This window comes from Snodgrassella sp. ESL0253 (assembly GCF_013344965.1).
GTDB lineage: Bacteria > Pseudomonadota > Gammaproteobacteria > Burkholderiales > Neisseriaceae > Snodgrassella > Snodgrassella alvi_B.
Genome location: NZ_JAAEDQ010000008.1, coordinates 57,672 through 115,342, shown reverse-complemented (window position 1 = coordinate 115,342; position 57,671 = coordinate 57,672). Strand labels below are relative to the sequence as shown.

At 43.2% G+C, this 57,671-nt stretch carries 49 protein-coding genes and 1 tRNA gene (1 of these 50 only partly in view); 21 read left to right on the top strand and 29 right to left on the bottom strand.

Translation table 11 applies throughout. The features are described 5' to 3' along the window. Window positions 1–224 precede the first annotated feature (224 nt). Window positions 225–1,394, top strand: coding sequence for a nitronate monooxygenase family protein (locus tag GYX26_RS08030; RefSeq protein WP_174828824.1), 1,170 nt, complete (start codon window positions 225–227; stop codon window positions 1,392–1,394). Between the two features lie 185 nt (window positions 1,395–1,579). Further along, a complete protein-coding gene (gene dapC / locus GYX26_RS08025) occupies window positions 1,580–2,767 on the top strand; it encodes a succinyldiaminopimelate transaminase (RefSeq protein ID WP_174828829.1) in 1,188 nt (395 codons plus the stop codon). Between the two features lie 101 nt (window positions 2,768–2,868). Here dapC and GYX26_RS08020 read toward each other — a convergent pair whose 3' ends face one another. Then, a complete protein-coding gene (locus GYX26_RS08020; protein WP_174828823.1) occupies window positions 2,869–3,741 on the bottom strand; it encodes a YicC/YloC family endoribonuclease in 873 nt (290 codons plus the stop codon). 170 nt (window positions 3,742–3,911) lie between these two features. Between GYX26_RS08020 and rph the strand changes: the two genes are divergently transcribed. From rph to xerD, 8 genes are all read left to right on the top strand, one after another. Next, the gene (gene rph / locus GYX26_RS08015) at window positions 3,912–4,640 is read left to right on the top strand and encodes a ribonuclease PH (protein WP_370520867.1); all 729 of its coding nucleotides are present in this window, start codon (window positions 3,912–3,914) and stop codon (window positions 4,638–4,640) included. 203 nt (window positions 4,641–4,843) lie between these two features. After that, on the top strand, window positions 4,844–6,085 hold the full coding sequence (locus tag GYX26_RS08010) for an aspartate kinase (RefSeq protein WP_174828821.1): 1,242 nt from the start codon (window positions 4,844–4,846) through the stop codon (window positions 6,083–6,085). A gap of 109 nt (window positions 6,086–6,194) precedes the next feature. Further along, window positions 6,195–7,127 (top strand): tRNA 2-thiocytidine(32) synthetase TtcA, encoded by a 933-nt coding sequence (gene ttcA, locus GYX26_RS08005; RefSeq protein WP_174828820.1) that lies wholly within the window; start codon window positions 6,195–6,197, stop codon window positions 7,125–7,127. Between the two features lie 7 nt (window positions 7,128–7,134). After that, window positions 7,135–8,373: an MFS transporter gene (locus tag GYX26_RS08000; protein WP_174828819.1), complete on the top strand. Its 1,239-nt coding sequence runs from the start codon at window positions 7,135–7,137 to the stop codon at window positions 8,371–8,373. Window positions 8,374–8,444: 71 nt separating this feature from the next. Next, entirely contained in the window at window positions 8,445–8,828 is a 384-nt protein-coding gene (locus GYX26_RS07995) for a hypothetical protein (RefSeq protein ID WP_174828818.1), read from the top strand. Between the two features lie 36 nt (window positions 8,829–8,864). Then, entirely contained in the window at window positions 8,865–9,311 is a 447-nt protein-coding gene (locus GYX26_RS07990) for a peroxiredoxin (protein ID WP_174828817.1), read from the top strand. Continuing rightward, window positions 9,304–9,762 carry a methylated-DNA--[protein]-cysteine S-methyltransferase gene (locus GYX26_RS07985; RefSeq protein ID WP_174828816.1) on the top strand — a complete coding sequence of 153 codons (459 nt, stop codon included), beginning with the start codon at window positions 9,304–9,306 and terminating at the stop codon, window positions 9,760–9,762. The genes GYX26_RS07990 and GYX26_RS07985 overlap by 8 nt, the downstream gene beginning before the upstream one ends. Continuing rightward, window positions 9,756–10,655 (top strand): site-specific tyrosine recombinase XerD, encoded by a 900-nt coding sequence (gene xerD / locus GYX26_RS07980; protein ID WP_174828815.1) that lies wholly within the window; start codon window positions 9,756–9,758, stop codon window positions 10,653–10,655. Before GYX26_RS07985 ends, xerD begins: the two co-directional genes overlap by 7 nt. A gap of 409 nt (window positions 10,656–11,064) precedes the next feature. Here the strand turns inward: xerD and GYX26_RS07975 are convergent, their stop codons facing one another. From GYX26_RS07975 to tgt, 3 genes are all read right to left on the bottom strand, one after another. Then, window positions 11,065–12,327: a hypothetical protein gene (locus GYX26_RS07975; RefSeq protein WP_174828814.1), complete on the bottom strand. Its 1,263-nt coding sequence runs from the start codon at window positions 12,325–12,327 to the stop codon at window positions 11,065–11,067. A gap of 457 nt (window positions 12,328–12,784) precedes the next feature. Continuing rightward, complete coding sequence (gene argH / locus GYX26_RS07970) at window positions 12,785–14,167, bottom strand: argininosuccinate lyase (RefSeq protein WP_174828813.1); 1,383 nt, start codon at window positions 14,165–14,167, stop codon at window positions 12,785–12,787. Between the two features lie 123 nt (window positions 14,168–14,290). Next, window positions 14,291–15,406 (bottom strand): tRNA guanosine(34) transglycosylase Tgt, encoded by a 1,116-nt coding sequence (tgt, locus tag GYX26_RS07965; RefSeq protein ID WP_100090639.1) that lies wholly within the window; start codon window positions 15,404–15,406, stop codon window positions 14,291–14,293. A 245-nt stretch (window positions 15,407–15,651) separates the two neighbouring features. Here tgt and thrS point away from each other — a divergent pair, with 245 nt between their 5' ends. The 9 genes from thrS (at window position 15,652) to GYX26_RS07920 (ending at window position 23,714) form a co-directional block, all read left to right on the top strand. Further along, on the top strand, window positions 15,652–17,559 hold the full coding sequence (thrS, locus tag GYX26_RS07960) for a threonine--tRNA ligase (protein ID WP_174828812.1): 1,908 nt from the start codon (window positions 15,652–15,654) through the stop codon (window positions 17,557–17,559). A 21-nt stretch (window positions 17,560–17,580) separates the two neighbouring features. Continuing rightward, window positions 17,581–18,099: a translation initiation factor IF-3 gene (gene infC, locus GYX26_RS07955; protein ID WP_100090637.1), complete on the top strand. Its 519-nt coding sequence runs from the start codon at window positions 17,581–17,583 to the stop codon at window positions 18,097–18,099. Window positions 18,100–18,380: 281 nt separating this feature from the next. Further along, window positions 18,381–18,578, top strand: coding sequence for a 50S ribosomal protein L35 (rpmI, locus tag GYX26_RS07950; RefSeq protein WP_100137933.1), 198 nt, complete (start codon window positions 18,381–18,383; stop codon window positions 18,576–18,578). A gap of 12 nt (window positions 18,579–18,590) precedes the next feature. Next, window positions 18,591–18,947 (top strand): 50S ribosomal protein L20, encoded by a 357-nt coding sequence (rplT, locus tag GYX26_RS07945; RefSeq protein WP_025330521.1) that lies wholly within the window; start codon window positions 18,591–18,593, stop codon window positions 18,945–18,947. Between the two features lie 278 nt (window positions 18,948–19,225). Continuing rightward, window positions 19,226–20,215 (top strand): phenylalanine--tRNA ligase subunit alpha, encoded by a 990-nt coding sequence (pheS, locus tag GYX26_RS07940; protein ID WP_174828811.1) that lies wholly within the window; start codon window positions 19,226–19,228, stop codon window positions 20,213–20,215. A gap of 316 nt (window positions 20,216–20,531) precedes the next feature. After that, window positions 20,532–22,889: a phenylalanine--tRNA ligase subunit beta gene (pheT, locus tag GYX26_RS07935; RefSeq protein WP_174828810.1), complete on the top strand. Its 2,358-nt coding sequence runs from the start codon at window positions 20,532–20,534 to the stop codon at window positions 22,887–22,889. 100 nt (window positions 22,890–22,989) lie between these two features. Further along, a complete protein-coding gene (locus GYX26_RS07930) occupies window positions 22,990–23,292 on the top strand; it encodes an integration host factor subunit alpha (protein ID WP_100090633.1) in 303 nt (100 codons plus the stop codon). Further along, entirely contained in the window at window positions 23,276–23,602 is a 327-nt protein-coding gene (locus GYX26_RS07925) for a hypothetical protein (protein WP_100090632.1), read from the top strand. Before GYX26_RS07930 ends, GYX26_RS07925 begins: the two co-directional genes overlap by 17 nt. Before the next feature lie 35 nt (window positions 23,603–23,637). Beyond that, window positions 23,638–23,714: transfer RNA gene (locus tag GYX26_RS07920), tRNA-Pro, on the top strand. Window positions 23,715–23,787: 73 nt separating this feature from the next. Here GYX26_RS07920 and tssE read toward each other — a convergent pair. The 14 genes from tssE to GYX26_RS07850 form a co-directional block, all read right to left on the bottom strand. Next, window positions 23,788–24,177 (bottom strand): type VI secretion system baseplate subunit TssE, encoded by a 390-nt coding sequence (tssE, locus tag GYX26_RS07915; RefSeq protein WP_174828809.1) that lies wholly within the window; start codon window positions 24,175–24,177, stop codon window positions 23,788–23,790. A gap of 137 nt (window positions 24,178–24,314) precedes the next feature. After that, window positions 24,315–25,013, bottom strand: a complete 699-nt coding sequence (gene tssJ, locus GYX26_RS07910) for a type VI secretion system lipoprotein TssJ (RefSeq protein WP_174828808.1) — start codon at window positions 25,011–25,013, stop codon at window positions 24,315–24,317. Between the two features lie 21 nt (window positions 25,014–25,034). Next, entirely contained in the window at window positions 25,035–25,997 is a 963-nt protein-coding gene (tssG, locus tag GYX26_RS07905; protein ID WP_174828807.1) for a type VI secretion system baseplate subunit TssG, read from the bottom strand. After that, window positions 25,997–27,754, bottom strand: coding sequence for a type VI secretion system baseplate subunit TssF (gene tssF, locus GYX26_RS07900; RefSeq protein ID WP_174828806.1), 1,758 nt, complete (start codon window positions 27,752–27,754; stop codon window positions 25,997–25,999). The genes tssG and tssF overlap by 1 nt, the downstream gene beginning before the upstream one ends. A 9-nt stretch (window positions 27,755–27,763) precedes the next feature. Further along, on the bottom strand, window positions 27,764–29,347 hold the full coding sequence (locus GYX26_RS07895) for a TssA family type VI secretion system protein (RefSeq protein ID WP_174828805.1): 1,584 nt from the start codon (window positions 29,345–29,347) through the stop codon (window positions 27,764–27,766). Next, complete coding sequence (locus GYX26_RS07890) at window positions 29,337–32,339, bottom strand: ImcF-related family protein (protein ID WP_174828804.1); 3,003 nt, start codon at window positions 32,337–32,339, stop codon at window positions 29,337–29,339. Before GYX26_RS07890 ends, GYX26_RS07895 begins: the two co-directional genes overlap by 11 nt. A 257-nt stretch (window positions 32,340–32,596) precedes the next feature. After that, a complete protein-coding gene (locus GYX26_RS07885) occupies window positions 32,597–33,430 on the bottom strand; it encodes a hypothetical protein (RefSeq protein ID WP_174828803.1) in 834 nt (277 codons plus the stop codon). Between the two features lie 274 nt (window positions 33,431–33,704). Further along, window positions 33,705–34,343, bottom strand: coding sequence for a tetratricopeptide repeat protein (locus GYX26_RS07880; RefSeq protein ID WP_174828802.1), 639 nt, complete (start codon window positions 34,341–34,343; stop codon window positions 33,705–33,707). Window positions 34,344–34,356: 13 nt separating this feature from the next. Further along, window positions 34,357–35,130, bottom strand: coding sequence for a DUF4123 domain-containing protein (locus GYX26_RS07875; RefSeq protein ID WP_174828801.1), 774 nt, complete (start codon window positions 35,128–35,130; stop codon window positions 34,357–34,359). A 3-nt stretch (window positions 35,131–35,133) separates the two neighbouring features. Beyond that, complete coding sequence (locus GYX26_RS07870) at window positions 35,134–37,563, bottom strand: type VI secretion system Vgr family protein (RefSeq protein WP_174828800.1); 2,430 nt, start codon at window positions 37,561–37,563, stop codon at window positions 35,134–35,136. A 573-nt stretch (window positions 37,564–38,136) separates the two neighbouring features. Further along, window positions 38,137–42,276 carry a DUF2235 domain-containing protein gene (locus GYX26_RS07865; protein WP_174828799.1) on the bottom strand — a complete coding sequence of 1,380 codons (4,140 nt, stop codon included), beginning with the start codon at window positions 42,274–42,276 and terminating at the stop codon, window positions 38,137–38,139. A gap of 18 nt (window positions 42,277–42,294) precedes the next feature. Continuing rightward, complete coding sequence (locus GYX26_RS07860; protein ID WP_174828798.1) at window positions 42,295–43,044, bottom strand: DUF3304 domain-containing protein; 750 nt, start codon at window positions 43,042–43,044, stop codon at window positions 42,295–42,297. A gap of 125 nt (window positions 43,045–43,169) precedes the next feature. After that, window positions 43,170–43,628 carry a hypothetical protein gene (locus GYX26_RS07855; protein ID WP_238791253.1) on the bottom strand — a complete coding sequence of 153 codons (459 nt, stop codon included), beginning with the start codon at window positions 43,626–43,628 and terminating at the stop codon, window positions 43,170–43,172. 2 nt (window positions 43,629–43,630) lie between these two features. After that, window positions 43,631–43,918 (bottom strand): hypothetical protein, encoded by a 288-nt coding sequence (locus GYX26_RS07850; RefSeq protein WP_174828797.1) that lies wholly within the window; start codon window positions 43,916–43,918, stop codon window positions 43,631–43,633. A 168-nt stretch (window positions 43,919–44,086) separates the two neighbouring features. Here GYX26_RS07850 and GYX26_RS07845 point away from each other — a divergent pair, with 168 nt between their 5' ends. After that, a complete protein-coding gene (locus tag GYX26_RS07845; protein ID WP_174828796.1) occupies window positions 44,087–44,278 on the top strand; it encodes a hypothetical protein in 192 nt (63 codons plus the stop codon). A gap of 4 nt (window positions 44,279–44,282) precedes the next feature. Here GYX26_RS07845 and GYX26_RS07840 read toward each other — a convergent pair whose 3' ends face one another. From GYX26_RS07840 to recO, 11 genes are all read right to left on the bottom strand, one after another. Next, window positions 44,283–45,032 (bottom strand): DUF3304 domain-containing protein, encoded by a 750-nt coding sequence (locus tag GYX26_RS07840; RefSeq protein WP_174828795.1) that lies wholly within the window; start codon window positions 45,030–45,032, stop codon window positions 44,283–44,285. A 125-nt stretch (window positions 45,033–45,157) separates the two neighbouring features. Continuing rightward, a complete protein-coding gene (locus tag GYX26_RS07835) occupies window positions 45,158–45,295 on the bottom strand; it encodes a hypothetical protein (RefSeq protein WP_174828794.1) in 138 nt (45 codons plus the stop codon). Window positions 45,296–46,201: 906 nt separating this feature from the next. Then, on the bottom strand, window positions 46,202–48,892 hold the full coding sequence (gene tssH / locus GYX26_RS07830; RefSeq protein ID WP_174828793.1) for a type VI secretion system ATPase TssH: 2,691 nt from the start codon (window positions 48,890–48,892) through the stop codon (window positions 46,202–46,204). Window positions 48,893–48,952: 60 nt separating this feature from the next. Next, window positions 48,953–49,438, bottom strand: a complete 486-nt coding sequence (locus GYX26_RS07825; protein WP_174828792.1) for an Hcp family type VI secretion system effector — start codon at window positions 49,436–49,438, stop codon at window positions 48,953–48,955. Between the two features lie 34 nt (window positions 49,439–49,472). Next, window positions 49,473–51,083: an OmpA family protein gene (locus GYX26_RS07820; RefSeq protein ID WP_174828791.1), complete on the bottom strand. Its 1,611-nt coding sequence runs from the start codon at window positions 51,081–51,083 to the stop codon at window positions 49,473–49,475. An 8-nt stretch (window positions 51,084–51,091) separates the two neighbouring features. Continuing rightward, on the bottom strand, window positions 51,092–51,733 hold the full coding sequence (locus tag GYX26_RS07815; RefSeq protein ID WP_174828790.1) for a DotU family type IV/VI secretion system protein: 642 nt from the start codon (window positions 51,731–51,733) through the stop codon (window positions 51,092–51,094). Beyond that, entirely contained in the window at window positions 51,723–53,066 is a 1,344-nt protein-coding gene (gene tssK / locus GYX26_RS07810; RefSeq protein WP_174828789.1) for a type VI secretion system baseplate subunit TssK, read from the bottom strand. The genes GYX26_RS07815 and tssK overlap by 11 nt, the downstream gene beginning before the upstream one ends. A gap of 26 nt (window positions 53,067–53,092) precedes the next feature. Beyond that, window positions 53,093–53,356: a PAAR domain-containing protein gene (locus tag GYX26_RS07805; RefSeq protein ID WP_174828788.1), complete on the bottom strand. Its 264-nt coding sequence runs from the start codon at window positions 53,354–53,356 to the stop codon at window positions 53,093–53,095. Between the two features lie 67 nt (window positions 53,357–53,423). Continuing rightward, window positions 53,424–54,956 (bottom strand): type VI secretion system contractile sheath large subunit, encoded by a 1,533-nt coding sequence (gene tssC / locus GYX26_RS07800; protein ID WP_174828787.1) that lies wholly within the window; start codon window positions 54,954–54,956, stop codon window positions 53,424–53,426. A gap of 21 nt (window positions 54,957–54,977) precedes the next feature. Further along, on the bottom strand, window positions 54,978–55,481 hold the full coding sequence (gene tssB, locus GYX26_RS07795) for a type VI secretion system contractile sheath small subunit (protein WP_100137657.1): 504 nt from the start codon (window positions 55,479–55,481) through the stop codon (window positions 54,978–54,980). A 652-nt stretch (window positions 55,482–56,133) separates the two neighbouring features. Next, window positions 56,134–56,865 carry a DNA repair protein RecO gene (gene recO, locus GYX26_RS07790; protein ID WP_174828786.1) on the bottom strand — a complete coding sequence of 244 codons (732 nt, stop codon included), beginning with the start codon at window positions 56,863–56,865 and terminating at the stop codon, window positions 56,134–56,136. 182 nt (window positions 56,866–57,047) lie between these two features. Between recO and yegQ the strand changes: the two genes are divergently transcribed. After that, a protein-coding gene (gene yegQ, locus GYX26_RS07785) for a tRNA 5-hydroxyuridine modification protein YegQ (protein WP_174828785.1) crosses the window boundary here: on the top strand, window positions 57,048–57,671 show its start. 744 nt of this gene lie beyond the right edge of the window; 624 of the gene's 1,368 nt are visible here — the first part of the coding sequence; it begins with the start codon at window positions 57,048–57,050; its stop codon lies off the right edge, out of view.

Here is a 57,671-nt window from a genome sequence, read left to right as displayed (position 1 = left end):
TCGTACAAATTCTACAAAACCTGTATCAAAGCCAAATCTAAAACCATTAAGTCGCTTTGATTCTCTTGACAGTGGCTTTATGCAAGAATAGAGTATATACACTAATTTATAAAAGCCAACCGGATTAAGTATAAGTTTAATTGGTTTCCGGTAGTAATTACAGGCTTTTAGCTTAGGTGGCGCCATGAAGTATTACTAATTTACATCAAGAGGCAGGAAGCAATATGCAGAAATTTGCACCACTGATTATTCGCAATCATCACCTGATACCAATTGTACAAGGCGGGATGGGCATAGGCATATCTGCATCCAGTCTGGCCAGTGCAGTAGCACGTGAAAATGGCGTAGGTACGATTGCCAGTGTAGACTTACGTCATTTGCATCCCGATTTGCTGGAGCAATCTCAGCAAAATCCAACACAGGAGAAATACGACACTTTAAACCGGATTGCTCTGGATCGTGAAATTAAGTCCGCATTAGCCCAGTCGCAAGGACGTGGCATGATTGCAGTCAATGTGATGAAAGCAGTTAAAGACCATCCGGCCATGGTACGGCAAGCCTGTGAATCAGGAGCACATGCAATTGTAATGGGGGCAGGTCTGCCTTTGGATCTACCCGACATGACAGAAAATTTTCCTGATGTTGCCTTAATGCCAATCCTGTCTGAATCCCGTGGAATAGCCATAGTACTCAAGCGCTGGATGAAAAAAAACCGTCTGCCCGATGCAATCGTAATTGAACACCCGGCTCATGCAGCCGGTCATCTGGGAGCGGCCACCGTTGCCGGTGTGAATGATGAGCGTTTTGAATTCAAACGCGTACTCGCAGACACTTTCGAGTTGTTTAAAAAGCTTGATCTCGAAAGGGAAAAAATTCCATTAATAGTGGCTGGCGGTATGGCCAACTTCCAGAAAATCACCACTGCCCTGAAAGAATGGGGTGCTGCTGCCGTACAGATAGGCACTGCATTTGCTGTTACCCAGGAAGGTGATGCACATATTAATTTCAAGAAAACTTTAGCCGGTGCAGAGGGTGAACAGATAGTAGAATTTATGTCTGTAGCCGGTTTACCAGCACGTGGCATTAAAACCAAGTTTCTTGATAGCTATCTGAAACGCGAAAGTATTTTACAGGCTAATGCCAAGGCTGACCCGCGACGCTGCACTCAGGGTATTAACTGTTTGTCGGTATGCGGTCTGCGCGACGGACTGGAAAAAGTCGGCCAGTTCTGTATTGACCTGAAGATTGCCGCTGCCTGGCGTGGCGAAACTGATAAAGGTTTATTCTTCCGTGGTAAAGATCCTCTGCCATTCGGGAATGCCATACGCAGTGTGAAAGAAACCATTGACTACTTGCTGACTGGTAATATGCAGACAGTACAAAAATCTGCCTGATATTTTACCAGCCATGTTAAAGCCACTTTGATGTGGCTTTATATTTATAACACTGCTTTGTATCACTCAATTAGTCAACAAATACTATATTTGTCCGACAAATAACCACTACTCACTGCCGTGGCCATTTGATTGATGGTAGTATGGTAGTATCAGAGCATTTACAATTATTTGTGTTTACCACCATGAACCCCAGACTGGAATTATTGCAGCCCTACCCCTTTGCCCGATTGCGTAAATTAATGGACGGCATCGAGCCACCAGCCAATCTGCAACCAATATCATTACATATCGGTGAGCCAAAACACCCCACACCACCTGTGCTCACCAATGCTCTGATTCAACATCTGGACGGACTTGCTGTTTATCCGGTTACAGCTGGTATCACAGAACTGCGTCAGGCCTGTGCCCAATGGTTAACACGCCGTTATGCAGGATTGAATGTTAATCCGGATACAGAAGTACTGCCCGTTTTAGGTAGTCGCGAAGCCTTGTTTGCATTTACCCAAACCATTATTGATAGCAGTAGCAAATTTCAGCCAGTGGTTATCAGCCCGAATCCGTTTTATCAGATTTATGAAGGTGCAGCACTACTGGCGGGCGCCCGCGTAGAATATGTTAATTGCCGGGCACCGCATTTTATGCCACAGTGGCAGGAAATCGATAACAATACATGGTCTAAGGTACAACTGGTATTTGTATGCTCTCCGGGCAATCCAAGTGGTGCTGTGATGAATCTGGAAGAATGGCAGAAATTATTTGCCTTGCAGGATGAATACGGGTTTGTGATTGCTTCGGATGAGTGCTATTCGGAAATTTACTTTGATGATGACAACAAACCTTTAGGCGTATTACAGGCAGCCACACAGCTGGGGAGAACATTTGACCGCCTTATTATGTTTACCAGTTTATCCAAACGCTCCAATGCACCCGGCTTACGCTCCGGCTTTGTAGCTGGTGACAGTAAACTTCTGGCCAATTTCCTGCTTTATCGTACCTATCATGGCAGCGCCATGAGTGTGCCCGTTCAGCATTCCAGCATTGCCGCCTGGAACGATGAAGAACATGTTATTGCCAACCGCAATCTGTATCGGGAAAAATTCGAGAAAGTTATTCCAATATTACAGCGAAAATTTGCCATACAGAAACCCGATGCGTCATTCTATCTGTGGCTATCCGTACCCGATGGTGATGATTTGGCCTTTACCAAAAAATTATGGCAAAAAGCCGCTATTCGTGTGCTACCGGGACGGTATCTTGCCCGCAATACCCCATACGGTAATGCCGGCGCCGGCTATGTGCGGATTGCACTGGTATCCAGTGTTGAAGAATGTATTGAAGCAGCCAAACGCATGATTAATCTGCCTTTTTAATAATCTGTTTTCATATAGTGATGCAGCCAACAAAAAACCAGAATTGCCGGTTAGCTCATACAGGTAATTCTGGTGTTAATCAATATAATAACAGTTAGTGTTTATTCAACATTCTGTACCTGTTCGCGCATCTGCTCAATCAGTACCTTAAGACCCACTGAAGCCTGAGTGCATTCAATTGCTATGGCCTTGCTACCCAGAGTATTGGCCTCGCGGTTCAGCTCCTGCATCAGAAAATCCAGACGCTTGCCCACACTGCCACGATGCTCCTCTATCAGACGCCGTGCTTCAGCAATATGGGTATTTAAACGATTCAGCTCCTCGTCAACATCCGCCTTTTGCATAAACAGAACAAATTCCTGTTTCAGTCGCTCTGCATCTACCTGTGCCACTGCTTCCCGCAAGCGGGTTTCAGCCTTATTCATATGGTCCTGCAATAACTGCGGAAACAGCTGCTGCATCGCAGCCACAATATCACTCATATCATTGAGCCGGCTCAGCAGGTGCTGCTGGAGTTTTTCCCCCTCCCGCGCCCGTGCTGTCTTAAATTCGGTTAATACCTGCTTCAGTAGCGTCAGCAGCCCATTGAGCAGCACGTCTTCGTCTTCCGTTGTCGCAACAATTACCCCGGGAAAATGCAGAATATCTGCAACCGTCAATTTACCTAAATCTTTATACTGACGGCGTATCTGATGATTAAATGCTGCCAGTTGCTCTACCAGCTTGTGATCAATGGGTAAATCCTCAGTATTTTGGCTGGGGAGCTGCTTAATCTGTACGCGACACTCCAGTTTACCCCTTGCTACCTGCGCGTTAATTAATTCGCGCATCTGCCCCTCAAACCGGCGTAATTCTTCGGCAACTTTAAACTGTACATCCAAATAGCGATGATTAACTGCCCTAAGCTCAATACTGATTTGACGATTCCCAAACTGTCCTGAAGCATTTGCATAGCCAGTCATACTGTATAACATAATATTTTCCTTAAACCGTTTTTTCCTGCCTGGTTATATCTAAACTGGCAATTAAATCAAGTATAACGAAAACCCTTTCATCTACAAAAGGCTTAATTGGTATCAATAGCAGCACACTGACTATATAATTCTTTAACAATTACTCAATCAAAGCGGCCATAATGAAAAACATCTCTATACCCAATCGCACTGAGCGTGCTGATAACGAACCACGAAAGCTTAGTATTATTCCTCACTTTCTGGCACATGCAGATGGCTCCGTATTGATTAGCTGCGGCAATACTAAAGTAATCTGCACTGCCACTGTTGACGAAAATGTTCCTGCTTTTCTCAAAAATCAGGGGCACGGCTGGGTGACAGCAGAATATGGAATGCTGCCAGCTTCAGCTAACGGACGTATGCGCCGCGAAGCCGCAGCAGGAAAACAGTCTGGCCGTACTCAGGAAATTCAGCGTCTGATTGGCCGCTCATTACGCGCAGTTGTGGATATGGAAAAACTGGGCAGTCGCCAGATACTGATTGATTGTGATGTCATTCAGGCTGATGGTGGTACACGTACGGCCAGCATCAGCGGTGCCTTTGTTGCCCTGTCGCTGGCTGTTAACAAACTGCTTGCCTGTGGCGTAATCAGTGAAAACCCGATTCGTGAAGCCGTAGCCGCTATTTCAGTTGGCACCCTTAATGGCAAACTACTACTCGATCTGGACTATCCCGAAGATTCGGCCTGTGATGCCGATATCAATGTAGTCATGACTGCTTCACAGCAACTGGTTGAAATTCAGGGCACTGCCGAAGGTGCTACATTCAGTATTCAGCAATTAAATGATTTAATCAGTCTGGCACAAAAAGGAATTGAGCAAATTCTTGCCGCCCAGCAACAAGCACTGGCTGCCAATTAATTCATACAAATACAATTACCTATTTTCTGAATTTAAAAATTATTTAAAACAGGCCGCTTGAATCTGACAAAATACTGATTCAGCGGCTTGTTTTTACATGATAAAAATGCTAAAAAGAACGCCCTGAAGGAAAATCAAGCAGGCAGTGTTAACACAGTCTCTCCTTTTTTGACATTAAAACAACTCAGAAAGCAAGCAGTGTTATGGCGTTAATCGTACAAAAATACGGCGGTACCTCAGTAGGAACTGTAGAGCGTATAAAAAATGTAGCGCGTCGTGTAGCACAGGCCAGAGCCAATGGTGATGATGTTGTCGTGGTTGTATCCGCCATGAGCGGTGAAACCAACCGTCTGGTCGCACTGGCACATGAAATTCAGGAAAAACCCAATCCACGTGAAATGGATGTTGTGTTATCAACCGGCGAACAGGTTACAATCGGCCTGCTGGCCATGGCACTGCACAGCATTGGCGTAGATGCCAAAAGTTATACCGGCTGGCAGGTAGCAGTTAAAACCGATTGCGCCCATACAAAAGCACGGATTGATGAAATAGATGATATACGTATCCGCACCGACCTGAATGCTGGCAAGGTGGTCATCATTGCCGGTTTTCAGGGTATTAATGCCAGTAATGATATTACTACACTCGGCCGTGGTGGTTCAGATACTTCAGCAGTTGCCCTGGCTGCGGCACTAAAAGCCGACGAGTGCCAGATTTATACCGATGTAGATGGCGTTTATACCACCGACCCGCGCGTTGTACCTGAAGCACGGCGCCTCAGTACCATCTCATTCGAAGAAATGCTGGAACTGGCCAGCCTGGGCAGTAAAGTATTACAAATCCGTTCGGTAGAATTTGCCGGTAAATACAAAGTGCGGCTGCGCGTGTTAAGCAGTCTTGAAAACAGTGGCAAAGGCACATTAATCACGTTTGAAGAGGATCAAAATATGATGGAACATGCGGCAGTATCCGGTATTGCTTTTGATAAAAATCAGGCACGAATTAATGTGCGTGGTGTACCAGATACGCCGGGAATGGCTTCCCTGATACTCGGCGCCGTGGCTGATGCCAATATTGAAGTAGACATGATAATTCAGAATTTCGGTTCTGCCGGTACCACAGATTTTTCTTTTACCGTACCACGTAGTGATTATCAGAATACACTGGATATTCTGCATGAAGTACAGAAAAAAATCGGCGCACGTGAAGTTTGTGGCGATGATACCGTATGTAAAGTATCCATAGTCGGCATGGGTATGCGCTCACACGTTGGCATTGCTTCTACCATGTTCCGTACACTGGCTAAAGAAAATATCAATATTCAAATGATTTCGACTTCTGAAATCAAAGTTTCCGTGCTAATTGATGAAAAATACCTGGAACTGGCCACTCGGGTGCTCCACCAGATATTTGAGCTGGATAAAGAACCGGCAAATAGAAGCTAAAAATAGCCTTTTAATTTTTGTAAAGTTTAACCCAGGTCGGCTGAGCCACATCAGCCGACCTTTAATTATTGTACAATGGCAGCTATTTGCTTAAATTAGTGCTGCATCCATGTCTCATACACCCAAACGTGAATACGAAAACAACAAGCTAGTCAAACGACTCCGTCATCAGGTTGGTGCTGCCATTAATGACTTCCAGATGATTGCAGAGGGCGACAAAATCATGGTTTGCCTCTCTGGCGGCAAAGATAGCTATGCATTACTGGACATTCTGCTCAGACTACAGAAATCCGCTCCAGTACAATTTGAAATTCTGGCCGTTAATCTTGACCAGAAACAACCTGGTTTCCCGGCTCATATCTTACCCGACTATCTGCGTAGTCTGGGCGTACCTTTTCAAATCATCGAAGAAGATACCTATAGTGTAGTCAAACGGGTTATAGATGAAGGTAAAACCACCTGTGGCCTGTGCAGTCGCTTGCGCCGTGGCATTCTGTATCGCGTGGCCAAAGAAAATGGCTGCACCAAAATAGCTTTGGGTCATCATCGCGATGATATTCTGGAAACCCTGTTTCTGAATATGTTCTACGGTGGCAAACTCAAAGCCATGCCGCCAAAACTGTTATCTGACAATGGTGAACACATCATTATCAGACCATTAGCCTACGTTAAGGAAAAAGACCTGATTCGCTATGCACAAATGCAGGAATTTCCAATTATTCCATGCAATCTGTGTGGTTCGCAGCCCAATTTGCAACGACAGGTAATTAAAGACATGCTGCAACAATGGGATAAGCAGTTCCCGGGGCGCATTGAATCCATGTTTTCAGCCCTGCAAAACTTAGTACCCTCACATCTGGCTGACTATAAATTATTTAACTTCACCGGCCTGCAACAGGGGCAGAAACTGCCACATGGCGGCGATATTGCCTTTGACCGCGAAAATTTTTCTTCCACGACAACGTTGGTACAGACTAGCGAAATTACTCAGCCTGTACAAACAGGCAAACCCATTATTAACATCTTAGATTCCCGACAATAAGCCCCTTATGAATCAAGCAAAAAAAAAATTAACCCCCGCAAAAGCCATGGTGGCCGCAATCAGCGGCTACGCAATGGATGGTTTTGACTTACTGATACTCGGCTTTATGCTCAGTGCTATCAGCAACGACCTCGGACTGAACACCTCACAGGCTGGTTCACTGGTAACATGGACCCTGATCGGCTCCGTTATCGGTGGTATCGTATTTGGCCATCTGAGCGACCGTTTTGGCCGGGTACGCATGCTATCGCTCACCATTCTTATGTTTGCCGTATTTACTGGCCTGTGTGCCATTGCGCAGGGTTATTACGACCTGCTGATTTACCGTGCACTGGCTGGCATGGGTCTGGGCGGTGAATTTGGTATCGGCATGGCCATGATTGCTGAAGTATGGCCTGCTGCAAAACGCAACCGTGCCTCAGCCTTTGTCGGCATAGGCTGGCAGTTGGGTGTACTGGCAGCGGCTTTTATCACCCCATTCCTGCTCAATATTATCGGCTGGCGCGGCATGTTTCTTGTGGGATTATTCCCAGCGGTGGCGTCTTACTTTATTCGTCACGATACCAGCGAACCAGAACAGTTTACCCGCGAACACAAAGCCCAAGGCGAGCTGTCATTTTCAGCACGCCTGAGCTTACTGGTTAAAGACCGGCAAACAGCCAAAATCAGTCTGGGTATTTTTATCCTGTGTGCGGTACAAAACTTTGGTTACTACGGATTAATGATCTGGATGCCCAGTTATCTGGCTAATAAACTGGGTTTTAGCCTTACCGCTTCCGGCAACTGGACAGCGGTCACCGTAATCGGCATGATTATCGGTATCTGGCTGTTCGGTTTTCTGGCCGACCACTTTGCCCGCTGGAAAATCTTCCTGATTTACCAGATTGGTTCCTTTATCATGGTGGCACAATATGCCCAGTTACAGGATCCAACCGCATTACTTATCTGCGGTGCCATTATGGGGCTATTTGTAAACGGCATGATTGGCGGCTATGGTGCACTGATTTCTGATAATTTTCCACCACATGTCCGTGCCACTGCCCAGAATGTACTATTCAATCTTGGCCGAGGTGTAGGTGGTTTCGGGCCACTGGTTATCGGTTTTCTCGTTAAAGAATGGTCATTCTATGCAGCCTTGTGTCTGCTGGCGTCTATCTATCTCTTAGACATCATTGCAACCTTATGGCTACTACCCCGGCATAACGCAACCCCATCCAAAGATGACAGCCTTGGCGTTATCGGCTGATTAATTGACTCATCAGTGCAGAGTTACCATCCCCTGCACTGATTTTTACCATCAACACATCAGATAAAACCATGACAACATTTACCAAAGTTATTTTATATACCGATAGCGATGGCTATGCCCGCTTCAAAGAAGAAAAAATCGAATTAACCGAAGGCAATGAAAAAAGCCAATTATCACCGTGGTTAAATGCAGAAGGTTTACAATTACGTCACAGCCCGGTTGGTTTTGAAAGTGATTTTCACTGTACCGGCAAGCCGCAATGGCTGTTTGTGTTACAGGGAATCATGGAAATCGGCCTGCGTGATGGTAGCACCCGTCGTTTTGGCCCTGGTGAACATTTTTATTCTGCCGATACCCTGCCCGCAGGCGCCACCTTTGACCCACACATTCACGGACACTGTAGTCGCCTGATTGGCAACGATCCCCTGATTACTGCCTTTATCCGCAACTAACTTTAGTCACAAAATATTTACAAAGGAAAATATACAATGTCAAAACCCATGCTGTTTAGCCTGCCCAATGCAGAAGGCAACAACTTCAACATTGCCGAACACCTGCCCGCCGTGGTTTATTTTTATCCGAAAGACAATACCCCCGGCTGCACCACCGAGGCACAGGAATTCAGTACACTACTACCACAATTCAAGCAGCTAGGTTATAACGTTATCGGCATTTCCCGCGATACAGAAAAAAGCCATCACAATTTCATCTGCAAATACAAACTCAACATCACCCTGTTATCAGATTGTGAAGAAGCAGTATGCCGCCAGTTTGACGTACTCAAAGAAAAAAACATGTATGGCAAAAAAGTATTTGGTATTGAAAGAAGCACATTTATCCTGAATCAGGATGGCAATATTGTTCATGAATGGCGCAAAGTTAAAGCCGCCGGCCACGCCCAAACCGTTTTAGATACCCTACAACAACATGCCTAGCTATTCCTATCGCGCGCCCTGCTGCTCATTAATACTGGATTTTAATCAGCAGCAGCAACTACAGGCAATCCACTGGCAAACAGCCATGTCAGAAACCCTGCCTGGGCTGACAGGATACTGGGCTCAACAGCTTGATGCCTATTTCTCTGGCAAGCTGCAAACATTTAACTATCCTCCCTCATCTGCTGGCACTGTATTTCAGCAGCGAGTATGGCAGGCAATTGCCAGTATTCCCTATGGGCAGGTAGCCACCTACGGCGATATTGCCCGTATACTGGGTAGCGCAGCCAGAGCAGTTGGACAGGCCTGTGGCAAAAATCCCCTGCCAATTATTATTCCCTGCCATCGGGTTGTATCCGCCAATGGTCTGGGCGGGTTTAGCCTGAGTAATAATCCTTTCGAACTCAATATTAAACGCTGGTTACTCGCCCATGAGGGAGCAACATGGTAAACGAACCCTTACCACCAGAGCTGCTCGAACCAATTGAATCACTGCTTGAGCACTTATGGCTAAGCGAACAACTGGCATTTAACACACTAGAAGGCTACCGGCGCGACCTGAGCAAAATTGCACGCCGCTTACAGCCTCAGCATCTGAACTGGTTCAACGTAGATGCTTTGTCACTGGCTGATGCAATATTTATCGATAGTGAAAAACCATCATCACAGGCACGAGCACTGTCAGCATGTAAACGTCTGTTTAGCTGGATGCAGGAATACAACCGGCGTCAGGATTTACCTACCGAGCAGCTACAAATGCCCAAAAAAGGCCAGCATCTGCCTGATATCATTTCCGAAAGCCAAATAGATGCTCTTCTAGCTGCTCCAGATACCGAAACACCACATGGTCTGCGCGATAAAGCCTTACTGGAACTAATGTACGCTACCGGCTTACGCGTCAGCGAAGCTGTTAATCTGCACATTAACGAAATTGATTTACAGAATGGTCTGCTTAGTACCATCGGTAAAGGAAACAAGCAGCGTATGGTACCACTGGGTGAAGAAGCCACAGACTGGCTACAGAATTACTTCACTCATGCTCGCCCTGCTTTACTCAAAGGAAGAGCATGTGATGCTGTATTTGTCAGCCAGAAAAAAACCGCCATCAGTCGCCAGTTGGCATGGATGATTGTCACTAAATATGCCAGTGCAGCAGGTATTCATCACCTTAGCCCCCACGGCCTGCGCCATGCATTTGCCACTCATCTGGTTAACCATGGTGCTGATCTGCGCGTAGTCCAGCTATTACTGGGACATGCCGATATAGGTACCACCCAAATCTATACCCATGTAGCCAATGAACGTCTGAAACAACTAGTACAACAGCATCATCCGCGCGGATAAAATACAAATCAAAACACAATATAAAATAAGCAAACTTATCAGAATAATAGTTTAAATTGCCCTACTGAAACAAAATACATTGACAATTGACGCCCATAGTTACAATACACCAGCATCAACTATCACATAGCAATAAACCACCATTCTGCGATACAAAGTTTACTTATGCCATACCGTACTTTATCTGACCAATTATCAGCTTATTGATATTAATTTATATATTAGTATTGAACAATTTAATAACACAAGAACAATAACAGCCATATATTCAGCTATCTTATGTAGCCATCCCAATCTCAATATTCAAACTGCACATAAAAATAAATGATTTCACAATATGAAAAAGCCAGCATGCAAAGCATACTGGCCTGAAAATTAATTAAATCAAATAATTCAGATTATTTAATTATTAATATAAACGCAGTCGAGATCCAATATTAACCGAATTCTGCGGTGTAGGCTGCATAGTAAATTTCGGACTTCCAGTGTATTCCAGTTGGAATTTATAATCTATTTTCATCGGGCCTTTAAGTTCTTTAATATCATCCAGCGGCACCTCACATTGATAGCGTACTCCTATAATTCGACCTTTAGCGTCAAAATAGAAATTGCTTACAATCGGAATAGATTTATTCTTAAATTGCGCCATGTAACTACCAATTGGTGTACCTGCCAATGCACCATCATTATCATCTGAATAGATTGACGCCAATGCATCAATGATTTTTTGTAATACTGCGTAGTCCTGAGGCTGATATTTACTATCCGAACCAGCTTTGGAAGCAGCCTGTTTCAAAGCTTGAGAAAGACTTTGCAGCATGGCAGCATTATATTTTAGGCTTTCAGCATAAGACGAATTCAGTTTAACCTGATGTTTAGCCTCCAGCTCCTTCCCAAATTCGTCTACACTTACTTTGCTAAATTCACCAGATTTAATTACAGCATAACCATCATCTACAGATTTAGGTAAACTTTTCAACAAATCAGCAATAGGCAAATGCTGTACTCTGTCTTGCGGCACAGCCAGTTGCACGTATCTGTCACCGATTACCAATTGAGGATTGGATTGTTCATTCATAACATCTGATACATTAGTGATAGCAGAAGTATCCATGTACAGAGACAAATTATTGAAGTCTACATAAACAGGAAATTTATAAGAAATCAGTGCATTTTTTCCTTCATAGCGGAACTCTGGAATGACTTCCATACGCCCTTTTCGCATATCCACTGCACCAGTAAATGGTATTGAGAATGATTTGCTAATCAGTCCCATCATCCTGTTAACTGATTCCATTTGCTGTTTATAATAATCTGGTTCAGCTTCTAAAAACTCTTCGGAAGAATCACTTGACTGTACTGTAATTGCTTCTGAATTTTTATCCGCAGTGCTTGCGCCTGCCTGATTACCCATTTCCAGTCTATAACTACCACTGAAATTAAACTGATTATCTTCCTTCATCATGCGCTGCATACCAGCACGTACCATCTTGTCAGGTGATTCTTCTATCTTGTTTCCACATGCTGACACCAGCCCGGCAACAGCCAGTGCCAAAATCATTTTTGTAATCTGCAATCTCATAACAGCCCTTTTAAAAATAAAGACAAAAAATAAAATTAAGTTAATAATTGTAAATGAATCAAACACAAACATCCAGATATTCTGCATCATTTTGCTTTACATAAATTGCATTTGTTGTAAAAATACTAAAACAGCATTTCGTATTGATGAAATATTATAAAAAATTAATAACATTAATTAACAACATGTCGGAAATAGTTTTCTAGTCTGTTATAAAGTGCTTATATTTTCCAAATAAATCAGTAAACGCAAACTATTTTCAAAAAAAAATAATCTTTAGCTTAATCATGCAATCCTGAAGCATTACCTGTGCACAGGCAGGATAACCATCTATAAATATTCTGACACTACCCCTCAGGATGCGACTTCTTCTTACCTTAATGATAAAATTAATCGAATAGAAATTGTGCTGACAATAAAACAAATATTTTATAATATTCTTTAAAGATAAATACTTAGCTAAAGCAAACTTTGTCAAAGAGCTTCAAAGAAAATAAAAAATCAGGCAGAAATTTATCTGCCTGATTTATAAATTAGCTAATAAAATTTAAACAGTTTGTAAATACTCACGCCAGCGTGCTACCTGCACACGTACCTGCGCTGGCGCTGTACCACCAACATGATTACGCGCATTAAGACTGCCTTCAGGAGAAAGCACCTGATAAACATCCTCATCTATCAGGCTGGAAAATGATTTCAGCACATTCAACGGTAACTCACTTAATTCCTGCTGCTGCTCTTCCGCCAGTCGCACCGCACGTGCAACTACCTCATGACTATCGCGAAACGGTAAACCTTTTTTAACCAGATAATCAGCCAAATCAGTTGCTGTTGCAAAACCCTGTAACACAGCAGCACGCATATTCTCAGGCTTCACACTAACACCACGCATCATATCCGCATAAATACGCAAAGTATCTACCAGAGTATCTACCGTATCAAAAAGCGGCTCCTTGTCTTCCTGATTATCTTTATTATAAGCCAGCGGCTGTGATTTCATCAAAGTAATCAATCCCATCAGATGGCCTACTACTCGAGCACTTTTACCACGCACCAGTTCCGGCACATCTGGGTTTTTCTTCTGCGGCATAATGCTGGAACCAGTACAGAAACGGTCTGCAATATCAATAAAACCAAAGCGCGGACTCATCCAGTAAATCAACTCTTCACTCAGGCGTGACAGATGCATCATCAGAATCGACGCAGCAGCAGTAAATTCAATAGCAAAATCACGATCAGATACCGCATCCAGAGAGTTCTGGCAAACTGCTTCAAAACCGAGCAATTGCGCAGTGACTTCACGCTTTATCGGAAACGTAGTGCCGGCAAGTGCAGCAGCTCCTAATGGCATCCGGTTAACCCGATGGCGACAATCAAGCATACGTTCACTGTCACGACCCAGCATCTCAACATAAGCCAGCATATGGTGGCCAAAACTAACAGGCTGAGCTACCTGCATATGCGTAAAACCTGGCATCACCACTTCTGCATTTTTATCAGCCAAATCAACCAGCGCAGACTGCAAATCCTTGATTAGTGCCACAATGTGATCAATTTCTTCACGCAGCCACAGCCGAATATCGGTAGCCACCTGATCATTACGGCTACGCCCCGTGTGCAACCGCTTACCAGCATCGCCTACCTTCTGGGTCAGCAGATGTTCCACGTTCATATGAACATCTTCCAGATCAACCGACCATTCAACTTTTCCGGCAGCCATTTCCTGCAAAATTTCCTGCATACCAGCTTTAATTGCAGACAAATCCTCCGCACTCAACACACCAGCCTGTTGCAGCATCTGCGCATGTGCCAGCGAGCCCTGAATATCACATTGAGCCAAACGCTGGTCAAATGTTATTGATGCAGTATATTGCTTAACCAGCTCACTTACCGGTTCATGAAAACGGCCTGACCAAACTTTCTCTCCCATACTATTTCTCCACTATACTCAAACAATATCCAAAGAAAATTGCTGACAGCACATTACCTCCCATCAGCACCCCATCATCTTCATCGGTAATACAAAAGCAGCACCAATAACAAAAAAATTTGATTACAGTACGCCGCGGGCGCGATCAGTATGAAAGCGCGTTTGAAACTCACTGAATTTACCCGCCTCAATGGCCAGCCGCATTTCTGCCGTCAGTATCTGATAATAGCGCAAATTATGAATGGTATTTAACTGAGCACCCAGAATCTCGCCTACACGCTGCAAATGATGCAGATAAGCACGGCTGAAATTACGGCAGGTATAGCAGTCACAACTTTCATCCAACGGGCGCTGGTCGTGGCGATAAATCGCATTACGGATTTTCACATCACCAAAACGGGTAAATAGCCAGCCATTACGCGCATTGCGGGTTGGCATCACACAATCAAACATATCAATACCATAGGCCACCCCATACACCAAATCTTCTGGTGTGCCGACACCCATCAGGTAATGTGGTTTATGTGCAGGAAGCTTAGGACCAATAGCCCGTAAAATACGGTACATTTCCGGCTTCGGTTCACCAACAGACAAACCACCCACAGACAAGCCCGGAAAGCCGATTTCCTCCAGTCCTGCCAGCGACTGCTCGCGCAAATCCTCATACATACCACCTTGAACAATACCAAATAAAGCATTCGGATTATTCAAGCGCTCGAATTCATTTTTACTGCGCTCTGCCCAGCGCAGACTCATTTGCAAAGATTTCTCAGCTTCTTTTGCGTCAACATTGCCGTCTGGACATTCATCCAGCTGCATCACAATATCAGAATTCAATACCGTTTGAATCTGCATGGAAATTTCAGGCGACAAAAACAGCTTGTCTCCATTAATCGGGCTGCGGAAAGTACAGCCCTCTTCCGTTAACTTGCGCATCTGCGCCAGAGAAAACACCTGAAAACCGCCAGAATCAGTCAGCATCGGCCGGTTCCAGCCAATAAAATCGTGCAACCCGCCAAAATCACGAATAACATCCAGACCCGGCCGTAACCACAAATGGAAAGTATTACCCAGAATAATCTGTGCCTTGATTTCCTCCAGATTACGTGGCGACATGGCCTTAACTGAACCATATGTCCCAACCGGCATAAATACTGGTGTTTCCACCGTGCCATGATTCAATTCCAGAGTACCACGACGCGCAAAACCATCTGTGCGCTGTAAAGTAAATTTCAGCATATAACTAATTTAATGACAATAATTATGACAGAATACCCGATTATAGCCGAAACCACCACATTTCGCCGGACAAGCATTGCCAAGCAAAATCCAAATCGTTAAAATAAATTCCTTACCCGAAGCGAAAGTTCACCAGTAACTATCGCTTTATATCTATCCCTTTAATTTATAAATATAATCAAAAGCAGCCATCTGATTTTCTCACTTGTAACAAGCGAGCCTGGTCTGTTGTTTGTGGAGTATGCATGTTAAACATTACCCTGCCAGACGGTTCTGTCCGTCAGTTTGAAGCGCCTTTAAGCATTGCCGACATCGCCGCTTCCATAGGTGCAGGCTTGGCCAAAGCCGCCATTGCCGGGAAAATTAATGGCAAGCTGGTAGATACATGTGATCAGGTAACAGAAGATGCACAGGTCAGCATCATTACCGCAAAAGATAAAGAAGGTGTCGAAATCATTCGCCACTCCTGCGCCCATTTGGTCGGTCATGCCGTTAAGCAGCTATATCCTGAAGCCAAAATGGTTATCGGGCCGGTAATTGAGGATGGCTTTTATTACGATATCTGGTACGAGCGCCCCTTTACCCCCGAAGACATCGCAGCTATCGAAGCACGCATGAAAGAACTGATTGCACAAAATTATGATGTAATCAAAAAAGTTACTCCGCGTGACGAAGTCATCAGCGTATTCAAACAGCGCCATGAAGACTACAAACTGCGCCTGATTGAAGACATGCCAGATGAAAAAGCAATGGGTCTTTATTATCATCAGGAATACGTAGACATGTGTCGGGGTCCACATGTTCCTAACACCCGCTTCCTGAAGAATTTCAAATTAACCAAACTTTCCGGTGCCTACTGGCGCGGAGATGCCAAAAACGAACAGCTGCAACGCATCTATGGAACAGCCTGGGCCAGTAAAGAAGACCTGAACGCTTATATCCAGCGAATAGAAGAAGCAGAAAAACGCGATCACCGCAAACTGGCCAAACAAATGGATTTATTCCACTTGCAGGACGAAGCGCCGGGTATGGTATTCTGGCATCCAAAAGGCTGGTCACTATGGCAGATTATTGAGCAACATCTTCGCCGCGAACTTTCTGCCGCCGGCTATCAGGAAATCAAAACACCCATGATTATGGATCGCAGCCTATGGGAAAAATCCGGTCACTGGGATAACTACAAGGAAAACATGTTTATTACCGAATCGGAAAAACGTGTTTATGCCGTTAAACCTATGAACTGCCCCGGCCATATCCAGATTTTTAATCAGGGTCTGCGTTCATATCGCGATTTACCATTGCGTCTGGCCGAATTTGGTTCCTGCCACCGCAACGAACCTTCCGGTGCCCTGCATGGCCTGATGCGTGTACGTGGCTTTACACAGGATGATGCACATATTTTCTGCACAGAAGACCAGATTGTCAGCGAAGCCAAAGCATTCAACGAACTGGTAATGCGTATTTATCGTCAGTTTGAATTTAACGACGTAGCTGTCAAATTATCCCTGCGCCCGGAAAAACGTGCTGGCTCTGATGCAATCTGGGACAAAGCTGAGCAGGGATTGCGTGATGCCCTGAATGCCTGTGGTGTTACCTGGGAAGAATTGCCCGGTGAAGGTGCTTTCTATGGCCCCAAAGTGGAATACCACATTAAAGATGCATTAGGCCGCTCTTGGCAATGCGGCACCATTCAGCTGGATTTCGTGCTGCCAGAACGTCTGGGCGCCGAATATGTAACCGAAGAAAATGGCCGCGCTCGCCCGGTAATGCTCCACCGTGCCATTCTGGGTTCACTTGAACGCTTTATCGGTATCCTGATTGAACATCATGCCGGAGCATTCCCATTATGGCTGGCACCGGTACAAATGGTAATCATGAATATTACCGAAGCACAAGCCGAATACTGTCGGCAACTTGCCACGCGTTTAAGCGCAGAAGGCTTCCGTGTGCATTTAGACTTGCGTAATGAGAAAATTGGATACAAAATTCGAGATAACAGTACGCAACGCCTACCCTACCAACTGGTTATAGGCGAGAAAGAAAAACAGGACAACAAGGTTGCCGTACGCAAACGCGGCGGCGAAGACTTGGGTCAGATGGATATTGAGGCATTCATTACCCAGCTGAAACAAGAAACCTTGTCTCTTCATTAAACGTGAATAAGGAGTACGACCATCGCTCAAGAACGCGAAGCACGCATCAACGGTGAAATCACCATTAAAGAAGTGCGTTTGATTGGTCCAACTGGTGAACAGTTGGGTGTAGTATCTACTCAGCAAGCCATGAAACTGGCCGAAGAGCACGATGTGGATCTGGTGGAAATCGCCCCTACCGCCAAGCCGCCCGTCTGCAAATTAATGGATTTCGGTAAATTCAAATACGAGCAATCCAAAAAACGCGACGAGCAGCGCAAAAAGCAGAAACAGGTGCAAGTTAAGGAAATCAAATTCCGCCCTGGTACTGATGAAGGTGATTACCAGATCAAAATGCGTAACATCAGCCGCTTTCTGACTGACGGTGATAAAGTAAAAGTCACCTTACGGTTCCGCGGACGCGAAATGGCACACCAGCATCTGGGCGCAGAACTACTCAAGCGTATTCAGGCTGATTTAATAGAAATCGGCACCGTTGAGCAGTTTCCTAAAATGGAAGGTCGCCAGATGGTAATGATTATTGCACCGAAAAAGAAATAATCATTAACTGAATTTCAGCCTGTCTTATAAAAGCCTCATTTTATTTGTATAAAATGAGGCTTTTCATATATCAGCCTATAATATCTTAACCAGCTCATCATGCCTTAACAGCCGATAATGACTGCCATATTGCCTTACCAACACAGGTATACTATAATTCGCTTCTTTGTGCATCGCCGCTGTGCACAAATCAATATTCAGGCGGCAAAAACCGTGGTGTGCGGGTTAAAGTGCTGTTTACAGCCACCCCTCGCCTGATCCAACAACAATGGAGTTTTCCCATGCCGAAAATGAAAACCAAATCAAGCGCGAAAAAACGCTTCAAAGTATTGGGTAACGGTGGTGTAAAACGCGCTCATGCGTTCAAACGTCACATTCTGACGAAAAAAACCACCAAAAATAAACGTCAATTGCGTGGCACCTCTCTGGTGAATGAACGCGATATGGCTTCTATTCATAAAATGTTACCCTACGCTTAAGGAGTTTGAACTATGCCTCGCGTAAAACGTGGTGTTACCGCTCGTGCCCGTCACAAAAAAGTTTTAGCGTTAGCCAAAGGCTATCGCGGCCGTCGTAAAAACGTCTATCGTATTGCCAAACAGGCAGTAATGAAAGCCGGTCAGTATGCTTACCGTGACCGTCGTCAGCGCAAACGTCAATTCCGTCAATTGTGGATTGTGCGTATTAATGCAGCAGCACGCCAAAATGGCTTGTCTTATAGCAAATTCATGAACGGCTTGAAAAAAGCTGCCATCGTTATCGACCGCAAAGTATTGGCTGATCTGGCTGTTTTTGATCAGGCTGCATTTGCGCAACTGGCAGCACAGGCAAAAGCTGCACTGGCCTGATAGTCAGTTTTTTGTAAAAAAGGAAACTTCGGTTTCCTTTTTTTGTATTCCTGCCTTGTCAAATAAGCCCAATCATTGTCAAAACCATCGTTTAGCATTGTTGGTCACACGAATTTCGCGTTAAAATAACCTTTTAGCACATATTTTATTATAGCGTGTTATATTGCCCGTTTTGCCCATTGCAGGCTCGGTATTGATACAAATTCCAGCGTATTCAACAGCAAGACAAAGAGCATAAAAACACTCCTTCGTTTTATTTTTAAGTAAAGAATCTCGTTATGGAAAACGCCAACCGCATCGTTGCCGAAGGCATCGCTGCCGTTAACTCAGCCATTGATTTACCTGCATTAGAATTAGTCAAAGCTCGCTATCTGGGTAAAACTGGTGAACTCAATGCCTTATTAAAAACTCTGGGAAAAATGACACCAGAAGAGCGCAAAACTACAGGTGCGCACATTAATGAGTGCAAAAACCAGTTTCAGGCTGCATATAACCAGCAACGCGATGCCCTGAATGAAGCAAAACTTCAACAACAGCTTGCCGCTGAAGCACTGGATGTTACCCTGCCCGGACGCGGACAGAATCTGGGTGGCCTGCACCCAGTTACACTAACCTTGCAACGCATTGTAGAACTGTTTCACAGCATGGGTTTTACCGTAGCAGACGGGCCGGAAATCGAAGACGATTTTCACAACTTTCAGGCTTTAAACATCCCGCCCAATCATCCGGCTCGCGCCATGCAGGATACCTTCTATGTAGAAAATGGTAATGTATTGCGTACCCATACTTCGCCTATCCAGATTCGTTACATGCTGGATAAAAAAGAACCGCCAATCCGCATTATTGCGCCGGGACGTGTATACCGGGTAGATTCAGATGCAACGCACTCTCCCATGTTTCATCAGGCAGAAGGCCTGTGGATCGAAGAAGGCGTTACTATGGCTGATCTGAAAGCCGTATTTACCGACTTTATCCGTCGCTTCTTTGAGCGCGATGACTTACAGGTACGCTTCCGTCCATCGTTCTTCCCTTTTACCGAACCCTCGGCAGAAATCGACATAATGAGTGAACGTGGCTGGCTCGAAGTGGGTGGCTGCGGCATGGTACATCCAAACGTACTGAAAAATGTCAACATAGATGCTGAAAAATACACAGGTTTTGCTTTTGGTATCGGTCTGGATCGTTTTGCCATGCTCCGATACGGTATCAACGATTTACGCCTGTTTTTCGATAACGACCTAAACTTCCTGAAACAGTTTCAGGATTAAAATTAATTGTCACCTACCCAATAGACAATTAAAGGGCAGAAACAAAACCATCGCATCAAGTCCATCATATTTTGTTTCTGATTTTAGCTCTAGTATCGAAGCCATAAATAACCTGATACCTACTACTGATGAATTTTTCAGATTGAATAGTGCCTACGGCTGAATAACAACCGAAACAGATTCATCAGCAAATAACATTAATCCCAAAAGTGAAGATGCAGCATCCAAACTGATTAAATAATCGTGTAAATCATCATTACTGGCTAACCACCACACTTTTGGATTAAATCGCAACAGAATACATACTGGAAGCATCATGCAATTTTCTCAAAATTGGTTATATTCATGGGTTAATCCTGAATTGTCAGCCGAACAGCTGGCACACTTACTGACTATGGCCGGACTGGAAGTAGAAGAAACCACTCTGGCAGCACCTGCCTTTAGCGGCGTAGTCATTGCTGAAGTTAAATCTGTAATCAAACATCCCGATGCAGACCGGCTCAACATTACTCAGGTTGATGCAGGTACGGGCGAATTGATACAAATCGTTTGCGGCGCGCCCAATGTACAGCCTGGTATCAAAATACCCTGCGCCTTGCCTGGCGCCATCCTGCCGGGTAATTTCAAAATCAAACCCACCAAAATGCGCGGCCAGGTGTCCAACGGCATGCTTTGTTCTGCCAAAGAATTGGGGCTGCAAGATGAAGTAAACGGCCTACTGATTTTGCCTGCCAATGCACCCATTGGTAATAACATTCGCGATTATCTGGATTTAGATGATAATCTGCTTACCCTGAAAATTACTCCCAACCGGGCAGATTGTCTGAGCATAAAAGGCATAGCGCGCGAGGTTGGCGCCCTAACCCAGACAGCACTAAGCCCGATAGAAATCATCCCTAACCAGCCAACAACAGATGCCAGCCAGCCTGTCAGCATCGATGCTCCGGAAGACTGCGGCCGCTTTCTCAGCCGTGTAATCCGCGGAGTCAATGCACAAGCCACTACACCAGCATGGTTAAAACAGCGGCTGGAACGCAGCGGCCTGCGCAGTATCAACGCACTGGTTGATATCGGTAACTACGTTATGCTTGAGCTGGGACAGCCAATGCATATGTTTGATGCAGACAAAATCACCGGTAAACTCATTGTTCGCCGTGCCCATGAAGGCGAAACGCTGGCCTGCCTGAATGACAAAACAGTTACCCTAAGCAATAATACACTGGTGGTTGCCGATGAAGAGCAGGTATTGAGCATCGCCGGATTAATGGGTGGTGCCACCAGCTCAGTTACAGATGATACTCAGAATGTCGTTATCGAAAGTGCCTGGTTTACACCAGACATTATTGCCGGCAAGGCCCGTCAATACGGATTTGGTTCCGATTCATCATTTCGCTTTGAACGGGGCGTAGATTTCAATTTACAGCTAGAGGCTATCGAACGCGCAACCACCCTGATAAAAGAAATCTGCGGCGGCGATATTGGCGTAATCACCGAAGCAACAGGTATCTTACCTGCCACAAAACAGGTAAAAGTGCGCACAGCAAGAGTAGCAAAAGTATTGGGGGTAACCATTGCGGCCACAGATATTGGCATTATCCTGCAACATTTAGGGCTTAACCCGCAATCCTGTGATGATGGTTTTATGGTTACTTCACCCAGCTTCCGTTTTGATATTGAAATCGAAGCCGACCTGATTGAAGAAATTGGCCGCGTCTATGGTTATGAAAATATTCCAGACGACCACACCAATGGTAAATTAAACATGGTGGCCTTACCAGAAACACAAAAACCCCTGTTCAGCATTTACCATCAACTGGCAAACAGCGGTTATCAGGAAGTAGTCAGCTATGCATTTGTAGAAGAAGCATGGGAACATGATCTGGCCGGCAATACCAACCCAATTCGCTTGCAAAATCCAATAGCCAGCCAGCTTAGCGTCATGCGTTCCACCCTGTTTGGCGGACTCATTGAAATACTACGCAATAATCTTAACCGAAAACAAAACCGGGTAAGATTGTTTGAAGTGGCACGCGTATTTCACAAACATGACGAAAAATACATTCAGACAAAAAAAATTGCCGGTCTGGCCTATGGTTCAGTTCTGCCTGAGCAGTGGGCGGTAACAACACGAAATGTTGATTTCTATGATGTCAAAAACGATGTTGCTGGCTTATTAAGCGCACATACAGTGGATTATCGTGCCGCACAACACCCGGCTCTGCATCCGGGCAGAACTGCTGAAATCATAATTAATAACGAAGTAGTTGGTGTTATCGGTGAGCTACACCCACGCTGGACACAAAAATATGATTTACCCCAGTCTCCCATTTTATTCGAACTGGATTTAAGTGCCGTTTTAACCCAGGCCAGAATTACTTATCAGCCCGTATCCAAGTTTCAGCCGGTACGGCGTGATCTGGCATTTATCGTATCGGAGCAAACTACTGCCGACCAATTAATTAGCACTCTGGCCACAGTAAATCACCCAGCAATCCAAGAAATATCAATATTCGACGTTTATCGCGGTAAAGGTATGGCTGAAAATACCAAGAGTATAGCTATAAAAGTTATCCTGCAAAGTGCTGAGCAAACACTAACAGATGAAGAAGTCGAAGAAATAATGACAAAATTCATTGATATAGCGAGTACAATTGGTGCACAATTACGCACCTAAAACCATAGCCGGACAAGCTATTTGGTCAAAAATTTACACACTTGAAAACACACACTAATTTGGGGATAATAATGCCCTCTTTAATGAAAGAAATTTTAATATGACGCTGACAAAAGCTGAACTTGCAGATATTCTCGTAGACAAAGTTGCTGGCATGAGCAAACATGATGCCAAAGAAATTGTAGAACTGTTTTTTGAAGAAATTCGCAGTACTCTGGAACAAGGGGAACAAATCAAAATCTCCGGTTTTGGTAACTTCCAGTTGCGCGACAAACCACAACGCCCGGGACGCAACCCTAAAACCGGCGAAGAAGTACCAATTTCAGCCAGACGCGTTGTCACATTCCACGCATCACAAAAATTGAAAGGCATGGTTGATCACTATAATGGAAAACAAGCCTAAGCAACTGTTACCTATTCCAGCACAACGGTATTTCACCCTTGATGAACTATGCCGTCTTGCTGACATCAGTGCTGAACAGTTTTCTGTCTGGCAGCAGATACACGGTGTTGTCGTTGGCTATGGCGGCCAGCATTATACCCGTGCTGATGTAATTAAAATTCGACAATTGCGCGATAGCTTTACACCATATATCGACCCGTTTACACGTAATCAGGTGGATGCTGATGGTAATCCGGCTATAGATGCCATCGAAACCCGTCAGCAAATCGAGAAAGTAATAGATAACCTGAATAGCGTACTTGCCAAGTAAAACGATTACACTTATAATCGCTTTCCTTACGAAGTCGGAGTGTGGCGCAGTCTGGTAGCGCACTTGCATGGGGTGCAAGGGGTCGAAGGTTCGAATCCTTTCACTCCGACCAAAATAAAAAAATACAGCCGTTTATGGCTGTATTTTTTTATCAGCAACTTACACAATATTTTTATCTGCTAAAACTATCTAAATACTCTTACTGACTCATTACCATCAAAAGTTGTTGAAAAGCGAATATAGCCAACTTCTTTCAACTTACATAACAACTCATAAGCAATAATAAAATCTGTTGATTTATTTTCAACCATCTGAATTTGCAGTGCCTGTACACGTGGTTCATATTTTAATAGAGTAAAAGTAATATATTTCTGTAACAAAGACAAGCTGGAGGGTAAATGACGATAAATAATACTCAAATCTGGTAGTCCATAATCAGGTATATGTTTAACACTACCCCGACGTGTATTCAGAATGCGTTCAATATTGTTCATCACGCTATAAATATAGCGCTCTTTGGAGTCAAGACTATCAAACGGAACATCTCCTGAAAAATTTAAAGTAATTTTTTCCAATATAGACGCATTAATCATAATAAATTTATTTATACTTTCTAATATAAAAACAAATATTTAAGTTTAATTATTTAGCAATACACAGAGCATTTTAATAAATACTAAACTATATATCCAATAACAATGCAGTTAAAGCACTACTTTTTAGCATCAGGTAATATCTTTTGTACCTTTTTTCCTAATTTATCCTGAGCTTTCTGTTTTCCTTGCTGTTGTAATTTATCTAACTGCTCCTGCATAGCCTGCTGATGCTTTTTCGCAAGCTGTGCCTGTTTTTTCTGCTCTTTTAATGCTTTTTTCTGTGCTTTTTCCGCCTGTTTTTGCTGTTTGAGTAAATCCTTAACCTTCTTTTTGGATTTCAATTGAGCCTGTGCACCATCTGCCAAAATGTAGTTGTCTCTGAATAATTTCAACTTATTCACAGGAATCAGTATTTTCCATGTTTTATCATCAGCTTCAGGTTTATTAAAGAAAAATACCAAACCCAGATATTGCGTTTTATTATCAATATCTCCTCTTAGTTCCTGAGTGTCAAAAGGATAAATCATACGTATATCCTTTTTAATCAATTCCTCTGCCAGAGCATTATCTGCATTGGTAAGTAAATCATAATAGCTGGCCTGATTAAACAGATTATCACTACGTAATTGATAAATAACCATTCTAAAAGTATTTTGCTGCGATTTATCGGTCTGATTTAACAGATGCGCCGAAACCACTCTAAAATTATAATGATAATGTTTCAACTCAACAGCTTCTTTTCCTGCTTTGCGGGCATCCTCATATCCTTGTTGCAACAATCCACAACCAGATAATCCTATCAATAAAATTAACACAGACAAAAACCGAACATTCATCTACAACTCCCCAAGAAAAACCGAAAATTGCATACCAGGTCCTGGCTGGCCTACTGTGACACCTGCACTGAGTTGCTGTGGTGTAGTAGCATTTAATTTTGCCAAAGGTAACAGGTCTGCATTGAGTTTAGCTACCAGTTCAACATCCAGAGTACAACCAACATATTTCTTGACCAGAGTTTTTAAAATCAGGCGTACTGGCTGATTCTCATACAATAAATTCAATATCGTATAATTATTTAATTTTACAGATATTCTTATACGGCTATTGGCATCATACAGAAATCGGCCTAAAACTGCATTTTCAAATGCAATACCTGTACCCAGTGATAACTGGGTAACCGGGTATTTAACGGGAATAAACTCTTCTATAACTACTTCGCTGGCAGCTGGAATAACATAATGTACAATTTCTTTTAAACCGAAAACATTTTTATTTTTTTTATTTAGCTCTTTAATAACACCCAGATAATAACGCGGATCGATATCCAGATTATCCCGACCATGAATTAATGTCAGTAAAGCTTGTGAAAAACGATCCGAAGCATTCTCACGATACTGGAATTCATAATGAAAACGTTTCCATATCTGATAAAACATAGCCATCAGACGATGATGGAATATATCCAGAAAAGCTGTCAGATTTTCCATACCATCTTTTTTTTCAGCACTTTCTGCAATGAGCCAGTTAGGCATTACCCCATCTGTACCAATTAACCCCATAAAGGTAGTAAATACAACTGGTAGTTTGTAATCATAAACTGATTCAGGCAAAGCCTGCTTAAGTTCACTGGCCGGAAAACCAAGATATGGCCAGGCACAAAACTGCAACGTCAATTCACTTTCGCTCTGCAAATCAGGTACGCGCAAATTAACCTGATGCAACTCCAGCAAATGACAAAACTGAAAAAAATTATATGCTTCTGGTGCCAGCAGTAGGCGATTGAACAAACCGGGATTCATTAAATTTTTTCATCCACATTTATTGGCCAACTTAAAGTAATTGCCTCAGGCTGCAATATTACATTCACTTTAATGGCTAAATTTAGCTGAGCATAAGCTATTAAATAACGATTTAACACATAGGCAAATAAGGCAGCATCTGCTTCATTAATAAAACCAGTACTATCCAGTTCAATATTAATTACCAGACATCTGATCATCATCCCCTGATGCATAATGTGTTTAATTTCAGTCTGAACAGCATTGATTGCAGCTATATTTTTTTCATTTGCGGCGGCTGCAGACCAATTAAGTAAACGCAAACTATTTTTTAATGTACCCGTATCTAGTGTAGCCAGATAATTATTACTCATTTCGAATAATAACTGCCATTGCTGATTCTTATAATCAGGCGGATAGTGTAAAGCTGTTGGCACCATTACCATTTGAGCATCTTTTACGCCCAAAACAGGAGAATGCAGACTTAACATTCTATTATATTTAGTGATTTGTCGAGGTAAATTACCATTAGCACCAAGAATGCTGATAGAAAAAATTTCTTCTTCATCGGCCTGCATTTCACCACTGAAACTAATAAAATTATCGTATTTATTGCCAATGCCTCGCCGGGTACGAATATAATAATAAGGTTTGTCCTGTTCAAGAATATTTAACTCACGTTTGCCATGCTTGAATTCATTAAAAGGCAAATAACGCTTTCTGTTGCCGTTAATCTGGCTAAATGAGTCCACTTCAGTAACCGCACACACAGTAACCTGCTCCGGAGCCGAAAACATGGGTGATAATTTATATTCAGTATGCAAATGAGAACGTACTACCGGTTCCGCACCCAGATCAAACAGATTGATTACAGGCACACAAAATAACTTTAAATATTCGCTGTTAAAAACCAATTCTAATGGAAAATCACGTTTTAAATGACAATTTACCAATAACTCATGTCTATCATTATCAAAATCTTTCCCACTCAATCCCTTTAATTCAAAAAACAGAAACTTTTCTTTAAACAGAAAATATTCCATCAATAAATCATGTTCATTAGCCTGTCTCTGTTGTAACCAGGTTACTGAATCATAGTTAAAATGGGCTCGTTGTAGTGATAGCTTATCATTTACAGCAATAAAATCCTCATCCGTAGTAATCCGTGCCAAGTGATTTATCAAATAATGATAAATACTCAATCTGGTTTCTATTTCACCAACAAGATGGAATTTAAGCGAAAATTGGTCTGGCAGACGGATATTCTGACCGGCATCAGTTTGACGTAATTGCAAACGCAATTGAATAATAGACTGACCCAAATCATTATGCACCAGACGAAAATCACCTATATCAACAGGATAGATATCAACTGCTTGTGTTGTCCGATATTCACAGGAAATTCGGGTGTTTGAATCAACTGCTGTCTGTAATATCAACCCTGCCGGAATATGCTGATCATTGGTATAAATCTGCTTATTTAGCATCAATTGTACTATTGACATGGAAGCAACAGGCTGAAGATGATGTGGCCATAACAGCGCCAGTGCACTTTCTGTTAACTCCGGCATATCATCATCAATTTTTTGATACAGCTTTGCCGTCAAAAAAGCAAACCCTTCAAATAAACGCTCTACCATCGGATCCCGTTCAAGAGAATCCTGCATTTTCAAATACTGTGCAGCTTCAGGATGAGCCTCTGCAAAATCCTGCCCAGCTTCTTTCAGATAGCGCATTTCCGCTTCATAATAACGCAGAATATTGTCTTTTTTATCCATATCTACTACCTACCTATACAATAATTGATGCGCCAGAAACGGATTGAGCAACACCAGCTCTTTTTTCAATTCTTCGATTTGCCCTGCTACAAATTCTTTACTGCTGCCTTTAATGGTTATATGTTTTTGCTGTAAAAGCTTTAACAATTCCTGTTTAATCTGAAAAGTCAACTTTTTATTCCATTCAAATAATGGCTGTTGCGAAAATGGCAGATTAAGTTTTTCCAGTAAAGATAAAGCAAAATCAGTTTTACCACCTTTAATAGCTAATCGGGCAAGTAAAAACTGCTTGTAATATAGTTGTTCAAGACCATCCTCAAACTGTACCGTAGCCAGCCACTCCATAGCTTTATCAAAACCCTGTTCTGCCAGAATAACAAAAGCCTGTGCATCAATGTCATTCGTTGAAGTAAGCTCACTAGTGGAAGATAACTGTATCTCCTCTATATTCTGTTGCTGAAAGCGTGCATGAACAGCTATCCAGTCTAATACTTCACCTGAAGCAAAGGGACGACTATCATTAAATGTTAAGGCTTCCAGCCCGGATAACCGAGTAAGCAAAAAAGCCAGATCGCTACAAAGCATATCAGCCCAGACATTGGCTTCCGGAGCCAAATGTTGCATTGCTGTCCAACTCAGAAATTGTAAATCAAGATAAAAATGATTAGATGCTTCCATAAAACCGGCATGACATTGTGCCAATAAACCGGCCCAGTCTTTACGCTGATATAATGACTGCAAATGGTTAACTAACTCCTGCCGTGGTGGAGCAATTTTAGTTAGACCATCCTGATGTAAAGGTAAGCGCTCAAGCAAATCCCAGCGAAACTGACGCAGTAACCGATACGATGCATATTCTTTCTGCTCTTTGTCAGCAATGAACTGTCCTACCAGCTTCATTGTTTGCAGCAGATCCTGAGAGGAGCGCAAAATTACTTCGTCATTATTATCAATACTGCTACTCTGCCTGGAACTATTGCCTGCAAAGATGGGGGTAGTTTCACTTGCGGCAGGAGTTTGATTCCCTCCAGCAGGAACCGGCAATAAACCCAGCAAACCAGTCAGTTCATCAATTGTTACCTTAAATTGTGCACCTAAATTTTCCTGAATTAATTCACATAATATAGTAATGACTTGATATTCATTCGGTTGCAGCGTGTCTTGGCACAATAAAAAGGCATCTTCCATTTTTGTGCCGCCCAGCCAGCGAAGCATGGTTTTAATCACCGAAATACGTTGTGGCTGGAAAGTAGCTGGATATATTGCTTGCACACCGTACAATAATAACAACCCCTTAATTAAACCCTTAAATGCCTCACGACGAAACAATACATAGGTTAAATACACCACTACACGAATATCTTTACCCACATTCTGACATAGATAATTAGCTGCATCCTCAATCTTACCCAACTGGATATCACTAACTTTTTCCAGCTCCTGACGAATATCCAGAAAAGAATCATGATGCGTTACATCTTCAGGCTCACCATCCACAGGAGCCAGTAGATATTCAATATCCTCCCATACAGGCTTTATATCTTCATAGACTTTCCGCTTTTGAAGAATTTTCAGTGCCGCACTAATTTGCATCTTGATCTACCTTGAATACCTGTTGCGGCAAATGAGAACCTTTTAATTTCAGTAATGTAATCAGATCATTAGTCTGCAAATTTTTCAGATTCATTTCTACTGCCCTGTTTTTTATTGTCCATTTAAGCTGATAAGTACCATCATCATTTTTACGCGCCTGAGCTTTTTCAAGTAAACGCAGAATACTCAAATCACCCACCACTTCCAGCTGTCCTGTTTTGTTTGCAGTATCAATCCACTGTATTGATGCTTTCTTGTCGGCATTATCACTAACAGACCAATTTACTTTGCGCCAAAATGATTTTTCATTATAAAACTGAATATTTTGCTTATTGAACGTCAAAATAATCTGCTTAACGTCAGGAGTCGGCAATAACATCACTTCAAAAGAAGCTGTATTCGTACCATCAGCTACAAACTCTAACAACTGATTTAATTCATTTAAGCCACTTACAAACTGATCATCAATCTGAACCTGATCCATTACTGCCGGATTAACAATCCACTGATTACCCACAAGATTAAGAATTTTATTTAAATATTGCTGATTAAATTGTGCAACTACACCTTTTTGTGGATCAATAAACTTCTGTAATTCAGATAAAGACACATCCAGATCGCCAGATGGATTCAAAGGATAGCGATTAGCAAAACGATAATTCCATTGCGATACTACCATCTGCTGCCATAACGCATTAATATTATTCAAAGCAGGAACCAGAATAGCTTTTTTAGTATCAATAAAAGGATAGCTAAGCAAAGTATGTCCGATATCCTGCCACTCTTCTCCCAGATTGGCTACCTGTAAATTGATAGACTCTTCTGCTTTTGCCAAACCGGAATCATTATCGCCATTTAATATGGTATTAAATGAAAGCTGTGATGCAGAAGCCTGATTGCTTGCACCCTGAACTTTTTGCACCTCCAGATACATAACCAGTAAATTTTCCTGATACTCATCCAGTTTACGGCTGGTTCGCTTATTTTTTTCCTCTACCGTCTTAATTAAATCAACGATTGGTTCAAACTCCTGTAATACTCCCTTACCATTATCAGTTCGGTCTTCTGGATAGCCAATACTGGCATTCATCTGAACTACAGTTAATAGTTTCACCAGTACGGAATTTTTTTTGTCTGAATATTTCTTTAGACGATCCATTTGCTTATTCAAACCCGTAACTGGAACCCACTGAATACCAGATAAAAAATCTCTCCATGCATTGAAATAATCCTGCTTGTACAAAATCATTATCTGTTTACGGATATCAGTATTTTCGTTACTTTCCTCTGATTCATTAAGCACCCATGAACCATTTTTAAAATGTTCAGGATTAAGCTTGTCAATTTCCGGTTTAAACCATTCGTTCCAGGCACGAGCAGTAAAAGCACCATGTAATTTTTCCTTGTTTGTCCAGAATTGAGTGCTTTCCTTGCCAGCAAGTCGTACCAAATCAATATCAGCATACTTTTCTAATGCCGTATCAAGTAAATGCTGATAAATAACTACATCTTCCTGTTGCTGGCTAACTATATTATTCAATACCACACGACTCTGCCCTAACAGTACAGAATCTTCATTCAGAAACCAGTTACGATGTTTACTCATATTACTGGTATAAAACCTGAATATATTTTGCGCAGCATCTGCATTCTGTAAACCCTGTGTGCGATACAAACGGGATAAATAATCACTTAGAAAAATATTATCTATCCGTTTCGGACGCCGGAGCATTAAATACGCCTTGAGCGCATTAAAACCCTCATCCAGAGCAACAGCATTACTGGACTGCTTGGCAACCTCTTCTATAACTTCATTCGCATTTGTTGCATTAGATAAGGTCTGCAACTGGTGTAAAGACTCCAATACCAGAATAATCTGCTGATCAGTGGGCACTATTAGCCATTTTTTTGCCGCCTTACCATATGCTGAAAATGCCTTATTCAGCAGTAAATCATCATGATTGAAACCCAAACGGCGATAAAATGGTTTAGGAACATTACTCACCAGTGCGATATGATTCTGCAAAGCCAGAATTGAATTAATCGGGCTGCCGGTACCGGAAAATTTATTCAGATTAGTAATCTGGCTCCGGAAAGTTTGCGCTTCGCGATAATTACTGGCAAAAGCATACACAATCATGACAAACGCAATAGCACTGATGACCAAACCAGCTTTCGCCAGCTTCAAACCGCCAGGCTGGACAGACAATTTGGCAGGACGCTGATATAAATGCTCAGCAACCATCGACCATGTTTCCCACCAGTTACTTTGCCTTGCCTGTACTGCAACGCCCATAGACCACGGGAGCTGCTGTTCAGAATAAGCCTCTGCAAGATTTAATTTAGCCAGTGCAATAGCATCAATCAGAGACAAAAACTGTCTGTCCCGGCTTTTCAGAAAAGCCTGAATAAATAAATTATCTGCTTTATTTTTCAAACCGGAAACCATATCTTCTGATGAAGATGACCAGTCAAAAACCTGATTTAATGGGAATTTTTTTAACTCAATATCACTTTGAAATACATGAATAAATGGAATTTTCCAGTTTAATACCTGATAAAATTTTTCCAGCCAGATTTGAGTATTATCATGGGTAACCGAAGTCTTATTACTTCTCATATCGCGTAGTATTATCAAGCCATCAAATGGGCAATGATATTTACCGCGAAATGGAGGTATAGACTCAATATCATCAATAGTATTAATCAAAACCAGATAAACATTGTCCACCTGCACCCAACCGGTACGCTGTAACTGTTCGCCTACATCACTGAAAGCATCGGGCACACCATGTACCGCAAGAATATAACAACGATTCAAAACCGGTAAATAATATTTCTGTTTCAGATAATTCTGAAATGCAATTAAATTCTGCTGGGCAGGGCTTTCACGCGTATATGTTGTACGCTCAATAAAACGGATAGTTCGTTCCTGCCCGTCAATAACCACAAAAATACGCCAGAATAATGGCAATATAATACATAGAAACAAACCGGCCAATGCCAGTAACAGCAAATGAAATTTATGATTTAACAGCCAGCTTTTATCATAATACCAGTACAAAAAAGCAGTAAAACAACATACCAGTATCAACCAAAGACAACTGCATAATAACCACAATTTGAGAATTTTGGGTCGCTGGGTGATTTTCTGATTTGTCTGCGCTAGCCTAGACAATTGACTGTTCACACGAGAACTGAATTGTCGTAACTGGTTCCACCTTAACATAAACCCGCCTGTAATTGAATTTACTTAACCTGAGAAACAGGTATTATTTTTTCATTATGCTGAAATAGTACTACATAGGAATGTTTATGTGCCTGATAAAGGGCAAGCAATAATTGCATCCAGTCACTTGTGTACTGTAATTTCTGAAAGAATTCTGGGTGATCCAGTTTATATGGTTTAATTTCATAATCCTTTTCTATTAAAGCCCCAGTCAATTCTGTATTTTCTGGTTGAATACTTTTCTGAGCACTGCTTTCAAGCTGAAAACCAGAAACTTTTTCAGTCATAGCCGTAAAAAAATATCCTTGATCAGCGTGCCATGTATGTGTATCAAAAGCTCGCCGCACTTTTGCCAGTTTGCCTTTACGGGCAAAAATCATAGCCAGAGACAATTCAAATTCAGGCTGACATTCAAATCCAAGTAAGAGAATTTTCTGATACAACTCTTCCTCAAACCGATCAATAACCCAGTTTAAATCTTCAAATTTCACATAATAATCTGGTACTACAGGACAATAACCACCTTCAGCGATAACCAGCTCCCTGAATATCAGCCAGCTTTCCCGATCAGCAGCCCATAGCCATAGATGCTGGACATACTGCTCAGTAAAAACCTCTCTTGAAGATAAAGTTTGAACCAACTGAGATAAAACGGTATGTAAACGATCGGAATAAACTACAGAGCTGTTTTGCGCAGGAATTTCCATACTCATGGATTCGAAAACCGATTCCTTCCGCTCTTCAGAACTCAAGCTTAGATAATTGTAAAAATCGGCGGTATCATTCAACTGCCCACAGCGCAGTAACACCTCGTCCAGAAGTATAAATTCCGACCAGTATTTCTGATTATTCACTATCTTTTCATTATAGATAAACTGATTATGGCGCTGATAAATAAGCCATATCTGATACCAAATGCAACGCACCAGTAACAGCAAAGTTACCACTGCAAGAGCAGGCAATACTGAAATCAACCACTTTTGCCAATGTACAGTAATCTCCAGCCCTAGCTGAGCAATAATAGAATCAGCATATTTTTTATTAATGGCAATGGCCAATGTGTATAAAGCCAGCCAGAAAAGCCAGCGAACTGGCTGTGGTGGCAGCCAAGTAGTTTGGCGTTGAATGCTATTCGTTATCATGCCAGCCTAAATAATCCAACATAATATCCATAGGTGGTTTCTTGGCATTTACCTGATGCAAAGCTTTATAAACTACTTTACCCTGCTCAATTTCCGCTTTAGTCATTCTGGTTTCTACTACCGCCAGATTATGTGGAGCTTCCCTATCTTTACGGTTTACCGCACTGGCAAACAATGCCCATGCCACAGATATGTTTTTGGGCAGAATTTCACCATTAAGTGCCATTACACCCAGATTATTCATCGACTTACCATCACCTTTGTTCAGGCCAGTGAAATAATAGCCCAAAGCCTTGCCCCAGTCCTGTTTTACACCTAACCCACGTTCATACAAGACAGCCAGATTGCCATTTGCTTTTACATTACCCTTTTTGGCAGCCTGCGCATAATATTTAGCCGCAGTTGCATAATCCTGTTTAACGCCCAATCCCATCTCATACAGCGTGCCCAGACTGTTATAGGCACGTGCATCATCATTCTCATCGATGGCTTTCTGAAACAGAACCATGGCTTTATCATACTGCTTGCTTTGCGCAGCAGCAGCAGCCTCGTCATATGTTCCGGCCCAAGCCAGCTGCACCAGACCCAAACACAAACAGAATGTAATCAATATACGTCGCAACATCTTTCAGCCTTTCCTATATAGTTTTCTGCAAATTATTGCTAAAAAACTGAACGCGCTGTTCCTGGCTTAAAATCAGTTTGGCATCAGCTTCAGCGGCCAGAGCATATAACTGTTTGATCAGCATCCGTTCACCGCCATACTCGTTTGCATCCAGAGCAACGCCATAATTACGCCGATAGTTATAGGCATCAGCCCATAACAGTAAAGTATCGTACTGTTTTTCAGTAAAAACAAAACCATTTACATCAAATTCATTTTGATCGCATGGTGGATAATCAGCCCGATAAACCACCCACTCACCGTTATCATCCACATAAAACCAGCGTTGTATATATTGATGCAGCCAGTTTTTCTGCGCATCACTCAATACCATATTCACCGGATCAAACATATCTGGCACATAAAAACGCAGTAAACCTTCCTTTTTATCCCATTTAACCTGCATTGCACGGCGTAAATGCTCCTCCAGAGTGCCAAACGAATAGCTACTGTTAAAAGCCAGTAAGCGGTTATTCATGTGGGTAATTTCACATATTTTCTCCAGTATTTCCAGATGATTTTCATTCATGATATCAATTGCCAGCAACAGTGGCCCATCTTCCTTAATATGCTCCTCTGGGGTTTGCTCAAACAGCAAACAATACTGTAATGCCGGCTGCCAGTTTTCGATAGCAGCAAGCAGCGGATAATCACAATTACATAAATCAATAATCAGATAGAGCGCTTTCTCATCTGTTTCATCAGCAAAATTGACAAATTTCGCCAGCACATCACGATAAGTAATCATTATTTATCTCTCTACAATGCCAACACCCTGCGCGCGTGCTTTACGCAAACATTCCCGACAAACAGAAGCAGGCAATTCCGGCAATGGAAAATTACCGCCTTGTGGCCCTTGAAACTGGTGATTACCTTTGTATTCAATCGGCCCAGGGCTATACAGACTGATTTTTCCGCCCTTAATTTCAATATAAGCTCCCCCACTGGCCAGCTTGATTCCACTTTTCGCATTAATTAGTATTTCATTACCCACAGACTGCACAGATATCTTTTTCGCTGCGGTAATTTCTACTGCATCACCATGTGAAGCCAAGCGTGCAGTTTTTTTACCGGCAATCAGATTTAAATCTTCAGTTTGTGCAATGATCTGTACAGACTTTACGGCCGTCTGGGTTATATTTTCACCAGCGCCAGTAAATACATCCTTGCCTGCTTGCTGATGAATATCCTCACCAACACTATTAAGAATAGATTTAGGTGATACCTGAGCCAAACCAGCCACAGCACTGGTTAAAATAACTGGTTTTTCCAGATAAGAACAATGCTCTCCCAGCTCAGACAGCGTATCCAGATTCGGCTTGAGTCTGGTATGCTTGGCGGTAACATCGGCAAGATGGTTAGCCTGATTCAAGGCACCTTTAATTTCATCCACTGCCACCATGCGATCCAGTTGCATACCATTGGCAGCGGTCTGGTCTTCTGTGGTCAGATATAACGCCCGTGCAGAACGTAATGCGCCCCAGCCATCAGTACGCAGCTCAAAGCCCTCACCACGCCTTTCACGCCCGCTGTCAACCAGATGTCCCAGATTAAGCTGCGTTTTATGGTATTCAGTAGCCATTTTGATGTGTTCATGGCCGCTCAGGTCTTCCATGCGGATTTTATTATTTGCCCATGTGCGGATTACATTGCGCGTACGCCATGTATTCGGAATATGATCTGGCGCGGTACTGGTATGCAACACACCAACAATATACGGCCGGTCAGGATCACCATTCTGAAAAGCAAGCTGTACTTCTGTACCTACATGCAACGGAAAATGCTGCCCATACTGACCACCGGCATAAGGCTTGGCCAGACGGATTGGCCGGCTCTCGCCACCAGGCTGCCAACTGTCCATATCCAGATTGAGCTTAACAATGTAGCGCCCCATCTCATCCACCCAGGCATATGGCCCTTGGCCGGCATCACAAATCGTTCCCGGTATGGTACCGTCTATAATCGGATGTTTAATCGGCTCCGGACGCCACTGGCTGTCTGCAGGTACAGCAGTAAATGAATTAAAATAATCTCCGTCACGTGCGCCTGAATGACACACACTCACCAGTAACCACTGACGAATAGCGCCAACTCTGGCATCGGTAGCAAAGCCCATGGTAAAGCCCGGCGCAAAACCATGCACATTGCTTTTGCCAGTGGCAAGAATATGGCGTGATATTGAATGCTCATGCAGAATCCGTGCATATTGCTGCGCCTGTTCTGCGTCTTTATGATGAAAAAAACCATATATATAAGGCTGGCCAAATGCTGCCGGCTGCTGTTCACTAAAACCCGCCTTACCTACCAAGCTATTATTGGCATCCCGGTAGTTGTAATCCTTAACTTGCACGCTTTCATACTGAGCCTTATAGCGTACATGAAACTCGGATACAGAGTATTTAGCCGTTAATCCCTGCATCAACTGCTGCTTCAGACTATCTTTAATACCCTGTGCAGTTGCAGCAATATCAAATGAAAGCTGTGCTTCCAGTTTACCTTCAATCCCCTCCTGACCACTTTCGAGCCCGGCATCAGGTTTGAAAGGCAAAGCCTGCTGCCGAAGCTGAATATATTGGCTAACATCATCAGCTACGGTAAAAATTTCATTAGCCGCTGTTTGGGTAAAAGTAAACCATAATCCTTCACGTGCCAGTACCCGTTTGATAAATGCATAATCAGTCTCACGATACTGCATGCGGTGTTCATAGCGGGGCAGGCTGCGGGTAGATTTCAAACAGAAATCTTCACTGGCAAAACCATGATGACGCAGAATTTTTTCAACTATACTTAGTGCCGTTTCATTCTGGAATAACCGTGTTGTGGTAATGCGGTTAAGCAGAGCCAGCCGCGGCACTATAGTGAAACGGTAGCAGGTTTCGTCTGCACTGGAAACTACCTGCTCCACACTTTGAATCACACCATACCAGCGCCGGTTTTCAGAATCATCCAGCTCCTGTCGCGATACCGGTATCGACTCAGTCCAGTCAATATCCGGCGCCATTTCAAAGGTAACACGCTGATGAATAAAATCTCCCAAGGGTAAATCGGGAGCAATATGCGTTGCCTCAAGCTGCAATACATAATAGTCATCCAGCTTTTCTTCCAGATTGAATCTGCGTACTGAAAACTGGTCAAAAACAGCCAGATTTGCATTCAGTTTCAGATAATAGCGCTGCTGCATGTAATCACCCTTTTTACCAAACCATTTTCATACTCGGTACTGTTACACATACACAGTAAGCAGAAATATTCCCTAGCGATATAAGAAAAATATTTCAGCACAAAGGATACTGAAAGCATATCCTGAACATATCATAACAATTATATTCACATGCTTACACTGCGCACAGGCCAATTTTTCGTATCACAACCAGCCTTTTTGACATCAAACCAATTGTATTGTGGTGAAATCTGCTATTTGGCCACACAACAATTTCAATAGCATTAGCATACCAGCGCACAGCATAATAGTTCCAAATCGCTGTTAAATTCTGAAATATGTATCCAAATATTTCACCATGTAAACAATATCAAAATCTAATACACATTTGATTAATTAATTTAATTAAATCCTAGCTAATTTTAACATATAACCATTTATTGTGTGTTTTAATAAATTTATCAAACCAAATTTGCAACACACGTTAACACCTCTTATTTCACGCTTTTAGGACTGAAATCAGCATATAGCGTACTGCTGGCTGAATTACTTCATCCGGCCGGCAAAAGCATCCCCCTGCCGGCCATCTGAATTTTAAGCCAGCCAGCTTTCCAGCACACGAGCCATTAATTGCAGACGGTATGGCGGCAATGACTGTAATTCTGCCGGTATCTGACCACTGCGCAACTGCTGTAGCAACTGAGCAATTTCTGGCCGGCTGCGGTTGGCAATATTTTCCGGCAGAAATTCATTCAGCTCCAATTCCTGCATACCCAGTCTGTCGAGCGTGGTTCTGCTGATATTGCTTACTGCCTGATCAGCAATATCGCCCTGAGCATTGCGATAAAATACCTGCGCCAGCGTCTGCGGATTATCCTCCCCGTTTTGCATCATCGTCACCGCAGTGGCCGTTTGCCGTTGCAGATTCTGCCGGTATTCATTGATTTGCGCACGCAGATAATCAGCCATAGCTTGCGGATTGACATCCTCCAACACCTGCCGGGTGGGCAGGAAATGAACCGGCGTGGTTGCTATGCCCATAGCCGAAGCCAGACTTTGTGGCTGCATCAAGCTGCTTACCGGCAGCACACCACCATCAGCCAGATTCAGATTTTGACTACCCGCTGGCAGCATATCAAGCTCAGCCAGCAGATTCTGCGCCCGTGCCGCCGCACTACCATCGCCGACCTGACTGGCCGGATCCAGCGCGGCCTGTAACTGCTGTATTTTTGCTTCTACAGTTTTCAGCATGCCATCCAGCTGCTGCTGCATCACCATTGCCGTTCTGGCACCGCCGGCTTCAGCCAGCGAAGCACTCGCTTCATTCGCAGCAGCCATACTGGCTACTTGAGTAGGCGTGCTTGCACCAGCCGTAGCCGCTTCTGCCAGTTTGGCCAATTGCTGTTTCTGTTGCAGCAGCAATTCCCTGATTTGTTCCAGATTCTTAAGCGTTTCATTACCGTTTTTGGCAATTTCCTTCAATACCTTGTCAGTAAACTCATTCATATCCCACGGCTGCGCCTGACTCAGCGAATCCTGTAGCTGCTGCATGGCCTGCTGTGATTTTTTGCACATATCAATTAGATTTTTGAGATTTTTCCCATCCATCAACACTTTACCTGTATCCGGATCAATCACAATGGCATCGAAACCATTCTTCAGCTCTTCCAAAGCCTTATGATCCGCATCCGTCACAAACAGCTCCGGATTATTCAGCCCCAGCAGAATATAGGCCGGATTGCCATAGCGAATCGACATATAGGCACTGCGGGCAATGCCAGTCAGACCTGCTAAATTATTTTTCAATAACATCGGCGTCAGTGGCTTATTGGAATATGAACCACTAAATATCAGCCGGTGAGCAAAATAACTGGTAAACGGCTCGCGGTCTTCCAGCAGCGTATGCATGTATTTAGCACGTGAATCATGTATCTGCTCATCAAACAGCTTAGTAACCTCAGGATATTTCGGCGTATACGCTTCCGGACTATTCCGGATTCTGTCCATCAGCACTTTCATATCACTGGTATCTTTGGCTTTAAGCCGTTTCCAGATATCCGCTCCCAGCGCATATAAATCCTTCCATTGCGCAATTTTGCCATTCTTACCCTTCAAAGCTGCGTCCTGCATGGCCTTGGCTCGCTGTATTTTGTGTTTCAGCACATCAAGCGCAACACCACTAACCACCGCACCTAAATTCATCCTGCTGATTAAATCACTGAAAATGGACTCATCATCCTTTTTACTGGGTACTATCGGTGGCGTAGCACCTACTTTCGGTGTATTCGCCGGCTGCGTGCCCGTATTTACCGGGTCATCCTTAAAGCCATCATCCTGATTTGGCGGTAGCGGTATCGGTGGTGTTTTTTTATCCGCCTCACCAAAATAAAGGATATCGCCATTGTCGTGAATATCCTTAAAATCTTTTGCCTCATCCACATTATTAAGCATGTAAATACTGCCAGCAAAAGCTTTCATGAAAAAACCCAGCGACAGAAACGATTCAAAACGAAACTGATGTAAATAATCAGCCTGGAAATCCTTGGCACTTTCCAGCATATCCCAGCCATCATTACGCGGATCGTAATTTTTATTGATCATGCCGTTCATAAAATCGCCACGTTTATCCGCCGGAATATTACCCAGCCCGGCCTTCTGCCACAGCTCATCCTCCTTACTTTTGTCTGGCTGCGCCGGTGCCGGCATACCCCCGCGGCCACCAGCGCCGGCTTTCGCCATCTCATTAGCCCGATTGCGCCCCTGGCGAATGATTTGCTCGCGCGCGCTTACCTGCACCGGATTTTCTTTCTCCCCAGCTGTGCCCTTATCCCGGGTGAGTTGCAGCCCCAGAAAATCAGCATAGCCGTTTACCCCATCCTTGACCCAGCGCAGAATACGCCAGGCGGTAATATGATGCACCTGCTGGCGCAAATTCTGATCCAGATTATCGGTAATCGACACATCGCGCCAGGCATTGAAACGCTCTACCATTTCCGGCTGCGTATCAAATTCATCCACAGTCTCTTTATCCATCATTTCATAATTTTTTAATTTAAAGCGCGGCGTTTTCTTCATCTGCGCCACCAGTTGCGGATGTTTTGCCCAGATAAGCATCGGCATACCATGCTGCCAGCAGCGCGCATACATATCATGCAAGGCAATCTGTGCCACCACATGCCCCATGCCAAAATTACTTTTAAACTGTTCGCCCGGCGGATAGCCGCCGCCAATATCGGCATGTACCCCGGGATAGGTGTATTCGCGGAATTCTCCACCGCCACCATGCGGATAGCCGCCGTCGATACAGATACTTTCTACGGAAAAGCTTTTGCGCTGCTCATGCCCGGCCACAAAGTGATAGCAGTTTTTAACAAAGCGTGCCGCCGCCGCGCGCTCCAGCGACATGGTGCCATGTGCCCAGCTAAAATGGCCGCTGATCATCGACACCAGCGGCGACATACCCACATTGGCCACAGTATCAAACAGGCCGGCCATTTCAATACTGATGGGGATGCCGCGCAGCTTCAGATAAATAAATGCCGGCTTACCCGCATTATTCTGCTGAGCAGTGCCGGCGTTGCCCGGCTGCTGCCCAGCCTGCGGTGCTTGTCCTGGTTGCTGATTGCCACCCTGCGGCGGGTTAGTTTTGTTCTGTGGTGGTTTGGTCGGGCCGCCATTGGCTGCTTCTTCCTGCTCTTTTGCCACCTTAATCGCTTCTTTTTCTTTATCCGGATATTTGCGATAGTACTGGCGCAGTTTGGCACGCTGCTCCTGCCGCTGTTTAAGCAGTTTTTCCAGTTGCTCCCTGGCCTCGGCATTTTCCGGCCGGTCGAGCAGATAATCCAGCAGCCAGTTAATAAAAGTACGTCCTTCAGCGGCGCCACGGGAAAAGCCGATTACATACAGCTTAATCGCCTGTGGCAGCGGTGTATTCCCCGGCGCCGGCACCAGTGCTTCTATAAACTGATCCAACTGGCTTTTCCGGCCGATGCGCGAATCCATGCTTTTAATCATTTTCTGCGCCTCCGCCAGCTCCAGCGACTTATCGTTGTAGATTTTACATTGCCCCAGTGCGTCACACAGCCGCGTCAGCGCCCAGTTAATCCGCGCTTGGCCATAGCGGGCAAACGCCTCGCCGGCATAGCCCGGATCCAGATCGCCAATTTCTTCAAAGCGCGTGCCCACCCCCTGAATATAATACTTAAACCAGCCATTTTCGATCATATCCGGATCAAGATTATTCTCACCGGCTCCTCCTCCTGCCCCCATACAGGCATGATACAGGCGCGCTACATTGCTGGTGCGCGGATAGGTATAGGCGTCAATCAGCTTGGCCTGTGGTGCTGCCTGCGTGAAGGCTTTTAGCTCCTGTTCACTCGGCGGCTTAGCGCCGGTGACCACTTTATCGGCTTTTTCGTGATTATTGGTGCCATCAAAGAAAAAGCTGATTTTAAGGATTTTCTGGCATGGCTTAGGCGCATTGCGTGCTTTATAAAAGCAGTCGCCACGATTTTTCTGGATTTCTTCAATTGAAGCTGGCAGGCGGCCGCCGGCCTCAGTGGGGAATATTTTCGGCTTGTGGGTTACCGGCCATTTGAATTCAATACTTTTACCGGGCAATATTTCTCCGAGCGTATCCCCGAGCGTTTCTTTAATTTCCTTGCCGGCATGTTCCAGCTCTTTACCTATCTTCTTGATACTGTCGCCGATTTTTTTGATTTGTTTACCCGCCATTTTCCACTCCTTAAAGATTTATTTCTGGCTGCTTACCGGCAGCTTACCTTCTGCTTCCAACCGTTTGATATAACGTGGCAAAATAACCTGCGGAATCTTGGCGCGCTCCGCCTTGATGGCATCCAGCTTAGCCTTGTTTTTGCGGTAATCCGCCATGGATTTAATACTCGGCCGTGGTGTGCACAGTTTCTGGCTTTCGGCAAACTGCTTCCAGTACTCGCGCTGTTGTCCTTCTTCTATGGTGCCATAGGTGATAAATATCTGGTTACACGCTAGGAAATGCACGGTGATATTGGCCACCTTGCCAAAATCATCACCGGCTGATGGCGGCGGTGGCGGTAAGGGGATATCGGTGGAGTAGTGTTCATCATATTGATCAATAATATTTGCTTCTTTACGATCAACAACTACTCCTGGTAAATTTAATCCTCTGGCTTGCCAACCCGGATAAGGAAATACTGTCCAGGAAATATGCATGGTCATACCCGGTGTCCATTTCGCCCGCAAAGCTGCCACTCCGCAACTCCCCCCCCCCCCATAGCGTTTTTTACCGACATCATAGTCATCAATGCCCGGTGTTTTCGGAATACAGCCGCCACCAATACTGCCACCACTCAGGTTTTCATAGTTGTATTCATACGCCTCTACCGGCGCGGCATACATACGGTTTTTACCTGAGCTGATGCCTGCAAACGGCTCAAAACGGCTGGCACAGCCAGTCAGTTGCAAAGCCACTAGCAGCACCATCCCTATCCATTTTTTATCCATCTCTTCTGCCTTTCTTATCATTTTTCATGATTAATAATATTTTCAATGCTTTCTCTGCAGCTATCCTATTATGATGGCTATCAATTTACATTGTTATGCGTCAATATTTAGATAAGTGTTAATTATTATTTCTGGCTGCTCACTGGCAGCTTACCTTCGGCTTCCAACCGCTGGATATAACGCGGCAAAATAACCTGCGGAATCTTGGCGCGCTCCGCCTTGATGGCATCCAGCTTAGCCTTGTTTTTACGGTAATCCGCCATTGATTTAATACTCGGCCGTGGCGTGCACAGTTTCTGGCTTTCGGCAAACTGCTTCCAGTACTCGCGCTGTTGCCCTTCTTCTATGGTGCCATAGGTGATAAATATCTGGTTGCATGCTAGGAAATGTACCGTGATATTGGCCACTTCGCCAAAATCATCACCGGCCGATGGCGGCGGTGGCGGTAAGGGGATATCGGTGGAGTAGTATTCATCATATTGATCAATAATATTTGCTTCTTTACGATCAATAACTACTCCTGGTAAATTTAATCCTCTGGCTTGCCAGCCCGGATAAGGAAATACTGTCCAGGAAATATGCATGGTCATACCCGGTGTCCATTTCGCCCGTAACGCCGCTGCACCGCAAGTAGCCCCCCCCCATAGCGCTTTTTACCGACTTCATAATCATCAACGCCATTGGTACCTGGGATACAGCCACCGCCAATACTACCGCCATCCATGTTTTCATAGTTGTATTCATACGCCTCCACCGGCGCGGCATACATGCGGTTTTTACCCGAGCTGATGCCAACAAACGGCTCAAAACGGCTGGCACAGCCAGCCAGTTGCAAAGCCGCCAGCAGCGCCAGCCCTATCCATTTTTTATCCATCTCTTCTGCCTTTCTTATCATTTTTCATGATTAATAATATTTTCAATGCTTTCTTGGCTGCTATCCTATTATGATGGCTATCAATTTACATTGTTATGCGTCAATATTTAGATAATTGTTAATTATTATTTTTAGCTGCTTAACAGTTAGCACTTTGCCGGCTTTTTCGTGATTATTGGTGCCGTCAAAGAAAAAGCTGATTTTGAGAATTTTCTGGCACGGCTTTGGTGCATTGCGCGCTATGTAAAAGCAATCACCACGATTTTTTTGATTTGTTTACCTGCTTTATTTACTACCTTGCCCACTGCGTTTGTTTTTTGCTACCAGATGATTGATTACCCGCCATTTTCCGCTCCTTAAAGACTTATTTCTGGCTGCTTACCGGCAGCTTACCTTCGGCTTCTAACTGCTTGATATAGCGTGGCAAGATTATCTGCGGAATCTTTTCCCGCTCCGCCTTGATAACATCCATTTTGGCTTTGTTTTGACGATAATCTGCCATTGATTTAATGCTTGGCCGTGGTGTGCACAGTTTCTGGCTTTCGGCAAACTGTTTCCAGTACTCGCGCTGTTGCCCTTCTTCTATAGTGCCATAGGTGATAAATATCTGGTTGCACGGTAAGAAATGTACCGTGATATTGGCGACTTTGCCAAAATCATCACCGGCTGATGGCGGTGGCGGGGGTAAGGGGATATCGGTGGAGTAGTATTCATTATACTGCTCAATAATATCTAATTCTTTATGATCAAGATTAAAACCCGGCAAATTTAATACTCTTGGTCGCCAGCCCGGATAGGGTAAAAGTTTCCAGGAAATATGCATGGTCATACCCGGTGCCCATTTCGCCCGCAAAGCTGCTGCACCACAGGTAGCTCCCCCCCCATAGCGTTTTTTACCGACTTCATAGTCATCAACGCCATTGGTACCTGGGATACAGCCGCCGCCAATACTGCCACCACTCATATTTTCATAATTGTATTCATATGCCTCTACCGGCGCGGCATACATACGGTTTTTACCCGAGCTGATGCCTGCAAACGGCTCAAAACGGCTGGCACAGCCAGTCAGTTGCAAAGCCGCCAGCAGCGCCAGCCCTATCCATTTTTTATCCATCTCTTCTGCCTTTCTTATCATTTTTCATGATTAATAATATTTTCAATGCTTTCTTGGCTGCTATCCTATTATGGTGGCTATCAATTTACATTGTTATGCGTCAATATTTAGATAATTGTTAATTATTATTTCTGGTTGCTTACTGGCAGCTTACCTTCGGCTTCTAACTGCTTGATATAGCGTGGCAAGATTATCTGCGGAATTTTTTCCCGCTCTGCCTTGATGGCATCCAGCTTAGCCTTGTTTTTACGGTAATCCGCCATTGATTTAATGCTTGGCCGTGGCGTGCATAGTTTCTAGCTTTCGGCAAACTCTTTCCAGTACTCGTGCTGGCGCCCTTCTTCTATGGTGCCATAGGTGATAACCTGCTATGAAATAGTTAAAGCCAATGTGAAAAAATTACGCTGAAGTAAGCAGAATTTTCTGATATATGTTTACTTTAAGTAAACTATTTTATTAGTTCATACATTTAGCGACGATAATATGTGATAGGAAAGATAATTATATTTATTAGCAACAATGTTTTTAATCTTCTGCTTGCTGCACAATGCAATAGGTAAGAAATCCCAAAATTAGCAATAATATAAACTACATGGTGGTAATGCTGTTTTATCAGGCTGTATGCAGGCATAAAAACAGCCAGTGCAGAACAGGGAGACAGTGCACTGGCTAAAATCTGACGTATGTCAAAGTATAAATTTTATTATTATAGCGGTCATGAAGCCGTATATTAGGGAAATAAACATACATATTAATTGCTTAATATAACAATAATTTACTTTAAGTCAATTGGAAACAGATTAACGCAGATATTGTTTTAACCATATGATTTATATATAAATTATTATTATAAACACTGTTGCTTATCTGGTAACACATTTTTCTTATCTTTTTGTCTATGGGTGGCTATTTGCCCATTTTGCTGTTTATGTATTTCTGGGCAATCTTTTATTGTATTTCAAAATGATATAACAATTCTTTGGCTTATGATTTATATGGTATACCAGATATCAGTACTTAGATATTTTGTACAACTTTGAACTAATCATCCCGTTTTTCGGATATATTTATTTTTATTCATTTAGTATTAATGGCTATGTAATTATGGGCAGACAGCTGGTTATTGCTGTCTGCCCATAATTATTGCTGGGAATAACTGTTTATCCCGTTTAATTTTCGCTATCTGCTTCTATGGTTGCTTCTGTTGCTGCGGCCATTGGTTCATCACTCAGGGTGATAACTACACCCTGCTCGTTTAAATCAAGATGTATATAGGCACTATTCTGTCCCTGTTGTTTTTCCATTAGCAATTGTTTGGCCAGTTCGGGCACAATTTGCTGTTGCAGCATCTGCTCAAAATAGCGTACGCCCAAATCATGGCCGGCTGTTGTTTGTGCCAGTGCTGCAACCAGCGCATTGCTATACTGGCAGGTAACAGCAAACTGTACGGCAATTTTGGCGGCAATGCGGTTAAGCTGCTGGCGAATAATAATTTGCATGTCGGCAGCCGATAATGGGCGGAAAGCCAATACATTCATGCGTCCAAGCAAAGCCGGTGCAAGCACTTCCCGGATTGGCTGGTCTACCAGCGCCAGCCGGGCTGGCAAATCTGCATCAGGCGCATTTTGCAGGGCTTCGCTGCCTAGATTGGAAGTCATAAGCAGGATAGTGTTTTTGAAGTTGATGATGCGCCCTTCGCCATCACGCATGATGCCCTGGTCAAATACTTGATAAAAAATATTGAGCACATCAGGATGTGCTTTTTCAATTTCATCCAGCAATACTACTGAGTAGGGGCGTTTTCGCACGGCTTCGGTGAGAACGCCACCTTTGCCATAGCCTACATAGCCCGGAGGGGCACCTTTAAGCTGGGCTACAGTGTGTGCCTCCTGATATTCAGACATGTTGATGGTAATCATGGTGTCTTCGCTGCCAAACAGTGATCTGGCCAAGGCTTTGGCTGTTCTGGTTTTGCCTACGCCGGAAGTACCGGTTAGCAGAAATACGCCAAGCGGCTTGCTAGCTTCGCCCAAGCCAGCCTTCTGGGTACGGATATGGTTAACAATGCTGTTAACACTGTCTTCCTGACCAATGATTTCGCTGTTAAGTTGTTCAGACAAAGTCATGAGGCGGGCGATTTCATCATCCAGCATGCGGCCGGCAGGAATGCCTGTCCATTCGCTGATAACGCTGGCAATTACTTGCTGATCTACGTCTAGGCTGATGTTTTGCTGCACTTGCTGAAAAGACTGGTTATGTGCATGTAGACTGCTATTGTCTGCACTTTGGGTACGTGCATCCAGTACAGCCTGCGCGGCTTTCTGTTCCTGAACAAATTTTTGTTTTTCCTCTTCTATTTGCTGATCCAGTTGTTGTAGCTGTTGCTGGCATTGCTGCATGCGTTCGCTATCTATGCTGTGTCCGAGCTGGCTATCCTGTTCCAAGCGTTCGATTTCTTCTTTAAGGGCGCTGTGCAGGGAGATTTGTTTAATTAGGTTTAATGGCAGGGTTTGCAGGCCAAGTCTGACTTTGGCAGCCGCTGTATCAAGTAAATCAATGGCTTTGTCTGGAAGCTGGCGATCTGGCAGATAACGGCGAGACAAGGTAACGGCGGCCTTGATGGCATCATCCTTGATGTGTACCTGATGATGTTCGGCATATAATCTGGCAATGCCACGCAGCATCTGGCAGGCTTTTTCATCGTCGGGCTCGTCTACTTTAACTGGCTGGAAACGGCGCTCAAGGGCGGCATCGGTTTCAAAATACTGTTTGTATTCTGACCAGGTGGTTGCGGCTATGGTACGCAACTGGCCACGGGCAAGTGCCGGTTTGAGCAGATTGGCTGCATCAGAGCCACCAGCCTGATTACCGGCACCGATAATGGTGTGTGCTTCGTCAATAAACAGGATGGTAGGCTGTGGTGCATGCTGAATGGCTTCGATTACGGTTTTCAAGCGCTGTTCAAATTCGCCTTTCAGGCCAGAACCAGCCTGTAATAGCCCCATGTCCAAAGCCAGTATATGGGTGTTTTTCAGATGGCTGCCGACTTCATCATGGGCAATTTTAAGTGCCAGCCCCTCAACCAGTGCGGTTTTGCCAACTCCGGGCTCGCCTACCAGTATTGGGTTATTTTTACGCCTGCGGCTAAGGATATCTTCTATCTGGCTGATTTCTTCATCGCGCCCGAAAATAGCATCTATATGTCCTTCTCTTGCTCTCTGGGTTAGATCGATGGTGAAACGCGACAGCGCTTCTAGCTCAGCAGGAGATTGTTTGTCCTGTAGTTTGCTGCTATTGAGTGCCGTCTGCGCAATATCAGACTCGGCCGATTCTGCTGTTGTACTGGCCATATCTGTATCTGGGGTAAAGATGCTATTGTTTTGAGTGTTTGCTTCAACTGAATATTTATCTAGCCAGCGTCCGGCTTCAGCCAGTTGTCCGGCTCTGAAAATTAGTAATTGCCATAGGTCGGTAAGGGTAAAGATGCTGGGAATTTTCTGGATGGCTTCAAGCAGATGTAATGAACGAACTTCTTCCTGCCCGTGTTCAATTGAGGCCAACATCCATGCCTGTTCAATCCATTTTAGTAATGCACGCGATAATTCGGGTTTTTGTGGTATACGCTGCCATGGTAATTTGTCCAGTCCGGTGAGCAGGTCATCCCACAGGCGGTTAATGTTGATTTCATTCTGACGCAATAAGAGATTCAGGTCGTTATTATCGGTTTCAAGCAGTTTGACAAGAAAATGTTCAGGCAATATTTCCTGATGACCGCGGCTCAGACAGAAGTTGGCGGCTTCGTTTAGTGCTCTGGCACAATTTTCATTAAGTTTTCTTAGTAATTGCATTGAATCTTTCATTGCGGCTCCAGCAGATACTTAAAAAGGCGCACGTATTCGTGCGCCTTGAGTTAATTAAAATTAACGGTTTTCCACCCAGCTGTCGGAATGGACTATGTTGCCATCCTTGTAGGACCAGGTGATTTTTTCATAACGCAACTCCACTTCTTCAAGGTGGTTATAGCGCTCTTTGCTAATATCTTTAATGTTGTACATTTTCGGACGCACAGCTACTACTTTCACATTCTCGAGCAGGGTGTTGAAATATTCTTTCTCCTGACCTGCATCGTCAATGCGATACCATTTAAACTCTAGAGTTTTGAGATTCTGGCCATTGGTTACTGCTTTGTACAGATATGGTGAAGAAGCATCATATTCTTTTACAAAAGAAATGGGCTTGTGAACTCGGGTACCAGTGAGTTTACCGGTATTGCCATCAGTAGGAATGTAAACTTCATGGTCGAATGCCAATACTTCTACTGAGCCTTCACGATCCTGTACGGTTACTGAACCTTTGACATCTGAACCACCGTCATCTTTGATCCATAAATATGCTGGAATTGCCATAGGAATATCCTTGTATGAGTTAATAAACATTACTTCAGTCGGTATGATTCATATCGACCAAGGTAATTTCGACACGACGATTTTTACTGCGCCCTTGCGGGTCGTCGTTGGTTGCTATGGGTTTACTATCCCCATATCCCTGTACGGTAAAATGGTCTTCTGGAAAAGTTGATGCATTAACCAGCCAGTCCCGTACTGCTTCGGCTCTGCGAAATGACAGAGTTTTATTGCTGGCGGTATTTCCGGTGTTATCAGTATGACCATCTATCAGTACTCTTTTATTCGGGTTTGCCTGCACCCAGGTTAGCACTCCCTGTAAAACCAGCTTGGCATCCGCTTTAAGTTTGCTCTGGCCTACATCAAACAAAGCTGTGGTATCAAGACGAATAATCTGTTTTTTCTGTTTTTCCAGTTGGAAGGTATTTATATCTTTATTGATAACAGGTAATAAATGGGTAGCATGATACAAACCAAATCCCATTTTTTGGGGTTCGCCAAATGTCATGTAGTCCTGTAATGTTTGCTGGATGAGTTTTAAGCTTTTAATGCTATCCTGTCGTTCATTTTCCAGATGTTTGGGTATTGCTATGTATTGCTGGTGCGCCACAATAACTTCCTGCAACCATTTTTTATTTTCTACAAATGAGTAGCCTGTACCAATCAGGCAGAAAAGCAAAAACCAATTAATTCCATAACACAGGTATTTTGCTCCTTTGCTTAAATAACGTTGACGTACAAAATTGTTTTCAATAACCGGAAAATTTTTTAGCCCGATTACGGTATAGGTATGGGTAGGGGTAACCAGTCCGGTTGTTTCAATTTCAAACTTGCGCCAGTCTGCATTCTGATTACTGTTAAAACTGTTTAACCAGACACATGCAACCAGATACAGCGAATAAGGGTATGGTTTTTCCGGCAATAAGTTTTTAATTACATATTGAATGAGCCATTGCTGATTCAGATAAAGTGTAGATACAGCTGTATAGTTTAAGTACTCAGGCTGTTGCGGATTTAAAACTGCACAATTATCCAGTTGCTTTTGCAGACACTCAAAGTACTCTTGTACCTCACTACGCTGCCGGCATAGGTGGTTAGTGATATTTTGCGGCCAGAAATCCAGATTTTTATCGAGCAGGTCAGTATGGACACCTAAAGTTAATGGTATCCGGCGCTTATATAGAGCCTGAATAGTTTCGATTTCCTGCCGCCATTGCGATATTCGCTGCTCCAGTGCAGCCACATGAGGGTATTTGTCTGGATTAAGTATTAATAAGATACCGTTTGCTATTGTATTCTGTTCATCCAAGGCCTGATAAATACTTATTAGCTGGGCGCAATCCTCTACTCTGATCCACATGGAATCCCGCAGTAATCTCCAACGTTCAGAAGATTCAATCCAGTCTGATAAATCATCTCCTGCTACGAGTACTACCCGCTGTGATTTTGGAATATTATGCAGGCTCGTTATATCTTTCTTTTTAAACCAGAATTGGTTCTGATACCACAAAAACCCACAGGCCAGTATTATCAGAATACTCAGGCAGGTTTTGACTACCCAGTATATATCCCAGATTTGCCAGATAAAATAAAGTGAAAGGCAAGCAATCCAGGCTAGCAATAATGTGTAATAAATGCGTTTACTCATTGGGTACCTTATCCAATACTGGCAACCAGATTGCTGAGATATTTGTTAAGCACCAGATACACTACTATGGTGAATACCAGTAGCACCACGCTCCAGCTGACTGCGGAAAAAGATCGAAAGGTAACAGGACGCAATTTGCGGCTGGCCGGCATGGAGGGCATGGTTATTTCCGGCAGGTGCGAATCAATTTTGGTGATTAGTTCATTACGTATATGTGTCTCTTCAAATAAGTATTTACCATTGAAACCAAGTGCAAATATCAGTTGCCATATAGTTAACAGCCAATAGGATGGATCTGGTTTATGCAATTCAGTTTGTATATCTTCAAATAATTGTATGCCAGCATCGTATTCACCAAATTGTGACACCTGCAATGGGCTGCTTTCCCAGATTAATTTATTTTTGCTATCCAAAAACCGCAATGCCAGTTCATCAACCAGAGCGTACAGCGCATAACGTATTTGTTTACGTTCATGATCCGGTAAATGATTCTCACCCAGTTTCTGATCAAACTCTGTGACGAGATGAACGGCAATCAACTGCATTTCATCCATATTCTGTATGGCATGTCCCATGTTTAACCGTGTTACAAATAAAATATAATTACGCAGATTTTCCCGTACGTAATCTGGAATCTGGTTATTCTTCATTAGGCACCGCATATAATTCGATATTTAATCCATCAAATGAATTAGGAGAATAAATACAGCACGATCTGGCTGCTATCATGGCTTTAAAGCCCGGATGTGATTTATCCAGCGCAAAATAAGTTGCTTCGGAACGCATGGGTAATGCACTGGGTAGACGCTGCATCATTCGCAATGGGATACCATTGGAGGCTGATGGTAAAATACGCTCAACATCATCAGGTGCACCAATTTTACATAACTTCGGAAAGCGTTCCTGTAGCTCATATAATGGAACATTGGCACGCACAGAAATGTAATAGTCGGTTTCTTCATTTAGACGTGCATCCAGCAAATGCCCAATCCAGCGGGTATTACCCACTTTTTCCAGATCAACCAGTACAAGAACTGTAGGTATAACAGTATCTAAAAGCTCTAAAAGCATTTCATTCAGCCGAATGAATGTTGTACCCAGATTAAGCGGATCGTACTGGGGTATGTCTTTAATACTGGATTCAATTGAAAATGACAGCAGGCTGCCTACCAGACGTGCCAGCAACATATAATAATGTTCAGGCGCCATGCTGTTATGCGTTTGCAACAGCACCATTTCCGGTATGGATTGATTAAGTATGTTCAACAGCCAGAATAAAGAAATATCAGATACCAGAAAATCAGCCGACTGCTGGTTGCGCTCTTTGCGCAATGAACCAAGGCGCTGGCTTTTATTAAGCAGAATCTGAATCTGTGTGGACAGCATTTCCATCAGAAATGTATTGCTGCCAATAAAGAATACTGGTGGCACGTATTGTGTATCAAGCTGCCAGATATTATTTTGGTTTTTAATCAGACGCAGGATAGGTATCGCTAAAAAATTCTGACGGTTTTCATGTGAGAATTTGAGGCTGAAATTTAATCGTTTCTCTGCAATTTCCGTTTGTTGACTACCATATAAATCTGTAACAGCGGTAAACTGTTTTGAAAACCGTAACGGTGCATTACTGCTGTTTTCAAGCAGATTACTGCCTACAGTATTGAGTTCTGGCAAAGACAGATATACTGTAGTTTCAAGTATATCTTCTGGTATCTGCGCCAAATCACGAGCTGGTGGCAAAAATTGCATTTGCCGGGAATCAAACCACGTACCATCCTGAAACGAAACAGCGCAATCCGATAATTTTAGTTTTTTTAAAGTCAGGCTATTGCTGTCTACATCCATACGCATTACGCCCCAGGGCATAATTCGCGTGCACTGCATTATACTGGACGCATTAGCCTGCTGTAATAATTCCTGTTGCTGGAAAATCTGTGGTAACAGTAAGGTACCTTCGTACCAGATCGGATTGATAATTTTCAACTTACAACCTATTCTAATTCTATGGATTATTCACATTTAGCTATTGATTGTCTGGATAACAATCGGGCACCACAGCTGGTTTTCATATTTTCCAGAGCCATCGGACGCCCCTGTACTGTTAATTGCTGGTCGCCTTCTACGATGAAATAAACCCCTGTACATTTCGGGCAGCTAACTTTATCGCCTTTGCGGGCTACAGGCCGCCCTTCTATACTGACAACCGGATCACCTTCAAGCACAACTCCACCGTGTGTGGTGGTGTCTCCCTTACAAATAATTGCACGTGACATTTAGTTATCCTCTATTGGTTATCTACCGATAGAAAACTATCGGTAGATTTTCTTTTGTAGCTAATGTTTATTTTTTAGCTTTTGGCATTTGCGATACTAAAGAAAGGTTAATATCCATACCTTCAATCTGGAAATGCGGAATGACAAACAGCTTAATTTTGAAGAAACCCGGGTTATCTTCTATATCTTCCACTGCAACTTTTGCCTGTCGTAATGGGTGTGATGCCTGTAACTCATCACTTGGGTCTGTCATTTCTGTAACCAGATTCTGAATCCAGTTATTCATTTCCACTTCCAGAACACGCCGGTCTTTGGTCATACCGATGTTTTCGCGCTGAATCAGTTTCAAATAATGGGCTAAACGAGACAGCAGGAAAATATAAGGCAGACGTGAATTGATACGGCTATTAGCTGTAGCCTCCTTGGTGTCGTACAACGCTGGTTTCTGGGTAGAATTTGCTGAGAAGAAGCAAGCAAAATCATGATTCTTATAGAAAGAAAGCGGCACAAAACCCAGATTGGCAAATTCAAACTCACGTGTTTCAGGAATTAACACCTCTGTCGGAATTTTCATTTGCGCGCCAGAACCTAGGTCATACAGGTGGATGGGCAGATTTTCAATCAAACCACCGGCCTGCGGGCCACGAATTTGTACACACCAGCCATTTTTAATGAAGCTTCTTACCATGTTGGCTGCAAATGCAAATGTGGCATTAGACCATAAATAACGATTGTGATCCGGGCCTTTAACTTCTTCGCTATAATTGAAACTGCGTACGGGTACGGTATCACTACCATAAGGCAAGCGTGCCAGAAAACGTGGCAAAGTAAGACCTATATAGCGGGCATCATCAGTATTACGGAAGCTGTTCCATTTGATGTATTCTGCACGGTCAAAGTAGTTGCCTATATCTTTAATTGAGGCAACTTCTTCCATTGTTTCTTTACCAAAAAATTCAGGCCCAACGGAACCAATGAATGGCATGTGTGCAGCAGCAGAAACTTTGGAAATATTTCTGAGTAACTCAATGTCCTGAGCTGAACGGTTAAACTCATAAGCTGAAATGATTGAAGCAAATGGCTGTCCGCCCGGAGTATCATATTCATTGATATAAGTATGGCTGTACAGACCACTTTGAATGACTTCCGGAGAATCTTCAAAATCCCGAATCAGGGCTTCTTTGGAAACATCCAGTACATCAATCTTTACATTCTGACGAAAATCTGTGCGATCTACCAAGAATTTCAAACCACGCCACGTACTTTCAATGGCCTGAAACTCAGGGTGATGCAGAATGTTGTCTAACTGGTTACTGATCAATTTGTCCAGTTTGGCGATATGAAAATCCAGTAACGATTTGTCCAGTCTGTCTACGGTTTGAGAGCTGTCCTGAATCATTTTCAGAAATACGTTTATCGCCACTGAAATGCGTTCATTTGTAGCAGATTCAGATAAGGCCGTATTGTTAGTGTAATGATCAAAGGTTGGTGCTGTAGAAACGGTATTCAGATTTATTTTATCAAACAATGATTCATAAACGGAATGTTGAACAGCATTTGCTGCCTGAGCGGAACCACTATCTTGCATATTTTTTTGCATTCTTAAATTCCTCTACGGTATTTATTCTTTAGAGATGATTGGTGAGATTGCTTCCAGCTCTTTACGCAACTCATCAGAAAGGTTTTTGTCCTGCAGAATTTTTTCCAGCTCTTTGCGTAAAACCGCATTATCAAGAATATTGGATTTCAAGTCTCTTAACAGGTTACGCATAGCCAGCAATGATTTAAGCTCAGGTACTTGCTGAACTATCTGTTCAGGATGGAAATCTTTCATTGATTTAAAATCCAGATTGACTGGAATTTCGGAATCATCATCAGCCAGAGCATTAGGTACAGAGAGTTTTACGGTTGGATTCATCTCTGCAAGAACAGCATCAAAATTATTTTTATTGATTGAAACTTTTTCTCGTTCAGCCAAAGGGGTATCACTCTCAGAGAAGCTGAAATCACCTGCTACCAATAAGCGCAAGGGTAATTCAACCTGTTTTTTCGCACCCCCAGTATGCAAATCCAGTTTAATATTGACACGTGCCGGTGGCACTTCATTTTGGAAGCTTTCTGACATAATGACTCCTTTTTAATATTTAAATATTGGTAATAAACAAAACCATTACCTTAAAAAGTTTTAACGCTTTATAAACAATAATATGAAATTTTTCAGCAGATTCTGTTTAATAAATTTCATGTAAATTCAATTTTCAATGCAAAAAATTAATTCAGATTAAGGTAGTGACACTTGTATCTTAGCCACCCATTCATTTTAACTTGTTTTCACTTATTTGTGTTAAAAGTAAATAATTTTATTCATATTGTTATAAGGCTAACTATTATAATTGTGGCTTATTAACCAAAATTTTTTTATGTTTACATTTTGATAGCTATAACTACTAAAAATCTTTAACATTATTTCTGAACTAAGTATCTGTTTATTCTTTATAATTATGTAATGTATTTAAAAGCTGAATTTATTAGGAATGACTCATTCTATAAATTATCAGGTGACAGAAAATAAAATTTATTCAAATTTAATTAAAATAGGATTCAAATGACCATTCTAATAATGAAGTCATATTATTTATTTTAATTATTTTAACTGTAAAAAATTTTATTTTATAAATATCAAAAATGTAGCTTTATTAATAACTATAAAAAATACTGTAATTAAGTATTATCATTCAATTTTCAATACAGTATTTTTCTTTTTTCTCAAAATACTATTATTCAGTATATTGCTGCAACTGTTTCAGTACCCGTCGACTGGTTATGCCTTCAGGCAGGCGAAAATCGAGAAGCATGCGAGTAAGACGAATCGCTTCTGAGTGCCATTGAGGCTGGGCAGCCAGAGTCTGGGAGGTTATGGCGTTAAGTGTGTGGCCATGGACAACAATCCCGTTTTCTTGTGCAGATAACTGTGCCTGCATTAATAACACTGGTGCATGTTCGGCTCGTAACCAGTAACGCTCATAATCAATAATTGCCTGTCCCTGATTATCCTGACTGATATCGGGTGCTACGCCTAAAGTGCGCAGTAATGACCATTCAAAATACCGCAGCGCTGATAAATGTTCACCGCTGGCAATACTTTGCAATACGGTATGCATGGCTGCATGAATCTGAGGTAAAGGGTCTTCGCGGGCTGTAAGTTTCAGCACCAGCTCATTCACATACAAAGCGCTGAATAGGGACTGATTCTGCGGCTGCGGCCATCCTCCTACCCATTCGGCACGGTGTAAGGTTTTTAATTCATTATTACCATACCAGGATAGCTGCAAGGGCATAAACGGAACAAGCACACCACGTAATTCACTTTGTCTGCGCCGGGCACTGCGTGCCAGCATCACCACCCTGCCATAATCCCGGGAAAATATTTCTATTTGCAGGCTGCTTTCACTCCACGGGCGTGAGGCGAGCAAAAAAGAGGGTTGATGATTAATGCGGTTATTGGACATGACCAGTTTTCACATCGACTATACGTACTGTCAATTATAGCCTGATACGGCATAACAATTGACCCTGTTTGGGAAAAAGCGGATAATTCTGTTAATAATAGATACTTTACTTTTAGGCAGCCGGCTTTAATATAGCCGGCTGCCTAAAAGTATTCAAAACCATCAGGAAAGTTTGCACACTCATGAAAGCACCGGAATTATTATTGCCCGCTGGCGGACTGGAGCGGATGCGTGCCGCATTTGACTACGGCGCAGATGCTGTTTATGCAGGTACGCCGCGTTATTCACTGCGGGCACGCAATAATGAATTTGCACATCTGCCAATACTGGAACAGGGAATTACTGAAGCACATGCGCGTGGCAAAAAATTCTTTCTGGCCAGTAATATTCTGCCACATAATGCAAAGCTGAAAACTTATCTGGCCGATATGGAACCAATTATTGCCATGCAGCCAGATGCCCTGATTATGGCCGATCCCGGGCTGATTATGAAAGTGCGCGAAAAATGGCCGGAAGTACCAATACATTTGTCTGTTCAGGCCAATACCACCAACGCATGGGGAGTACAATTCTGGCAAAGTATTGGTATTGAGCGGATTATTCTTTCGCGTGAACTGAGTATCAATGAAATTGCTGAAATTCGTCAGCAATGCCCGGATATTGAGCTGGAAGTATTTGTTCACGGTGCTTTATGCATCGCCTATTCTGGCCGCTGCCTGCTTTCCGGTTATTTTAACCACCGCGACCCTAATCAGGGTACGTGTACCAATGCCTGTCGCTGGGATTATAAGGTACATAATACGATG

What these genes read in the sequence shown, in the direction of transcription:
- GYX26_RS07880 (WP_174828802.1), bottom strand. Translation starts at nt 34,343, where the DNA reads ATGTTGCGACGTATATTGATTACATTCTGTTTGTGTTTGGGTCTGGTG.
- rplT (WP_025330521.1), top strand. Translation starts at nt 18,591, where the DNA reads ATGCCTCGCGTAAAACGTGGTGTTACCGCTCGTGCCCGTCACAAAAAA.
- xerD (WP_174828815.1), top strand. Translation starts at nt 9,756, where the DNA reads ATGGTAAACGAACCCTTACCACCAGAGCTGCTCGAACCAATTGAATCA.
- recO (WP_174828786.1), bottom strand. Translation starts at nt 56,865, where the DNA reads ATGTCCAATAACCGCATTAATCATCAACCCTCTTTTTTGCTCGCCTCA.
- GYX26_RS07895 (WP_174828805.1), bottom strand. Translation starts at nt 29,347, where the DNA reads ATGCAAATTAGTGCGGCACTGAAAATTCTTCAAAAGCGGAAAGTCTAT.
- GYX26_RS07835 (WP_174828794.1), bottom strand. Translation starts at nt 45,295, where the DNA reads ATGGCGGATTACCGTAAAAACAAGGCTAAGCTGGATGCCATCAAGGCA.
- tssB (WP_100137657.1), bottom strand. Translation starts at nt 55,481, where the DNA reads ATGTCAGAAAGCTTCCAAAATGAAGTGCCACCGGCACGTGTCAATATT.
- GYX26_RS08030 (WP_174828824.1), top strand. Translation starts at nt 225, where the DNA reads ATGCAGAAATTTGCACCACTGATTATTCGCAATCATCACCTGATACCA.
- ttcA (WP_174828820.1), top strand. Translation starts at nt 6,195, where the DNA reads ATGTCTCATACACCCAAACGTGAATACGAAAACAACAAGCTAGTCAAA.
- tssG (WP_174828807.1), bottom strand. Translation starts at nt 25,997, where the DNA reads ATGAATCCCGGTTTGTTCAATCGCCTACTGCTGGCACCAGAAGCATAT.
- GYX26_RS07805 (WP_174828788.1), bottom strand. Translation starts at nt 53,356, where the DNA reads ATGTCACGTGCAATTATTTGTAAGGGAGACACCACCACACACGGTGGA.
- GYX26_RS07850 (WP_174828797.1), bottom strand. Translation starts at nt 43,918, where the DNA reads ATGGATAAAAAATGGATAGGGCTGGCGCTGCTGGCGGCTTTGCAACTG.
- GYX26_RS07995 (WP_174828818.1), top strand. Translation starts at nt 8,445, where the DNA reads ATGACAACATTTACCAAAGTTATTTTATATACCGATAGCGATGGCTAT.
- GYX26_RS07985 (WP_174828816.1), top strand. Translation starts at nt 9,304, where the DNA reads ATGCCTAGCTATTCCTATCGCGCGCCCTGCTGCTCATTAATACTGGAT.
- GYX26_RS07860 (WP_174828798.1), bottom strand. Translation starts at nt 43,044, where the DNA reads ATGGATAAAAAATGGATAGGGATGGTGCTGCTAGTGGCTTTGCAACTG.
- GYX26_RS07990 (WP_174828817.1), top strand. Translation starts at nt 8,865, where the DNA reads ATGTCAAAACCCATGCTGTTTAGCCTGCCCAATGCAGAAGGCAACAAC.
- GYX26_RS07930 (WP_100090633.1), top strand. Translation starts at nt 22,990, where the DNA reads ATGACGCTGACAAAAGCTGAACTTGCAGATATTCTCGTAGACAAAGTT.
- GYX26_RS07815 (WP_174828790.1), bottom strand. Translation starts at nt 51,733, where the DNA reads ATGAAGAATAACCAGATTCCAGATTACGTACGGGAAAATCTGCGTAAT.
- tgt (WP_100090639.1), bottom strand. Translation starts at nt 15,406, where the DNA reads ATGCTGAAATTTACTTTACAGCGCACAGATGGTTTTGCGCGTCGTGGT.
- GYX26_RS07925 (WP_100090632.1), top strand. Translation starts at nt 23,276, where the DNA reads ATGGAAAACAAGCCTAAGCAACTGTTACCTATTCCAGCACAACGGTAT.
- dapC (WP_174828829.1), top strand. Translation starts at nt 1,580, where the DNA reads ATGAACCCCAGACTGGAATTATTGCAGCCCTACCCCTTTGCCCGATTG.
- tssH (WP_174828793.1), bottom strand. Translation starts at nt 48,892, where the DNA reads ATGAAAGATTCAATGCAATTACTAAGAAAACTTAATGAAAATTGTGCC.
- GYX26_RS08000 (WP_174828819.1), top strand. Translation starts at nt 7,135, where the DNA reads ATGAATCAAGCAAAAAAAAAATTAACCCCCGCAAAAGCCATGGTGGCC.
- GYX26_RS07865 (WP_174828799.1), bottom strand. Translation starts at nt 42,276, where the DNA reads ATGGCGGGTAAACAAATCAAAAAAATCGGCGACAGTATCAAGAAGATA.
- GYX26_RS07855 (WP_238791253.1), bottom strand. Translation starts at nt 43,628, where the DNA reads ATGCATATTTCCTGGACAGTATTTCCTTATCCGGGCTGGCAAGCCAGA.
- GYX26_RS08020 (WP_174828823.1), bottom strand. Translation starts at nt 3,741, where the DNA reads ATGTTATACAGTATGACTGGCTATGCAAATGCTTCAGGACAGTTTGGG.
- GYX26_RS08010 (WP_174828821.1), top strand. Translation starts at nt 4,844, where the DNA reads ATGGCGTTAATCGTACAAAAATACGGCGGTACCTCAGTAGGAACTGTA.
- GYX26_RS07870 (WP_174828800.1), bottom strand. Translation starts at nt 37,563, where the DNA reads ATGCAGCAGCGCTATTATCTGAAACTGAATGCAAATCTGGCTGTTTTT.
- thrS (WP_174828812.1), top strand. Translation starts at nt 15,652, where the DNA reads ATGTTAAACATTACCCTGCCAGACGGTTCTGTCCGTCAGTTTGAAGCG.
- pheT (WP_174828810.1), top strand. Translation starts at nt 20,532, where the DNA reads ATGCAATTTTCTCAAAATTGGTTATATTCATGGGTTAATCCTGAATTG.
- GYX26_RS07840 (WP_174828795.1), bottom strand. Translation starts at nt 45,032, where the DNA reads ATGGATAAAAAATGGATAGGGCTGGCGCTGCTGGCGGCTTTGCAACTG.
- GYX26_RS07820 (WP_174828791.1), bottom strand. Translation starts at nt 51,083, where the DNA reads ATGAGTAAACGCATTTATTACACATTATTGCTAGCCTGGATTGCTTGC.
- rpmI (WP_100137933.1), top strand. Translation starts at nt 18,381, where the DNA reads ATGCCGAAAATGAAAACCAAATCAAGCGCGAAAAAACGCTTCAAAGTA.
- argH (WP_174828813.1), bottom strand. Translation starts at nt 14,167, where the DNA reads ATGGGAGAGAAAGTTTGGTCAGGCCGTTTTCATGAACCGGTAAGTGAG.
- tssC (WP_174828787.1), bottom strand. Translation starts at nt 54,956, where the DNA reads ATGCAAAAAAATATGCAAGATAGTGGTTCCGCTCAGGCAGCAAATGCT.
- GYX26_RS07975 (WP_174828814.1), bottom strand. Translation starts at nt 12,327, where the DNA reads ATGATGCAGAATATCTGGATGTTTGTGTTTGATTCATTTACAATTATT.
- GYX26_RS07825 (WP_174828792.1), bottom strand. Translation starts at nt 49,438, where the DNA reads ATGGCAATTCCAGCATATTTATGGATCAAAGATGACGGTGGTTCAGAT.
- tssF (WP_174828806.1), bottom strand. Translation starts at nt 27,754, where the DNA reads ATGGATAAAAAAGACAATATTCTGCGTTATTATGAAGCGGAAATGCGC.
- GYX26_RS07875 (WP_174828801.1), bottom strand. Translation starts at nt 35,130, where the DNA reads ATGATTACTTATCGTGATGTGCTGGCGAAATTTGTCAATTTTGCTGAT.
- pheS (WP_174828811.1), top strand. Translation starts at nt 19,226, where the DNA reads ATGGAAAACGCCAACCGCATCGTTGCCGAAGGCATCGCTGCCGTTAAC.